This is a genomic window from Streptomyces sp. NPDC006997 (genome assembly GCF_040635175.1).
GTDB lineage: Bacteria > Actinomycetota > Actinomycetes > Streptomycetales > Streptomycetaceae > Streptomyces.
The window spans coordinates 57,672-104,406 of sequence record NZ_JBEYHH010000027.1 but is presented as its reverse complement, the minus strand read 5'-3'; the positions used below and the strand labels follow the sequence as shown (position 1 = coordinate 104,406).

At 73.5% G+C, this 46,735-nt stretch carries 49 protein-coding genes and 1 pseudogene (1 of these 50 running past the window's edge); 18 read left to right on the top strand and 32 right to left on the bottom strand.

The genetic code is table 11. The annotated features are described in order from the left end of the window. Positions 1-110: 110 nt before the first annotated feature. The 4 genes from ABZ659_RS25470 to ABZ659_RS25455 form a co-directional block, all read right to left on the bottom strand. Entirely contained in the window at positions 111-746 is a 636-nt protein-coding gene (locus tag ABZ659_RS25470; RefSeq protein ID WP_360224218.1) for a hypothetical protein, read from the bottom strand. Next, positions 743-1,459: a hypothetical protein gene (locus ABZ659_RS25465; RefSeq protein WP_360224216.1), complete on the bottom strand. Its 717-nt coding sequence runs from the start codon at positions 1,457-1,459 to the stop codon at positions 743-745. Before ABZ659_RS25465 ends, ABZ659_RS25470 begins: the two co-directional genes overlap by 4 nt. A 178-nt stretch (positions 1,460-1,637) precedes the next feature. Beyond that, a complete protein-coding gene (locus ABZ659_RS25460; protein ID WP_360224214.1) occupies positions 1,638-1,838 on the bottom strand; it encodes a hypothetical protein in 201 nt (66 codons plus the stop codon). Further along, entirely contained in the window at positions 1,835-2,071 is a 237-nt protein-coding gene (locus ABZ659_RS25455) for a helix-turn-helix transcriptional regulator (RefSeq protein WP_360224212.1), read from the bottom strand. The genes ABZ659_RS25460 and ABZ659_RS25455 overlap by 4 nt, the downstream gene beginning before the upstream one ends. A gap of 153 nt (positions 2,072-2,224) precedes the next feature. Between ABZ659_RS25455 and ABZ659_RS25450 the strand changes: the two genes are divergently transcribed. After that, positions 2,225-2,692: a hypothetical protein gene (locus ABZ659_RS25450; protein WP_360224210.1), complete on the top strand. Its 468-nt coding sequence runs from the start codon at positions 2,225-2,227 to the stop codon at positions 2,690-2,692. A gap of 464 nt (positions 2,693-3,156) precedes the next feature. Here the strand turns inward: ABZ659_RS25450 and ABZ659_RS25445 are convergent, their stop codons facing one another. Continuing rightward, the gene (locus ABZ659_RS25445) at positions 3,157-4,719 is read right to left on the bottom strand and encodes a recombinase family protein (protein WP_360224208.1); all 1,563 of its coding nucleotides are present in this window, start codon (positions 4,717-4,719) and stop codon (positions 3,157-3,159) included. Positions 4,720-4,747: 28 nt separating this feature from the next. On the opposite strand from ABZ659_RS25445, the pseudogene ABZ659_RS25440 reads away from it, so the two are divergent. The 4 genes and pseudogenes from ABZ659_RS25440 to ABZ659_RS25425 all read left to right on the top strand — a co-directional run. Beyond that, positions 4,748-4,873, top strand: a pseudogene (locus ABZ659_RS25440) (PIG-L family deacetylase); the annotation flags it as partial. 24 nt (positions 4,874-4,897) lie between these two features. Next, entirely contained in the window at positions 4,898-5,761 is an 864-nt protein-coding gene (locus ABZ659_RS25435) for a sigma-70 family RNA polymerase sigma factor (RefSeq protein ID WP_360224206.1), read from the top strand. A gap of 196 nt (positions 5,762-5,957) precedes the next feature. Further along, the gene (locus ABZ659_RS25430; protein ID WP_360224204.1) at positions 5,958-6,794 is read left to right on the top strand and encodes a pentapeptide repeat-containing protein; all 837 of its coding nucleotides are present in this window, start codon (positions 5,958-5,960) and stop codon (positions 6,792-6,794) included. 85 nt (positions 6,795-6,879) lie between these two features. Further along, positions 6,880-7,602 carry a DUF2470 domain-containing protein gene (locus ABZ659_RS25425; protein ID WP_360224202.1) on the top strand — a complete coding sequence of 241 codons (723 nt, stop codon included), beginning with the start codon at positions 6,880-6,882 and terminating at the stop codon, positions 7,600-7,602. 8 nt (positions 7,603-7,610) lie between these two features. On the opposite strand, the gene ABZ659_RS25420 is transcribed toward ABZ659_RS25425, so the two are convergent. The 3 genes from ABZ659_RS25420 to ABZ659_RS25410 all read right to left on the bottom strand — a co-directional run bounded on the left by ABZ659_RS25420 (position 7,611) and on the right by ABZ659_RS25410 (position 10,665). Further along, positions 7,611-8,669 carry a hypothetical protein gene (locus ABZ659_RS25420; RefSeq protein WP_360224200.1) on the bottom strand — a complete coding sequence of 353 codons (1,059 nt, stop codon included), beginning with the start codon at positions 8,667-8,669 and terminating at the stop codon, positions 7,611-7,613. 172 nt (positions 8,670-8,841) lie between these two features. Beyond that, on the bottom strand, positions 8,842-10,092 hold the full coding sequence (locus tag ABZ659_RS25415) for an aromatic acid exporter family protein (RefSeq protein ID WP_360224198.1): 1,251 nt from the start codon (positions 10,090-10,092) through the stop codon (positions 8,842-8,844). Positions 10,093-10,170: 78 nt separating this feature from the next. Further along, on the bottom strand, positions 10,171-10,665 hold the full coding sequence (locus ABZ659_RS25410) for an FBP domain-containing protein (protein WP_360224196.1): 495 nt from the start codon (positions 10,663-10,665) through the stop codon (positions 10,171-10,173). Positions 10,666-10,797: 132 nt separating this feature from the next. Between ABZ659_RS25410 and ABZ659_RS25405 the strand changes: the two genes are divergently transcribed. From ABZ659_RS25405 to ABZ659_RS25395, 3 genes are all read left to right on the top strand, one after another. Then, positions 10,798-11,103, top strand: coding sequence for a hypothetical protein (locus ABZ659_RS25405; RefSeq protein ID WP_360224194.1), 306 nt, complete (start codon positions 10,798-10,800; stop codon positions 11,101-11,103). 108 nt (positions 11,104-11,211) lie between these two features. Continuing rightward, on the top strand, positions 11,212-12,501 hold the full coding sequence (locus ABZ659_RS25400; RefSeq protein WP_360224192.1) for an ROK family transcriptional regulator: 1,290 nt from the start codon (positions 11,212-11,214) through the stop codon (positions 12,499-12,501). A gap of 79 nt (positions 12,502-12,580) precedes the next feature. After that, positions 12,581-12,847: a hypothetical protein gene (locus tag ABZ659_RS25395; protein WP_360224190.1), complete on the top strand. Its 267-nt coding sequence runs from the start codon at positions 12,581-12,583 to the stop codon at positions 12,845-12,847. A gap of 25 nt (positions 12,848-12,872) precedes the next feature. Here ABZ659_RS25395 and ABZ659_RS25390 read toward each other — a convergent pair whose 3' ends face one another. The 3 genes from ABZ659_RS25390 to ABZ659_RS25380 form a co-directional block, all read right to left on the bottom strand. Then, the gene (locus tag ABZ659_RS25390) at positions 12,873-13,907 is read right to left on the bottom strand and encodes an SDR family oxidoreductase (RefSeq protein WP_360224188.1); all 1,035 of its coding nucleotides are present in this window, start codon (positions 13,905-13,907) and stop codon (positions 12,873-12,875) included. Positions 13,908-14,234: 327 nt separating this feature from the next. Further along, positions 14,235-14,891, bottom strand: coding sequence for an HAD family hydrolase (locus ABZ659_RS25385; protein ID WP_360224186.1), 657 nt, complete (start codon positions 14,889-14,891; stop codon positions 14,235-14,237). Between the two features lie 55 nt (positions 14,892-14,946). After that, positions 14,947-15,978 (bottom strand): PHP domain-containing protein, encoded by a 1,032-nt coding sequence (locus ABZ659_RS25380; RefSeq protein WP_360224184.1) that lies wholly within the window; start codon positions 15,976-15,978, stop codon positions 14,947-14,949. 144 nt (positions 15,979-16,122) lie between these two features. On the opposite strand from ABZ659_RS25380, the gene ABZ659_RS25375 reads away from it, so the two are divergent. After that, positions 16,123-16,359 carry a hypothetical protein gene (locus ABZ659_RS25375; RefSeq protein WP_360224182.1) on the top strand — a complete coding sequence of 79 codons (237 nt, stop codon included), beginning with the start codon at positions 16,123-16,125 and terminating at the stop codon, positions 16,357-16,359. Between the two features lie 16 nt (positions 16,360-16,375). Here the strand turns inward: ABZ659_RS25375 and ABZ659_RS25370 are convergent, their stop codons facing one another. The 4 genes from ABZ659_RS25370 to ABZ659_RS25355 form a co-directional block, all read right to left on the bottom strand. Beyond that, positions 16,376-17,632: a ricin-type beta-trefoil lectin domain protein gene (locus tag ABZ659_RS25370; RefSeq protein WP_360224180.1), complete on the bottom strand. Its 1,257-nt coding sequence runs from the start codon at positions 17,630-17,632 to the stop codon at positions 16,376-16,378. 193 nt (positions 17,633-17,825) lie between these two features. Continuing rightward, positions 17,826-18,401, bottom strand: a complete 576-nt coding sequence (locus tag ABZ659_RS25365; protein ID WP_360224178.1) for a VanZ family protein — start codon at positions 18,399-18,401, stop codon at positions 17,826-17,828. Positions 18,402-18,463: 62 nt separating this feature from the next. Next, positions 18,464-19,147, bottom strand: coding sequence for a DUF4230 domain-containing protein (locus ABZ659_RS25360; protein WP_360224176.1), 684 nt, complete (start codon positions 19,145-19,147; stop codon positions 18,464-18,466). 105 nt (positions 19,148-19,252) lie between these two features. After that, a complete protein-coding gene (locus ABZ659_RS25355) occupies positions 19,253-19,633 on the bottom strand; it encodes an anti-sigma factor antagonist (RefSeq protein ID WP_360224232.1) in 381 nt (126 codons plus the stop codon). Positions 19,634-19,854: 221 nt separating this feature from the next. Between ABZ659_RS25355 and ABZ659_RS25350 the strand changes: the two genes are divergently transcribed. Continuing rightward, a complete protein-coding gene (locus ABZ659_RS25350; protein ID WP_360224174.1) occupies positions 19,855-20,247 on the top strand; it encodes a VOC family protein in 393 nt (130 codons plus the stop codon). 9 nt (positions 20,248-20,256) lie between these two features. Here ABZ659_RS25350 and ABZ659_RS25345 read toward each other — a convergent pair whose 3' ends face one another. After that, complete coding sequence (locus ABZ659_RS25345) at positions 20,257-20,553, bottom strand: DUF4235 domain-containing protein (RefSeq protein ID WP_360224172.1); 297 nt, start codon at positions 20,551-20,553, stop codon at positions 20,257-20,259. 85 nt (positions 20,554-20,638) lie between these two features. Further along, entirely contained in the window at positions 20,639-21,652 is a 1,014-nt protein-coding gene (locus ABZ659_RS25340; RefSeq protein ID WP_360224170.1) for a glutathione S-transferase C-terminal domain-containing protein, read from the bottom strand. A gap of 167 nt (positions 21,653-21,819) precedes the next feature. On the opposite strand from ABZ659_RS25340, the gene ABZ659_RS25335 reads away from it, so the two are divergent. Then, on the top strand, positions 21,820-22,779 hold the full coding sequence (locus ABZ659_RS25335; protein ID WP_360224168.1) for a cation diffusion facilitator family transporter: 960 nt from the start codon (positions 21,820-21,822) through the stop codon (positions 22,777-22,779). Between the two features lie 94 nt (positions 22,780-22,873). Here the strand turns inward: ABZ659_RS25335 and ABZ659_RS25330 are convergent, their stop codons facing one another. From ABZ659_RS25330 to ABZ659_RS25320, 3 genes are all read right to left on the bottom strand, one after another. Next, positions 22,874-23,323, bottom strand: a complete 450-nt coding sequence (locus ABZ659_RS25330) for a nitroreductase family deazaflavin-dependent oxidoreductase (RefSeq protein ID WP_360224166.1) — start codon at positions 23,321-23,323, stop codon at positions 22,874-22,876. 31 nt (positions 23,324-23,354) lie between these two features. Continuing rightward, the gene (locus ABZ659_RS25325; RefSeq protein WP_360224230.1) at positions 23,355-23,981 is read right to left on the bottom strand and encodes a LysE family transporter; all 627 of its coding nucleotides are present in this window, start codon (positions 23,979-23,981) and stop codon (positions 23,355-23,357) included. Positions 23,982-24,202: 221 nt separating this feature from the next. Next, positions 24,203-25,069, bottom strand: coding sequence for a hypothetical protein (locus ABZ659_RS25320; RefSeq protein WP_360224164.1), 867 nt, complete (start codon positions 25,067-25,069; stop codon positions 24,203-24,205). 199 nt (positions 25,070-25,268) lie between these two features. Here ABZ659_RS25320 and ABZ659_RS25315 point away from each other — a divergent pair, with 199 nt between their 5' ends. Next, on the top strand, positions 25,269-25,979 hold the full coding sequence (locus tag ABZ659_RS25315; protein ID WP_360224162.1) for a VOC family protein: 711 nt from the start codon (positions 25,269-25,271) through the stop codon (positions 25,977-25,979). On the opposite strand, the gene ABZ659_RS25310 is transcribed toward ABZ659_RS25315, so the two are convergent. Then, positions 25,973-26,800 carry a phytanoyl-CoA dioxygenase family protein gene (locus tag ABZ659_RS25310; protein WP_360224160.1) on the bottom strand — a complete coding sequence of 276 codons (828 nt, stop codon included), beginning with the start codon at positions 26,798-26,800 and terminating at the stop codon, positions 25,973-25,975. The two genes, ABZ659_RS25315 and ABZ659_RS25310, sit on opposite strands and share 7 nt — an antisense overlap. 166 nt (positions 26,801-26,966) lie before the next feature. Between ABZ659_RS25310 and ABZ659_RS25305 the strand changes: the two genes are divergently transcribed. Next, positions 26,967-27,878: a helix-turn-helix domain-containing protein gene (locus ABZ659_RS25305; RefSeq protein WP_360224158.1), complete on the top strand. Its 912-nt coding sequence runs from the start codon at positions 26,967-26,969 to the stop codon at positions 27,876-27,878. A gap of 12 nt (positions 27,879-27,890) precedes the next feature. On the opposite strand, the gene ABZ659_RS25300 is transcribed toward ABZ659_RS25305, so the two are convergent. Further along, a complete protein-coding gene (locus ABZ659_RS25300; RefSeq protein ID WP_360224156.1) occupies positions 27,891-28,571 on the bottom strand; it encodes a DUF4232 domain-containing protein in 681 nt (226 codons plus the stop codon). Between the two features lie 58 nt (positions 28,572-28,629). Next, positions 28,630-30,999, bottom strand: coding sequence for a SpoIIE family protein phosphatase (locus ABZ659_RS25295; protein WP_360224228.1), 2,370 nt, complete (start codon positions 30,997-30,999; stop codon positions 28,630-28,632). Positions 31,000-31,322: 323 nt separating this feature from the next. Between ABZ659_RS25295 and ABZ659_RS25290 the strand changes: the two genes are divergently transcribed. Beyond that, a complete protein-coding gene (locus ABZ659_RS25290) occupies positions 31,323-33,566 on the top strand; it encodes a glycoside hydrolase family 9 protein (RefSeq protein WP_360224154.1) in 2,244 nt (747 codons plus the stop codon). Between the two features lie 25 nt (positions 33,567-33,591). On the opposite strand, the gene ABZ659_RS25285 is transcribed toward ABZ659_RS25290, so the two are convergent. The 3 genes from ABZ659_RS25285 to ABZ659_RS25275 form a co-directional block, all read right to left on the bottom strand. Continuing rightward, complete coding sequence (locus tag ABZ659_RS25285; protein WP_360224152.1) at positions 33,592-34,332, bottom strand: 2OG-Fe dioxygenase family protein; 741 nt, start codon at positions 34,330-34,332, stop codon at positions 33,592-33,594. Between the two features lie 160 nt (positions 34,333-34,492). Next, a complete protein-coding gene (locus ABZ659_RS25280; RefSeq protein WP_360224150.1) occupies positions 34,493-36,103 on the bottom strand; it encodes a carboxylesterase/lipase family protein in 1,611 nt (536 codons plus the stop codon). Between the two features lie 100 nt (positions 36,104-36,203). Beyond that, entirely contained in the window at positions 36,204-38,144 is a 1,941-nt protein-coding gene (locus tag ABZ659_RS25275; protein WP_360224148.1) for a DUF1996 domain-containing protein, read from the bottom strand. A 324-nt stretch (positions 38,145-38,468) separates the two neighbouring features. On the opposite strand from ABZ659_RS25275, the gene ABZ659_RS25270 reads away from it, so the two are divergent. From ABZ659_RS25270 to ABZ659_RS25260, 3 genes are all read left to right on the top strand, one after another. After that, positions 38,469-38,714 (top strand): hypothetical protein, encoded by a 246-nt coding sequence (locus ABZ659_RS25270; protein WP_360224146.1) that lies wholly within the window; start codon positions 38,469-38,471, stop codon positions 38,712-38,714. A 3-nt stretch (positions 38,715-38,717) separates the two neighbouring features. Then, the gene (locus ABZ659_RS25265; RefSeq protein WP_360224144.1) at positions 38,718-39,098 is read left to right on the top strand and encodes a toxin Doc; all 381 of its coding nucleotides are present in this window, start codon (positions 38,718-38,720) and stop codon (positions 39,096-39,098) included. A gap of 511 nt (positions 39,099-39,609) precedes the next feature. Continuing rightward, positions 39,610-41,202, top strand: coding sequence for an RICIN domain-containing protein (locus ABZ659_RS25260; RefSeq protein WP_360224142.1), 1,593 nt, complete (start codon positions 39,610-39,612; stop codon positions 41,200-41,202). Between the two features lie 59 nt (positions 41,203-41,261). On the opposite strand, the gene ABZ659_RS25255 is transcribed toward ABZ659_RS25260, so the two are convergent. After that, the gene (locus ABZ659_RS25255; protein ID WP_360224140.1) at positions 41,262-42,431 is read right to left on the bottom strand and encodes an alpha-hydroxy-acid oxidizing protein; all 1,170 of its coding nucleotides are present in this window, start codon (positions 42,429-42,431) and stop codon (positions 41,262-41,264) included. Positions 42,432-42,777: 346 nt separating this feature from the next. Here ABZ659_RS25255 and ABZ659_RS25250 point away from each other — a divergent pair, with 346 nt between their 5' ends. Beyond that, positions 42,778-43,206, top strand: coding sequence for a subtilase-type protease inhibitor (locus tag ABZ659_RS25250; RefSeq protein WP_360224138.1), 429 nt, complete (start codon positions 42,778-42,780; stop codon positions 43,204-43,206). A gap of 141 nt (positions 43,207-43,347) precedes the next feature. Here ABZ659_RS25250 and ABZ659_RS25245 read toward each other — a convergent pair whose 3' ends face one another. The 5 genes from ABZ659_RS25245 to ABZ659_RS25225 form a co-directional block, all read right to left on the bottom strand. After that, positions 43,348-43,554, bottom strand: coding sequence for a CDGSH iron-sulfur domain-containing protein (locus ABZ659_RS25245; protein WP_360224136.1), 207 nt, complete (start codon positions 43,552-43,554; stop codon positions 43,348-43,350). After that, complete coding sequence (locus ABZ659_RS25240; RefSeq protein WP_360224226.1) at positions 43,535-44,224, bottom strand: HemK2/MTQ2 family protein methyltransferase; 690 nt, start codon at positions 44,222-44,224, stop codon at positions 43,535-43,537. The genes ABZ659_RS25245 and ABZ659_RS25240 overlap by 20 nt, the downstream gene beginning before the upstream one ends. A 33-nt stretch (positions 44,225-44,257) precedes the next feature. Next, positions 44,258-45,265 carry an iron-containing redox enzyme family protein gene (locus tag ABZ659_RS25235; RefSeq protein ID WP_360224134.1) on the bottom strand — a complete coding sequence of 336 codons (1,008 nt, stop codon included), beginning with the start codon at positions 45,263-45,265 and terminating at the stop codon, positions 44,258-44,260. 310 nt (positions 45,266-45,575) lie between these two features. Continuing rightward, a complete protein-coding gene (locus ABZ659_RS25230; protein ID WP_360224132.1) occupies positions 45,576-46,589 on the bottom strand; it encodes a Ppx/GppA family phosphatase in 1,014 nt (337 codons plus the stop codon). Positions 46,590-46,667: 78 nt separating this feature from the next. Beyond that, positions 46,668-46,735: the end of an NHLP bacteriocin export ABC transporter permease/ATPase subunit gene (locus ABZ659_RS25225; RefSeq protein WP_360224130.1), read on the bottom strand. The gene runs 2,752 nt beyond the window's last position; the window shows 68 of its 2,820 coding nt (coding positions 2,753-2,820); its start codon lies beyond the right edge, outside the window — the gene reads right to left on this strand; it ends in the stop codon at positions 46,668-46,670.

The following is a 46,735-nucleotide window of genomic DNA, read 5'->3' as shown; positions in this document are numbered from 1 at the left end:
GGGCAGGTGGGGCAGTACGGACGGGGCGTGGGTGGCATCGCCCACGAACGGCTGGGTGCCGCTGCGGGTGCTCTTCCCTCGCCCGGCCGTACCGGCCTCCTCGATGGCGGTCACCGGTCCCCACCGCCCGACGCGTGTTCGGCCAGGCGGGCGCCGACCCAACGAGCCGCCGCGCCGACCGACCGCAGCGGCGAGGCGTCGCCGGTCGCGTACGCCCACCGGACCGGCTTGAGGCCGTGCGGGCCGTCCGGGTCGGACACGGCGGCGGCGTGCCAGATCACCGCGCCGCGCCTGCCGCGGCCCTGGCTGATCTGCCCGACCACGTTGTCCGCGGTCACCCGCCGCTCGCCGGTGCGGGTGACGACGTAGTCGTACGGCTCGTCACGCCGGAGGTGCCCGAGGTTCAGCCAGGGCTCGCCGGGCCACAGCAGCAGACCGGCCGCGCGGCGCGGCGGCAGGCCGTAGCCGTGGGTGGTGTGCGCCGTGCTGCCCTCGCTGGTGTGGCACTCCTCGCCGGTGATGACCACCGCGGACTGGCAGGACCGGCACACGATCCGCACCGTCGTCTCGGCGTAGTAGTCGCCGTGGGCGCACGAGTCGTTCGGGCAGTCGTGGGGGGCGTCGCCGTGGCGGTCGCGCCACTCCCGGGGCTCGGTACGGACGTCGACCGCCCAGTCCGGGCGCTTGCAGTCGCCGAGGTGCTGAGGCTGGGACCAGCCCAGGTAGGTGTCGATGGCGCGGCTCACCAGGCACCACCCTGCTCGGCCTGGTGGTCGGCGTCCTCCAGGTGGGCGCCCGCGCGGGTCAGGGCGCGGGAGACGCAGGCCGGGGTGCAGTACCAGCGGGGGCCGTCGTCGACCCCGGCGACCTCCAGGCGGGCCCAGCCGAACATGTGCCGGTCGGCAGCGTCGATCTCGTCGTCCGTCATCCCGCACGCCTTCGAGTGCGGGCACGGGGCGTGGATGTCCCGGACGATCGTCGCGTCCAGCAGGGAGGCCAGGGCGTAGCGCTCGTCACCGGTGAGGACGAGGTGCGCCCGGCCGCCGTGCGCGGACACGCACTCGACGATGGCGCGCTGGTCGGCGGCGCCCTCCTCGGGGGCGTGGGCGGCGCTGGTCCAGGCCAGCGTCATGGGGACGTCGGCGTAGGGGGTGGTGCCGTGGGCGGCGGCGAGGATCTCCCTCACCAGCATGGTGTCGGTGTCCGGGCGGCCCTCGATGGCGCGCAGGATGCGGTCCAGGCGGTGCTTGTAGTCGGCCATGACGGCCAGCTGCTGGCCGCGCTCGCGCAGCTCGGCGGCGTACTCGGTGCGGGCCTGCTCACGGGCCGCGTCGACGGCGGCCTGCTCACGGGTCGCGTCGGCGAGGATCCCGGCGTCCTGCTCGGCCTGGGCGAAGTCGCGTGCGGTCGACTCGCCCCGCGCCATCGCCGCGGTGATGACGGTGGTCGCGGCGTCCACCGGGGTGGTCCTCGCGGCGGCGGCTTGTAGGGGGCGTGGGTTATGCCGCGGGGGCTGCGCCCCGGGCGTCTGGGATGATGCGGTCACGGGTGTCCACTCCTGGTCAGAGGTATGGGTGTGGATGTGCCGAGGGGTCGCGTGCCGGGGACCAGCCGGGCGCGGCCCCGTACTCGTGTGGTCAGGCGGCCGTCGCGTGGGTGGGGGCAGCCGCATCGGCGGCGTCCGCAGTGACGGACTCGGCGGCGGCCGCGAGGATCGGACGCAGCGCGTTGATCAGCTCCGGCGGGATGCCCACCGTGCTCAGCGCGCGTTCGGCCTGAGCCTGCGCATCAGCGACCTCGGACTGGCTGAGGATTCGCTGCCGCTCCTCCCGCGTCACGCCGGGCTCCCGGCGCTGCTGGATACGGCAGTCGCGGTGTCGTCGGCGCGCTCGAACTCATCGACGTCGAGGTCGAGGATCTGAGCCATGACTGCTCGCAGTCGTGGACGAGGCGTGTAAACGCCACGTTCGATCCGACTTACCTGTGACTCGTCCACCGGCACGCCAGCTTCCGCGCACCTTTCGGCCAGATCCTGCTGAGTCATGCCACGACGCAGCCGCTGCTGCTTCACTCGGCTTGTTATCTGGGGCATGGCCCACAGACTAACGCAGAACTTCGCAGATCTGTAGGGGGTGAACGCAGGGCAGCGCAGAGATGCGCGGGCGGCGAGCCTGCGTCAGGTTGCGCTAGCCTGTGTTTGCCTGGTCAAGAGGGGGAGCGATCGATGCCCGAACCGCACGAGCTTCTCGACGCGGCAATGAATCAGCGCCGTCTTGAGCTGCGAATGAGCTGGCGCGACGTCGCCCAAGCCGCCGAGATCTCCTACGAGACGCTCCGTGCTGTGCGCCGGGGCAGCTATCGCCCCACCGACCTCACGGCCCGAGGAATCGAAGTGGCTCTGCGATGGGTGCAGGGCAGCGTGTTTGCCGTGCTGGGCGGCGGTCGCCCGACCGTCCTACCTAAGGGTGGCCAGGCCGACGAAGGATCAACTCCCGAAGCTGGGGACCGGCCGACGCTCTCTCAGGAGTTGGAGTTGGCTCGGCGGCTACTTGCGTCGACCGTGCGGGAAATGCGCCTGACCCGTGAAGAGGCTGACGAGGTTTGGCAAAGGGTGAGGCTGGAAATCGAGGTTACCCACCGGTCGCCAGAGGGTGGAGGCTCGGACCAAAGCCGCACTAATCGGGCCGTTTGATAACGGTAAGGTTACGAACTGTTTTGATTTCTACCAGAGTGACACCCGAATTACGGACAGTGGTCCCCCTGTCGTTGCATATGCCAAAGACGTCATGTGGGGGGTCGCAGGTATGTCTGAAATCGGCCAGGTCGTTGCGGCGCTAGCAGGGGGCGCGCTTCTCGCTATCGCCACGATGACTGTCCTCCAGCCGCCAGGCGCCGAGCGCAGGTCAGGACGGCAAGGATCGCTCGACCGGCAGCGGAGAATCGATACGGCAGTTCAATCGATCATGGCCGATGTGGAAGCGTTCCGCCGTGACTGGCCGCCAGACACTCAGCTACTCCCGGATGACGCAGACAACACGGCCGGTTACATCTACACCAGGGCTCACCTCCGCCTGCTTTCCAACCGGCCAGGAACGCGACCGGATGCCAGACGCAGCGGGCCCCCAGCCCAGGACAGTCCAGGGCGTGCGCCCCGATTCAGATCCCGGTCCCGGCGTCGCTGACCGCAGGCCGTGACGCGACCTGATGAGCCCGGAACCCCGGCTCGCCGTAGAAGGACAGCGTGATGCGGCCGGGCTCGATCTTCCGGACTCCCTGGGTCCTCGCCTTGAACAGCCGGATCGTCACCACCAGCCGCAGCACCAGGCGTCGCTGCGGCAGCGTGAGCTTGTTCCATGCCTTGTCGACGTCGGGACGCGGCTTTCCCAGCAGGCGTTGCAGTACCGGCGGCACGTTCAATTGACGCGACTCTGCGCGAGCCTTCTCGATCTCCGGCGTCAGTCCCGCCTCAATGTCGGCCAGCGATTCGATCGACAACATCATCCCCTGGCCGTCCGGCCGCAGTTGCTTCGCCCGGGCCCGTGCGTCACGCAGCTGGTCCTCGAGGATCTTGAGGCGCAGCCTGGCCTTGCGTGCCTTGTCGTCAGACTGCGCCTTCTCGAATGCCTCGACAGCCTGGCTGGAGCTGAGCCACGTGATGACGGCCTCCTCGACGTACGCGTCCATGCGCGTCTCGGAGATCGATGTGTCGTACCGGGTCGAGCAGCCGTACGACGGGATGCCTGCGTTCTTGTGCCAGCGAAGCGGCGAGTTGTCAGGGTGCTCGCCGCACAGAGCGATGTGGCTCTGGAGGTGTGCTACCTCGGACCCCGGAGACAGGTTGCGGCCCGGGGTGCTGAGGATGTCCTGCACCTGGTGGAAGAGTTCCACGAACTCCTCCTCGGTTGTCTCGTCGTCAGACAGCGGCGGCCACATCGCCTTACCCACGTCCACACCGTTGTGCATCCGTCGTCCGATGTAGCCACGGTTCTTGAGGGCCTGGCGGATGTGGTACTCCCTGAACGGCTTGCCGCGGTGCGTGAGGACGCCCCTCGCTCGCAAGTCCAGCAGGATGGACCGCAGGGACTTCAGCCCGGCTACGTCGCGGAAGACGCCGATCCACAGCGAGGCCCGGTCCGGGTCGGGTACCTGTGCGACGAGGTCGCCGGTGTCAGGGTCATAGCGGCGTTTGTAGCCGTCGAGCACGGGCCCGTGGGCGCCGCCCTTCGCGGCGTTCTGCCGTGTCGTGCGCAGGTTGCGCTCACGGATGTTCTCCGCCTCGCTCTCCGCGTCGACGGCGTCCCGGGCTGTGGCCTTCCGGTCTGCGCTCTTGGAGAGGTCGTAGACCTGGCCGTTGTAGCAGAGCAGCACTCCGGCCTCCCTGCACACACGGCGCAGGCGTACGTAGACCTCAAGGTCGCGGTAGTAGCGGCTGGCCTCGAAGGCGACGAGTATCCGGCAATCCCCACTGACGATGCCGTCGACCATCTCCTCGAACTCGTCGCGCTTCGTGCGCGCGTACGCGGAAGCGGAGCGGTCGATGTCCTTGAACTCGCGGCGGATGGGCCAGCCGTTATCCAGGCAGAGTGCACGGCCCTCGCTGAGCTGGGAGCTGACACTGCGCCCTCGGCGCTTCGGGTCGCGGGAGGCGCGGCCGTAGAGGTAAGCCGGGAACTCCTCGCCGGGATAGACCAGGTGCAGAAACTCGGGTGCGACGGGCATGGGATCACAGTAGAACTAGTAAGGTCTGTTAGGAATGTTGTCGGACGAGGAACCGGAAGCCTACGTCCGTTCGTTCCTGACGGGGCACGCCCGGACGACGGGCGAGCGGTTCGGCGGGACGCCCGCCGTGGCCTTCGAACTGTTCAGCCGCTGAACACCAGCGCAGGGGGAGACGGACGTGCGTGACACCGAGGTGCTGTTGGACCGCTTCGAGGAGCACCGCGGGCAACTGCGCGCGGTGGCCTACCGGATGCTCGGCTCACTGACCGAGGCGGACGACGCCGTACAGGAGACCTGGCTGCGCTACAGCGGCGCCGACACCACCGAGGTGCGCAACCTCGGCGGCTGGCTGACGACGGTGGCCGGGCGGGTCTGCCTGAACATGCTGCGCTCCCGGGCCGCCCGCCGCGAGCAGCCCATGGAGGCCTACGTCCCCGACCCCCTCGTCAGCGAACTGGACCACGCCGACCCCGAGCAGGAGGCGCTGATCGGGGACTCCGTGGGGCTCGCCCTGCTGGTGGTCCTGGACACCCTGGAGCCCGCCGAGCGGCTGGCGTTCGTGCTGCACGACATGTTCGCGGTGCCGTTCGACGACATCGCGCCGATCGTGGAGCGCACCTCCGCCGCCACCCGCCAGCTCGCCAGCCGCGCCCGCCGCCGGGTGCAGGGCGCCGCCCCGGCCCCCGAGCGCGACCTCACCCGGCAGAAGGAGGTCCTCGAAGCCTTCCTCGCCGCCTCCCGCGGCGGCGACTTCGAGGCGCTGGTCGCCGTGCTCCACCCCGACGCGGTGCTGCGCTCGGACACGGGCACGGTGTCGCGACTCCTCCGCGGCGCCACCAAGATCGCCGGCCAGGCGCTGATCTTCCGTCAACTGGGCCTGGACGAGCGACTGGTCTCGGTCAACGGCGGCGTGGGCGCGCTCGCCCTGTCCGACGGCAAGCCCGTCTCCCTCCTCGGCGTCACCGTCGCCGACGGCCGCATCACCGAGATGTACATCCTGGCCGACACCGACCGCCTCACCCGCCTCGGTATCGCGAAGTGAGCTGACGCCGTACGTCAGGCGGTCACCGCCAGGGTGCCGTCGGCGCGGTGGGGGCGACGGCGCGCCCGTCGGGGAGCGCCTCGCCGGTGTCGTCGAAGACGACGGTGCCGGTTCCCGGCTGGAGGGGAGGACTCCCACGGGGGCCGGGGTCCCTCGGTGGGATTCCGGCTCCGGGCCGCCGTCTAGGGTGGTTCTCATGCGAGAACAACCGGGTGGCCCCGAAACGGGGGCCGCCGCGCTGCGCGGGGACTGTGTCAACTGCTTCGGTCTGTGCTGTGTCGCCCTGCCCTTCACCGCCTCCGCCGACTTCGCGCGGAACAAGAACGCCGGGACGCCCTGCCCGAACCTGGCCGACGACCACCGGTGCGGGATCCACGCCCGGTTGCGGGAGACGGGGTACACCGGCTGCACGGTCTACGACTGCTTCGGCGCCGGGCAGCGGGTCTCCCAGGTCACCTTCGCCGGGCGCGACTGGCGCGGTGCCTCCCGTGCGCACGCCCGCCTGATGTTCGACGTCTTCCCGGTGGTACGGCACCTGCACGAACTGCTGTGGTACCTGACGGAGGCGCTCACCCTGGCCGCCGCCCAGCCGCTCCACGCCGAGCTGCGCCGGGTGCTGGAGGAGACCGAGGACCTCACCCGGCGGACAGCGGAGGAACTCGCCGCGCTGGACGTGGGTCCGCGGCGCCAGCGGGTCGGCGAGCTGCTGCAGAGGGCGAGTGAGCTGGCGCGGGCGGGAGCGCGCGGCAGGCGGAAGGACCGCAGGGGCGCCGACCTGATGGGCGCCCGCCTCAAGGGCGCCGATCTGCGCGGGGTGAGCCTGCGCGGCGCGTACCTCATCGCCGCCGACCTGACCGGCGCCGATCTGCGCGACGCTGACCTCCTCGGCGCCGACCTGCGCGACGCCGACCTCACCGACGCCGATCTGACCGGCGTCCTCTTCCTCACCCAGCCCCAGGTCACCGCGGCCCGGGGGAGCGCGGGCACCCGGCTGCCGGGGACGTTGCGACGGCCCGCGCACTGGACGCCGTAGGAACCCGGCAGTGGCGGGTCCGGTTGGCGTACTCCTCGATCTTCGATAGGTTAGGCAAGGCTTACCTAATAAGGAGGATGGTTGCATGGGTGACAGCCAGGTCTGGACGGCCGCCCCCGCCACGGCGGAACACGCCCGCTCGGTGCTCGCCACCGCGTGGTCGTGCTCCGTGGCCGCGGAGGGCGTCCGCGAGGAACTCGTCGGCGCGCACACCGTGGACGACGACGGACGCGTCCTGCTGAACGTGCCCGAGGACAGCGCCCTGCTCGCGGTCGCCCTGTGCGCGCCCCGGGGCGAGCCGTCCGCCGTGCTGGAGTTCGCCGACGTCGCGCCCGTGCCCGTGCGCCAGCGGATCCGGGCCCGGCTGTGGATCGCGGGCTGGCTCTCCCTCGCCGAGGACCACCTCGTCTTCCGGCCCACCCGGGTCGTGCTGCGGCAGCGCTCCGGCGCCACGGTCATCGGCCTCGACGAGTTCGCCGCCGCCGCGCCCGACCCGCTCGCCACCGCCGAGGCCGGGCTGCTCACCCACCTCGCCGACCGCCACGGCGACGCCGTCGAACGGCTCACCCGGCTCGTGGAGCCCGGCAGCCTGCTCGGCGCGACCCGGGTCCAGCCGCTCGCCGTGGACCGGCACGGACTGACGCTGCGCATCGAACGACGCCGCACCCACGGCGACGTACGACTGCCGTTCCCCACGCCCGCCGACACCGTCGCCCAGCTCACCGAGCGGGTGCACGTGCTGCTCTCGCAGGCGAGCGGCACCCGCCCGCGCGTCCTGCACCGGCAGCACGCGGACGGCGATGCCTGAGCCGTCCGCTACCAGTCGCCGTCCTGCACGGGCTTGCCCGGCGCGTCGCCAAGGGGCTTCACCTGGTCGTCCGAGGGCTCCTGCCACGGCTCGTGGTCGTCGCCGAGCCAGTCACCGACCGGCTGCACCGAGGTGAGCGGGTCGGCGGGCGCGAGGTCGTCGGCGTCCGCGTCGTAGTAGTCGAACCAGGGCAGACCCGCCGCGGTGTACGCCGCCCGGTCCACCGGGGACGGGGGCGGGGCCTCGCCCGTGATACGGCGCCACTCCGGCGGGGTCACCAGGTGCACGAAGACCCGCCCGGCCGGGCTCGACGCCCAGTCGGACAGCGGCCGGTCGTCCTGGTAGACCTCCTGCCGCATCGAGCCACCCACCCCGAGACCCATCGCCGCAGCCCGGGGACGCGGCGCGCCGCCCGCCGGGGCTCCCGGCGCCGCCATCTGGGGGGCCGCCGGTATCGCGCCGCCGTACGCCGCGCCCGTCGCCCCCGGCGCCCGCGGGGCCCGCGCCAGCACCGCCGCCCGGCGCCGCTGCTCCGCCCGCCACCCGGCCAGCGCCGTGTCGTTCAGCGGGAACGCCTGGAGCTGGACGCCGCCCCAGGTCTCCTCGCCGGTGACCTGGCCCTCCACCGTCGCGCCCAGACCGAGCGGCACCGCCACGAACTGCCGGACCGTGCCCTTGCCGGAGTTGATGCCGTCCAGCCACGGCTGGCGCGGCAGCACCACGTAGTTCTGCGGGCGCCGGGTGAGCCGGTCGCTCCACGGCTTGCCCGAGACCGCGCACACCTTGCCCACGCCGACCTGGAGCGCGGCGGGCTCCACGGTGCCCGCGAAGCTCAGCCACATCGCCTCGCGCAGGTACACCGGCAGCATCACCCCGCCGCGCGCCCGCCACTCCTCCGGCACGGTGTCCGGGTAGTCCGCCACCCGGCGCACCGGGAACTCGCCCAGGCCCGGCGGCAGCGCGTGGGTGCCCTTCTCCGGCAGCCGCAGGGTGCGGACGAACCGCACCGCCACCCCGCCCGGCAGCCGCAGGGTGTTCCCGTCGATCCGTACCGTGCTCGCCGTCATCCGCCCGCTCTCCATAGCCCTGGGACCTCCCGTTTGGATCATGCCGCAGACGCCGGGTCTGGCACGCAATCCCTCCCAACCCCGCTCACCCGCGCTGGTCAGCCACCGCCCATGCCCTGCGACCTGATCCGAACGACAGGCCCTCGTGCCCCGCCGCCCGCAGGCGGCCTCCTCACAGAGAACGCCGACGGGTGGCGGCGCGGTTCCGGCGGCGGCGCAGCCGTCCCAGCGACTCCTGGAACCGGGTCAGCCGTGGCATCCGCTCGCGCTGCTCCTGGGAGCAGCGGTCCAGCTCCTCCAGCAGCCGGCGCGAGCGGTGCTCGGTGTCCATCTCGTCCAGGATGCGGTTGACCTCGGTGAGCACGGCACCGTGCAGCTGCCACTGCGGGGCGTCCCGCTTCACCTCGTCGTGCAGGAGCTGGGCCAGCTTGTCGCGGGTGGCCGCCGCGGTGTGCAGTTCGGCGGTGAGCCGGGCCTCCGCCGACTCGGCGTTGGCGCTGACGTGGGTGGTGACCAGCACGGCGAAGCTGACCACGGCGTCGGCGATCTCGGACAGCACCTGCTGGACCAGGAGGCCGGTCTCCCGCTCGAACAGGGGCTCGGGCTCGCGTTCCTTCGCCAGGTCGGTGAGGGTGCGGGCGAGGACCCGCAGCACCACCGTGCAGATCTCCAGCGTGTCCAGGCCGGTGCGCAGCACCACCCGGTGCAGCAGTCCCTCGCGCACGCGCGGGTTGAGCCGCAGGCTGTCCTCCGCCTGCCGCAGCGCCGCGTCCACCTGGACGATGTCGTGGTCGAGGCGGCGCGCCTCGTGCAGCCGCTCGGCGGCCAGCGCGAAGGGGGTGCGGTCGGCGGCCTGCTCGCCGATGCGCAGCATCATCTGCCGCAGCCGCCGGGCCAGCCCCGAGATGGACGCGCCCGCCTCGCCGGTCCACACCGGCGGCGGCAGCAGCACGTTGGTGCCCAGGCCCACGAAGGCGCCGATCAGCGTCTCCAGCACCCGCGCCCACGCGTACTCCCCGTGCGTGGTCACGCCGAGCACCAGCATGGCGCTGATCGCCACCTCGGGCACGTACTCGTCGACCCGCACCAGGTGGCCGACCGCCAGCGAGGCCAGGATCAGCAGCCCCAGGCTCCACCAGGTCAGGCCCACCAGCAGGCTGAACGCGATGGCCACCAGGACACCGGCCACCACGGCGTTCACCCGGCGGACGCCGTTGGTGAGGGTGGCGTACAGCGTGACCTGCACGACCAGCAGCGCGGTCAGCGGCGCCGTGAGCGGCGCGGCCTCGGGGCTCAGCTGGACGGCGATGACATAGGAGAGCGTCGCCGCGAACGTCGACCGCAGCGCCTGGACGACGACGGGGTCCCGGTGCCGGTTCGCCGCGCGCGCCAGGGACTGCGACCACTCACTTACCACTCGCATCCCTTGGGCTGTTCCCCGTCCCACCCGGTATCGAACGTATCGCCGCAACACGGGCGTACCGGCCCGCGGGGGTGTGGGTCAGGTGAAGAGCTTGTCCAGGAAGGCGGCGAGGTTGCCGGTCACGCGGGCGATCTGCTCGTCCAGGGTGAGGCTCTCCTCCAGGCGGGTGCCGTTCTCCGGGACCTTGCGGCCACGGACGTAGAGCGAGCAGGCGAGGTCGGCGCACATGTACAGGCCGACGGAGTTGCCCTCGCGGCCCGCCGCGCCCGCCTTGCGCGCGGTCATCAGGCAGACGCCGCCGCGCGGGTGCCCGGTCAGGCACAGCGAGCACAGGCTCCGGTGCAGGAAACCGCGCTGCGGCGGCGGGAAGCGCAGGGTCACGCCGGTGGTCCGGCCGTCCCGCTCGGTGACCAGGTAGCTGCGGTCGGGCGCCCCGGGGTCCCGCCAGCCGAGGAAGTCGAGGTCGTCCCAGGGGCGTTCGCCCAGGTCGCGGGGGACGGCGAGCCGCCTGGCCTCGCCCTTCGAGCAGTTGACGAACGAGGCGCGGATGTCCTGCTCGGTGAGCGGTTTCATGGGTTCTCCGGGGTGTGCGCTGGACCGTGTCTTACCTAGGGCTCCTAGGTAGCTGCCTAAGGTATGCGGAGAACAGTCGCGAAGGCGAACGAATTTCCGGCCCACGGCCCGCGGTTTCCGTAGGCTGGGGCCATGACGGGGGAGGGGCGGGGCATGGCGGTGGACTCCTGGGGGCGCGCCCGGGACATCCTGAGCGCGGCGGGCCTGCCCGCCGACACGCTCGCCGGGCTGGCGACGCTCGGCGGCGGCACGTACAACGCCGTGGAGGAACTGCGCCTCACCGTGATCATGCTCACGGAGACCGTGCCGCGCGCGGTCGGCGAGGAGCACGAGGCGTGGGTACGGCAGATGGTCGACCCCGAACTCCTCGCGGCGCTGGCCGAGATCGAGGAGCCGGCACCCCGCAAACGTCCCTCGGCGGCGACCGGCCCCACTTAGCTCACCACATGAATTAAGGGGTGGAGTAATATCGCGTACGACCGGCCAGAGCGGTAGGTCGCAGGTCGGGCAGGGTTCGCCGGTCGGGCCGGGGTCGAAAGGAGCCACATGGCGGAGCGCAACGGGCGCACGGTACGCGATCTGCGGCGCGCCAACCGCACAGCCGTACTGCAGCGGCTCTACTTCGACGGCCCCCTCAGCCGCTTCGAGCTGGGCCCGGCCACCGGCCTCAGCTCCGGCTCCGTCAGCAACGTCGTCGCCGACCTGATCTCCGACGGACTCCTGGAGGAGGCGGGCAGCGTCGACTCCGACGGCGGTCGCCCCCGCACCCTGCTCCGGGTGGCGCCCGGCAGCGGCCACATGATCGGCGTGGACGTCGGCGAGACCCGGGTGCGTATCGAACTGTTCGACCTCACCCTCACCGAACTCGCCCGCGCCGAACGCCCCCTGTCCGACCAGGGCTACGACGTCGAGGTGATCGTCGGCCACATCCGGGACGGCGTCGCCGAGGTGCTCGCCGCCACCGGCATCGCCCCCGACCAACTGCTCGGCGTCGGCATCGGCGTCCCCGGCATCGTCGAACGCACCCCCGACCGGGGCGCCGTCGTACACGGCCAGACCATCGGCTGGGACGCCGTGCCGCTGGAGTCCCTGCTGCGCTCCGCCGCCGGGCTCCCCGACACCGTCGCCTGCTTCATCGACAACGGCGCCAAGACGCTCGGCCAGGCCGAGATGTGGTTCGGCGGCGGCCGGGGCGCCCGCAACGCCGCCGTCGTCCTCTTCGGCTCCGGCGTCGGCGCCTGCCTGGTCACCGCCGACGTCTCCCAGGGCCGGGCCGTGGAGTGGGGACACCTGACCGTACGGGTCAGGGGGCGCCGCTGCCGCTGCGGCGCCCTCGGCTGCCTGGAGGCGTACGCCGGTGCCGAGTCGCTGCTCCAGCGCTGGCGTGAGGGCGGCGGACACCCGCCGGAGGGCGTCGACGAGGAGACCGCGCTCACCGCGATGCTGGCCGCGGCCCACCCCGACCGGGGCCCCGACGTCGACCCCGTCGCCCATACCGTGCTGGAGGAGACCGCCGAGTACCTGGGCGCGGGGCTGTCCGACCTGATCAACCTCTTCCAGCCGGAGCGCATCCTCATCGGCGGCTGGGCCGGGCTCCAGCTCGGCACCGGGTTCCTGCCCGCCGTACGCCGGCACGCCACCGCGTACGCGCTGCGCCACCCGGCCGAGAAGGTCACGATCGAGCTGGGCACGCTCGGCCCCGACGCGGTCACCGTGGGCGCCGCGATCCTGCCGCTCGCCGACTTCTTCGCGCGCGGCGGCCGCCGCGCCGAACCCGTCCCCGAGGGGCAGCCGCCCGCCTGGCGCGCGGCGCTGCGGGAACGGGCGCCGAGCTGAGGTTTCGGCGCTGATCGCGGAGGTACCCGCCCGGTTCGTCACCCGCCCGAGGCGGGTGGCCGCACGGAGGGAGACCAGCGTGGCCATGCACCGCAACCAGGCACCCGGCGAGTCCGGCGGCGACCCCGTGCCGCGCGACCCGCAGGACCAGCTCAGCGGCGCGGGCGACGACCACTGGGACGTCGACCCGCGCCAAGCCGACCCCGGCACCGACGACAGCGGCGAGGAGACGGAGTCCACGGACGAGGTCCCCGACACCGACGAGGCGGGCACCGGCCGACAGGGCGCCGCCCACGGCGCCACCGTCCACCCCGAGCACCCGACGCCGGACGAGTCGTCGGCCTAGCCTTCCGGCGGCCGCAAGGTCCGGCTCAGCCCACCTTGCGGCCCCGCATCGGCTCCGTCGGCGCGCCCGCGCCCTGCTGGATCCCCTGGAGGAACTCCTCCAGCACCTCGGTCGCCGTGCGCTCGGGCCGCCAGTCCAGCTCCGTACGGGCCCGGGTGCAGTCCATCAGCGGCAGCCGCAGCACCGCGTCGAACAGGTGCGGTGAAGCGGGCAGCAGCCGCAGCCCCCACGCGGCGGCGATCGCCGAGCGGGCGGCGCCGCGCGGCAGCCGCACCCGGCGCCCGGTGCCGAGCAGCTCACCCAGCACCTCCGCGTCCACCGGTGGGTCCGCGGCGAGGTTGAAGGCGCCGCGCACGTCGGCGCGCACCGCCGCCAGATACGCCCGCGCCGCGTCGTCGGTGTGCAGGGCCTGCACCCGCAGTCCGGGGACGTCCGGCAGGAACGGCAGCAGCTCGGGCCGGGCCAGCGGACCCGGCAGGAACCGGCCGCCGAAGATCCGGCGCTGTTCGCTGGCCGACTCCCGCTTGAAGAGGAACGCGGGCCGCATCCGCACCACCCGCACCCGCGGATGGGCGACCTCGAAGGTGTCCAGGGCCCGTTCCAGATAGGCCTTCTCCCGGCAGTACGCGGCGTCCGGCCAGCCGTGCGTCGGCCAGGACTCGTCCACCGCGTGGTCCTTCGGCCCCGGCGAGTACGCGCCGACCGAGGAGGCGTGCACCAGCGTCGGCACGCCCGCCGCGGCCACCGCGTCGAACACCCGCAGGCCGCCGAGCACGTTGGTCCGCCAGGTGGTGGCCGGGTCGTGGGTGGGCTGGAACGCCCAGGCGAGATGGATCACGGCGTCCGCGCCCTCGAAGTGGGCGGCGAGATCGCTCTGCTCGGAGGCCTGGTCGACGCCGGCCCACTCCGTCTTCGGCGGCTCCCAGTCGGGGATCCGGCGGGCGAGACCCAGCACCGACCCGACCCCGGGGTCCTCCGACAACAGGCGCACCACGCTGGTGCCGACGTTGCCGGTGGCGCCCGTGACGACGATCCTGCTGCCCACTGCGCTGCTGCTCACCTTCGGCTCCTCTCGGCCGTCCGTACGCTCCGGGCGGAACGGCCGAGTACCCCGGGCGCGGCGGCGCGTACCCGGGGCGGGCAGGAAAAAGCCCCGACCGGACGGGGGAATCACGGTCGGGGCGGCCTTGGTGTGGGTGCGGATGGCGGTCGCCTCTCGGCGAAAGGCTCCACAGGGCTTCAACCGAACGATCGTCCCTGTGGGCGAAAGGTGAGGCCCGGGGACACTGCCCCATCCACACCCACGGTCTGTTCAACGGCGGACCCCCCTGTGGTGTTCCGGGCACAGGCGCAATCTCAGGTGACCTGCGTCACTCGCCTGCGATTCTCAGGCGAAAGGGCTCTCCGGTAGTGCGGCCAGCAGGTGCGCGGGGTCGTCGTAGATCATCTCGGCGCCCGCCGCCACCAGGTCGGCGCGGGGGATGCCGCCGCACAGCACGCCCACCCGGCGCACCCCGGCGCGGGCACCCGCGCGCATGTCCCACACCGTGTCGCCGACGAACACCGAGTGGTCGGCGGGCGCCCCGGCCAGCTCCAGGGCGTGCTCCACCGGGTCCGGCGCGGGCTTGCCCTCGCTGACGTCGTCGGCGCTGGCGGTGGCCGTGATCGCGTCGTCCGCGTCGATCGCCCGGCGCAGCGCCGCCAGCTCGGAGCCGCCCGCCGAGGTGGCCAGCACCACGGCCCAGCCGTCCTCGTGCAGCCGGCGCAGCAGGCGGCCCGCGTCCGGCAGGGGCGGCAGCCGGTCGAAGAACTGCCCGTACAGGGTCTTGTGGGCGGCGCTGATCTCCCCGTCCCGGCCGCGGTCCCGGTCCTCGCCGAGCAGGTGGGCGAGCAGGTCGCCGGAGCCCAGCCCGACGGCGCGGTGCACGGCGTGCATCGGGACCCGGTGCCCGGCCTGCCGCAGCGCCTCCCACCAGGCCGTCACATGGAGGTGGTTGGTGTCCACGAGCGTCCCGTCCACATCGAACACGGCGGCGCGTTCCATCAGGGCTCCCTTCGGCGACGGCGGCTGGCAGCGCTCCGAGTACCCGGTCCCGCCGCTACCGAGCGCGCTCGGGCACCTCGCCCTTCCCGGTCCACGCCAGCAGCTCGTCCGCGGGCCAGGCGGTCACCACCCGCTCCGCGGGCACCCCGCACTCCTCGGCCCGCGCGCAGCCGAGGATCTGCCAGTCCAGCTGGCCCGGCGCGTGCGCGTCGGTGTCCACGGCGAACAGCGTCCCCGCGGCGACGGCCCGGCGCAGCAGCGCACGCGGTGGGTCGAGCCGCTCCGGGCGGCTGTTGACCTCCACCGCGGTGCCGGACTCGGCGCACGCCGCGAACACCTCGTCCGCGTCGAACCGGGACTGCGGCCGTCCGCGCCCGGTCACCAGCCGCCCGGTGCAGTGCCCGAGGACGTCGGCGTGCGGATCGCGTACCGCCCGCACCATACGGCGGGTCATCGCCCGCGCGTCCATGCGCAGCTTGGAGTGCACGGACACCACGACCACGTCGAGGCGGTCCAGCAGCTCCGGCTCCTGGTCGAGCGAGCCGTCGTCGAGGATGTCGCACTCGATGCCGGTGAGCAGCCGGAACGGTGCCCAGCCCGCGTTGAGCGCCGCGACCACGTCGAGCTGCTCGCGCAGCCGGTCGGGGCTGAGCCCGCGCGCCACCGCCAGCCGCGGCGAGTGGTCGGTCAGCGCGGCCCACTCGTGGCCCAGCGCGGCGGCGGTCCGGCCCATCTCCTCGATCGGGCTGCCGCCGTCGGACCAGTCCGAGTGGGTGTGGCAGTCCCCGCGCAGCAGCGCCCGCAGCCCCGCACCGGCGCCCTCGTGAGGCCGTTCCGCGTCGGTCTCCAGCTTGGCCAGGTACCCGGGCACCTCACCGGCGAGCGCCTCCCGGGCCACCTGGGCCGTCTTCGGACCCACTCCCCGCAGGGACTCCAGGGACCCGGCCTCGGCCCGCTGCCGCACCTCGCCCCCGGGCAGCGCCGCCAGGGTGCGGGCCGCGGTGCGGAAGGCGCGGACCCGGTACGTCGGTGCCAGGGACCGCTCCAGCAGGAAGGCGATCCGCTCCAGCGCCTCGACGGGATCCATGGCCACCTCCACATCCGGTCCCTCCGGAGTTCCCCGGCCCGGCCGGGACCACACGGCGCCCGGCGACGGCCGTGGGAGGTGGCCACGCGCGGTGAGAGGGCGTGAGGGGTCCGCTTTGCCCGATTGCGTCCTACGCTCTAAGACATGACCGAAATAGCGAGCCCCTACCTGTCCCAACCGCGGATCCTGGTGCTCGGTGTCCAGCCGGGCAGGCCGCCCTTCCGCATCGTCGAGATAGACGGCGAGGTCGTGGGCGCGGCGAAAGCCGTCACCGACGTACTGGAGACGGCCGCCGCGTTCGGCATCACGGTCCACGACCTCGACGATCCCGACGTGGTGCGCTGGGTCGGCGGCGACAAGTTCACCTGGACGCCGCGCTGACCCGGCAGGCGGTCGCTCAGCCGACCGTCCACTTCTGGTTGGCGCCGCCCGTGCAGGTCCAGATCTGCAGCCGGGTCCCGTTGGCCGAGTTGTTCCCGGTCACGTCGAGGCACTTGTCGGCCTGCGGGTTGACGATGTCCCGCGCGGCGGTGACCACCCACTTCTGGTTGGCGCCCCCGGTGCAGTCCCACAGTTGGACGGTGGACCCGTCCGCCGTGCCGTTCCCGGTGACGTCCAGGCACTTGCCGAGCGCCCGCAGCGTGCCGTCCGCGCCGACCGTCCAGCGCTGCGCGGCGGTGCCGTTGCAGTCGTAGAGCTGTACGGGGGTGCCGTTGGCGGAGCTGGCCCCGGCCACGTCCACGCACTTCCCGGCCAGGCCCCGGATCGCCGCGCCGGTCGCGGTGTCGCTGGTGGTCACCGACACGTGGTCCACGACCAGTCGCTGCGGGAAGACCGTGGAGCCGTCCGGGTCGCCGGGCCAGTAGCCGCCCACCGCGAGGTTCAGGATCAGGAAGAACGGCTTGTTGAAGACCCAGGTCCGGCCGCCGAGGTCGGCGGGGGTGCGGCGCTGGTAGACCTGGCCGTCCACGGTCCAGGTGATCGAGTCGGGCGCCCAGTCGACGGCGAAGGTGTGGAAGGCGTCCGCGAAGACCTGCCCGCCCGGCAGGGTGTAGCCCGCGCCGATGCCGCCGGAGCCGGAGTAGCCGGGGCCGTGCAGGGTGCCGTGCACCGTCGACGGCTCGAAGCCGACGTTCTCCATGATGTCGATCTCGCCGGAGTCGGGCCAGCCGACCTGCCCGAGGTCGTTGCCGAGCATCCAGAACGCGGGCCACATGCCCTGCCCGCGCGGGATCTTCATCCGGGCCTCGACGTGCCCGTACTGCGCGGTGAACTTCCCGGCCGTGTTGAGCCGGGCGGAGGTGTACTGGCAGGTGCCGTACCAGCACTGGTAGTTGGCCGGGTTCTCGCGGCGGGCGGTGATCACCAGATGCCCCTGGCCGTCGAGGGCGGCGTTGCGGGCGCCGGGCGTGTAGTACTGCCGCTCGTGGTTGTTGACGTTGTCGCCGGTCTCGATCTGCCACTTCGAGGAGTCGGCCGCCGCCCCGGCGGGTCCGTCGAAGGTGTCCGAGAAGGTCACGGCCTGCGCCGCCGCCGGAGCGGCCGGTGCGGCGGCCGGTCCGGCCTGGGCGGGCACGGCCAGCGCCGAGGCGACGAGCGCGGCGGCGGACAGCGCGGACAGCAGGTATCCGCGCAGGGTGCGGGGTGAGGCCACGGCGTTCCCTTCCGTACGGCGCCCCGGCCCAGGGGGGCGCCGACTGTGGTGGGGGGCGAAGGTCTGTGGTGCGGAGGGACCCGTGGTGGGGGGAGGGTCCCGCAAGGTGTTCCCCTTGATTTAAGGGGTGAACTAAGGGGAGCGTCAATACTCTGGTACGGACCACAGTCCGCCGTGGGTCAACCGCCGGGGTTCACCTGGCGCTCGCGCGCGCGTGCACCGCCCGCCCCAGCCGCCGCCCGAGGAGGAGGTAACCCACCAGCGCCCCCGTGGTGTTGAGGATGACGTCGTCGATGTCGAAGGCGCGCCCGGTGATCATCGAGCCCTGCGCCAGCTCCACCAGGAGCATGACGGTCGCGGTGAGCGCCAGCACCCGCAGCACCCCGCGCGCCCGCGGCGCGAGGACCGGCACCAGCACGCCGAAGGGGATGCCGAGCAGCAGGTTGCCCCCGATCTGCCGGCCGGCGTCGCGCAGTTCGGGCTGGTCGAGGTAGGCGCGCAGCGAACGCCCCGGGCGCAGGTTGCTGTGGGTCAGCGACTCCGAGGCCGGGGAGGGCTCCAGGGTCAGCCGGGCCAGCACGACCGCGAAGGCCACCATGAACACGAAGGCCACTGCCATCGCCAGCACCCGGCCCAGCAGCGGCAGCAGGGGGCGCCTGGTCTTCGGGGCCGGTTTCGGGGCGGGCCGCCGGTCGGGCTCGGGGCCGCCCGGCGGTCTCCCGGAACGCAGCCGGGACGGTACGAGCGAACGCGGGGCCGTACGGGCCATTCGGTCCTCCTGTCGGGAACTTCCCTGGATGTGCCGCGGACTGCGGTGGCGGTCGGCGGATGTCAGGACGGCGGTTGCGCGGTGGCCGTCCCGTAGGTGACGTGCACCTCCGTGAAGCCGAGGGAGCCGAGCAGGCCCTCCAGCATGTCGGTGGTGTTCTTCTCGGCGCGCGCGGTCAGCTCGCTCTCCCGCGCCGCCTCCCCGATGTGGCGGACGGCGAGCCGCTGCACGGCCTGTTCGCTGTTGGGGTTGTCCGAGAAGACGTCCCCGAGCCGGTCGAGCAGCCCGCGCTGCTTGGAGACGGCGTAGGAGCGCTCGGGGTCGAGGGCGGGCTTGCCGAGCCGGGCGTGCGGGAGCCGCAGCCTGGCCGTCGTGCGGTCGTCGTCGACCGTGACGTCCCCCTCGCCCACCGAGCCGAGGTCGACGTAGGCGTCGACGGTGCCCGCGCCGACGTACAGGGTGCGGCTGCCGCGGATGACGTCGGGCACGAACCTGGTGTCCTTCTCCAGGTCCACCACGATCTGGAAGTTGCCGGAGGCGGCGTCGTAACGGCTGATGTCCTTGATGGACCGCAGCAGGGCCGGACCCGAGCGGTCCTCGGTGTCGGTGCCGAAGAAGTCCTTCAGACCGGGCACCACGCTCAGCCGGAAACCGGCGAAGAGCAGCGCGAGCACCAGCGCGAGCGCGCTCAGCACCTTGGCCCAGCCGGGCATCCGTGCCGGGAGGCGTTTGATGGGAGTCGTCATGGCGACGGCCCTCCTTCCTACTGACCGGATGCCCTCCAATTCCCTTGCCAGACCCAGTTGTCGACGGATGTAGGACCCATGGGCAGGGAGGCGGGGGCGGAACGGTCAGGAGGAGCCGGAGGGCGCGCCGGGGCCGCCGAGGGCTGCCTCCAGGGTGGGCAGCGGGGGCAGCAGCCGGTTCAGGCCGGTGACGCGCAGGATCCGCAGGGTCAGCGGATGGGTGCAGACCAGTGAGAGCTGTCCGCCGTGCTCGCGCACACGCCCCCGGGCGCGGTGCAGCAGCCGCAGCCCGGAGCAGTCGAAGAACTCCACCCCGCGCAGATCGACCACGACCCGGCAGCCCGGCTGCCCGGTCGCCGCGTCCAGCTGCGGACCGATCTCCGCCGCCGCGAGGATGTCGATCTCACCGCGGAACTCCAGCACGGTGTGACCACCGTTCTGGAGCACGCGCAGATGCCGGGTGAGCGGCGCGGCCTCCTGACCCACGACGACATCGCCTCCAGGCTGCTTCACAACGTTCCTCGCCCTGCAAGTTACCCTCGATGGAGTGAATTCCAGCATGTTCAGTTGACATATGTCGTTGAATTCCAGCCGAGCGCAAGGGAGTTCGCGTCCTCCTGCCGACTGAATCCGCCCAGCCGGGACAACCGTGGGAGAGGAGGGCGCGGGGCACGGCCGTCCCACGCCCGGGAACCGACGGAGGAGACATGGCACTGGTGAAAACGGGCGTCGTGGTGCTCGACTGCGCCGAGCCCGAGAAGCTCGCCGAGTTCTACAAGGAGCTGCTGGACGCAGACGAGGTCCACGTCACCGCCAACCGGGTGGAGATCAGGAGCCCGGACGGCACCCAGCTGGCGCTGCGCCGTGACGTCAACGCGACCCCGCCCAGCTGGCCGCGGCCCGAGAACTCCCTCCAGGCCCACCTGGAGTTCGAGGTGACGGACCTGGACGCCGCCGAGCGCCTCGTCGTCTCCCTCGGGGGGCGCCCCACGGAGACCACGGACGCGACGGGGGCCTTCGAGGAGCGGTCCTTCGCCGATCCGGCGGGTCACTCCTTCAGCCTCCGCCGCGCCGTGCCCCAGGGGCCCAAGATGGGCTGAGGCCCCAGGTCAGTCCCGGCCGCCCTTGTCGGCGGCGGGCCAGACGCCGGTCGAGCGCTCGATGGCCTTGGCACCGCCCCGGTCCACCGCGCTGCGCACCGCGGCGAAGATGGCACCCTGGATCGCGGCGGCCAGCAGGATCTCGCCCCACTTGCGGTCCGGGTCGAGCGCGTCGGGCGCGTCGTCCTCGTGCCGGATCGCCTTCCACGTCTTGCGGAAGGCGATACCCGCCAACGCCCCGCCCGCCCAGCCGAGCACCCAGCCGACCGGCTGGTAACCGAGCGGGATCTTCTTCTTGTACGCCACCTGGTGTCTCCTCACTCCTGTGTCGGAACTCCTGTGCCGGAACTCGTGTGCCGGAACTCCGGTGTCGAAGCCGTGCGGCTCATTCCTACCTGGGCGCGGGCACTTCCTCACCGGCGGGTACCGGACCGGGCGCGGTTCCGTCCCCGAACGGGCGCCCGCCGAGTTCCTCCCGGTGGTGCGGCGTCAGCCAGCCCGCCAGCTCCGGGCCGAGCGGCACGACGCGGGTCGGGTTGATGCCGGTGTGCACCTGGTAGTAGTGCCGCTTGACGTGGTCGAAGTCGACCGTGTCCCCGAATCCCGGCGTCTGGAACAGGTCCCGCGCGTACGCCCACAGCACCCGGTTCTCCGTCAGCTTCCAGCGGTTGCACTTGAAGTGGCCGTGGTAGACGGCGTCGAAGCGGACCAGCGTGGTGAACAACCGGATGTCCGCCTCGGTGATCGTGTCCCCGACCAGGTACCGCTGCCCCGCCAGCCGTTCGGCCAGCAGCTCCAGCCGCCGGAACACCGCCGTACAGGCCGCCTCGTACTCGTCCTGACCGGTGGCGAACCCCGCCCGGTACACGCCGTTGTTGACGTCCTCGTAGACGTCCGCCATCACCGCGTCGATCTCGTCGCGCCGCGCCCGCGGATACAGGTCCGGCGCCCCCTCGCGGTGCAGGGCCGTCCACTCGGTGGCGAGATCGAGGGTGATGCGCTGGTAGTCGTTGGTGACCAGCCGTCCGCTGGGCACGTCCACGATCGCGGGCACGCTGACGCCGCCCGGGTAGCCGGTCTCGCGCCGGTCGTACGCCTCGCTGAGGAAGCGGATGCCGAGCACCGGGTCGCGGTCACCGGGGTCCAGGGTGAAACGCCAGCTGCGGTCGTCCTGGACGGGGTCCGCCACCGCCATCGACAGGGCGTCCTCCAGACCCAGCAGCCGACGGGAGACCACGGCCCGGCTGGCCCACGGGCAGGCGCGGCTGACGACCAGCCGGTAGCGGCCCGCCTGCACCGGCCAGCCGTCCCGGCCGTCCGCCGTGACCCGGTCCGCGAAGTGGCTCCTGGACCGCTTGAAGGCGGTCCTGCCGTACGCGCTGTTGCCGTTGCCGTCGGCGCCCATGGCCCGCTCTCCTCCGTACCGGTGACCCGTTCCGGGCAACGGGTTCCCCGTCTTCCCCCGTTTCCGCCCCCACTGTGTGATCTTCCCCGTCGGGGGCATTCGGCGGAGGTGAGCGACACGGCTCCGGCATCCCGGTCACGCGGGTGGCTCGACCCCACGGAAGGCGTATGACGAAGGACCGTAACGCGGACAGCAGGACCCGGATCACCGTCCTGGTGGCGCTCGCCGCCAACCTGGTGATCGCGGTGGCCAAGGCGGTCGGCGGCATGGCCGCGGGATCGCCCGCGCTGCTGTCGGAGGCGGCGCACTCGGTGGCCGACAGCCTCAACGAGGTGTTCCTGCTCGCCGCGCTGCGCCGCAGCCGCCGCCCCGCCGACCGGCGGCACCCCTTCGGCTACGGCAAGGAACGCTACTTCTGGTCGCTGCTCGCCGCCGTCGGCATCTTCGTCATGGGCGGCTGCTTCTCCTTCTTCCAGGGGTTCGAGGCGCTCAGGAACGGCACCGAGGAGTCCTTCGGCGGCTATGTGGCGGGCATGGTCGTCCTCGGCGTGGCGCTGCTCGCCGAGGGTGCCTCGCTGCTGCGGGCGCTGTACCAGATGCGCCGCCAGGGCGGGGTGGCCCGGCTGCGGGACCCCGCCCTGCGCACGGTCATCGCCGAGGACGGCACCGCGGTGCTCGGCGTCTGCCTCGCGCTGGCCGGGATGGCCCTGCACATGGCGACGGGCCAGGTGGTGTGGGAGGCGTCCGCGTCGCTGGCGATCGGCGCGCTGCTGGTCTACGTGGCCTACCGGCTGGGCCGCGACGCCCGGGACCAGCTCATCGGGGAGGCCGCCGACCCGCAGGCCAGCGGCCGGATCGAGGCGGTGCTGCGGGCACAGCCCGAGATCGACAGCGTGGAGGCGCTGTTCACCATGAAGACGGGCGTCGACACCACCCTGGTGGCGGCGCGCGTGGACCTCGTGCCGGGCCTGGACAGCGAGCGGGTGGAGGAGGTCGCCGTACGCATCAAGCAGACCATCGCCCGCACCGTCCCCGAGGCCGACCAGGTGTTCCTCGACGTGACCGACCGCCTCGCGCAGGAGGCAGGGGAAAGCCCCGCCGCGACGGGGGAACGCGGCGGGGCATGAGGTTCGGGTGCCCGGGGCCGGGCGGTTCAATCCACCCCGGCGGACAATTTCCCCGAGGATTCCTCGACGGGACCGTTCCGCACCGGTTCGCCCCTTACGAGTGCTCGCCGCGCTCCAGTACGAAGACCGGAATTCGACGGTCCGTCTTCTCCGCGTACTCGGCGTACGGGGGATAGGCGGCGACGGCCCGCCGCCACCACTCCTCCCGCTCCTCGCCGGTGACCTCACGGGCCGTCATGTCCTGTCGGACCGGCCCGTCCTGGAGCTCCACGCGGGGGTCGGCCTTGAGGTTGTGGTACCAGACCGGGTGCTGCGGCGCGCCGCCCTGGGAGGCGACCACCGCGTACCGCCCGCCGTGCTCGACCCGCATGAGCGGCGTCTTGCGGATCTTGCCGCTGCGGGCGCCACGGCTGGTCAGGACGATCACGGGGAGCCCCGTGTCCCTGAGGGTCGTCCCCTCGGTGCCACCCGAACTCTCGTACAGCTCGACCTGGTCACGGACCCACTTCGCGGGGCTCGGCTCGTACTCGCCGTCCAGAGGCATGGCTTTCGTACCCTTCGTCACGTACGCGTGCTCAGACCACCACCATATGTACCGCCAGCCCCGCCATCACGCCGCTCGACACCAGCGCCGTCACCAGTCGCCCGCGGTGCCCGGTCAGCGCCCGGCCGAGCAGGGCGCCACCCCCGGCGAGCAGCAGCTGCCAGCTGGCGGACGCGGCGAAGGCGGCGAGCACGAACACCGCCTGCTCCACGGGGTGCGGGGCGTCCGCGGCGCGGGCGCCGACGACCAGGGCGGCGAAGTAGACCACGGTGGTCGGGTTGAGCAGGGTGATCCCGAGCAGCGCGAGGAAGGCGCGGCCGGGGCCGGGCGGCGGTGTCCGCGCCCGGGTGGCGAGCAGCCGCTCGCGGTACTGCCGTACGGCCGTCACCGCGCCGCGCACCGCGAGGGTCACCAGGACCAGCGCGGCGACCCAGCTCAGTGGCCCCAGCGCCGGTCGCAGCGCGGTGGCGAGCGCGGAGCCGCCGAGGGCGGCGAGCAGGGCGTAGAGACCGTCGGCGGTGGCGATGCCGAGGGCGGCGCACACGCCGGTGCGCAGCGAGGTGCGCGCGGTCAGGGACACCAGGTAGGTGCCCACCGCGCCGACCGGCACGGCGATGCCGTACCCCGCCACCAGACCGGCGACGAGCGCGCCGGTCACGACCGCGGCGCTGTCGGTCCTCCCCGGTGGGACGGCTGCTGTCGCGTCCACGGCGCACGGGGGGCGGCAGGGGGCGGCGGCAGCGGGCGCGAGGTGGCGGACATGGCGGGATCGTGCGGGGCGCGACGCCGCACCGGCAACTGGTTTTCGCGGCGCCCCGCCACCCCGGCACAGCCGGACCGGCAACCGCTGGTCGACGCCGATCCAGTCCTGTCGCCGCCTCAGGCGCAGCCCACCGTCGGCCCCGCCAGCATCCCGCCGGTGTAGAGGGCCTGGCCGCGCGGCATCCAGTAGCCCAGCTTGGACACGACGGTGGAGCACCGCGCGTCCAGCGCCACCCGGACGGTCACGGTGGCCGGGTGGCCGGGCTGCAGGTCGGTGAGGGCACAGTCCACGGCGTACGGCAGCCGGGTGTCGGAGGGGTGACGGCCGACCAGCGGATTGACGCAGCGGGCGTCGTCGGTGGCCAGCCGCACCCCGCTGCCCTCCTCACCGATGAGCCCGAACCGCGCGCTGCCGTCGCCCTGGTCGCTGTCGCGGTACAGGGTGTACGTCAGGGTGGTGGTCGAGCCCGGCCGCAGCGGGCCGCCGGTGACCTCCACCCGGTGCGTGGGCGCCGCCTTCGGCGCGGTCAGCGTGAGGGTGGCGTGGACCGTGCCGCGCAGGTCGACCCCGTCGGGGGCGGAGCGCACCCGTACCTCGGCCTCGACGTCGTACGTCCCCGGCCCGGGGTAGGGCTCCGACCCGGACAGCGTGCCGGAGGCGACGGTCTCGCCGTTCCGCCGCGCCGTCCAGCTGCCCGACGTCAGACAGCCCAGCCGGGGGGTGGCGCCGGGCCGGTGGCAGGACGCCGGCGCGGAGACGGCGAGCGACCGGTTGCCGCTGCCCGTGCACAGGCTGACGGCGGCGCGCTGCCCGCCCGCGCCGCGCAGGGTGCCCGCGGGCGCGCACAGCGTCGCCGGGGGTTCGGCGGCCGGTGCCCGCGCCGGGAGCGGACGCCCCTGGGCGGGCCCGCCGAGGGCCAGCGTCAGGACGGCCGCCGCCGTCAGGATCCGGACCACTGAGCGCAGTCGGGTACGTGTCGGCACCGCGTTCCTCCCGTACGGCCGGACCGGCCGGGCGCCGGTCACCTGAGCCGAGGATGCGCGCCACCGCGTACCCCGCCCCGCTCCCACGCCGGGCGGGTCACCTGCGGGCAGCAACGCGGCGTTCGAGAAGCCCGCCCCGGCCGCCACCGGCGGGTAATTCGGTACCCCCGCGCCGGACCCCGCCCCTATCGTGGCGCGAATGACCAGCCGACTCATCGCCATCTCGTTCGACGCGCACCAGCCGGAGCGCCTCGCGCACTTCTGGTCCGGGGTCCTGGGCGGCCTGGAGGAGGCCGGCGACTCCCGCACCGGCGTCGCCCTGCGCTCCGGGAACGCCGCCGGTTACCACCTCGGCTTCCGTCCCACCCGGACCCCGAAGACCGGCCAGAACCGGCTGCACTTCGACCTGACCAGCACGTCCCCCGAGGACCAGCGCGACACCGTCGCCCGGGCGCTGGACCTCGGCGCGCTCCACGTCGACATCGGCCAGGGACCGGACGCGACCCACGTGGTGCTCGCCGACCCCGAGGGCAACGAGTTCTGCGTCCTCGAACCGGGCAACCGCTTCCTCGCCGGATGCGGCAGCCTCGGCGCGCTCGCCTGCGACGGTTCGCAGGCCGTGGGCTACTTCTGGAGCGAGGCCCTGGGGTGGCCGCTGGTCTGGGACCAGGACGAGGAGACCGCCATCCAGTCACCGGACGGCGGTACGAAGATCACCTGGGGCGGCCCGCCGCTGATGCCGGACCCGGGCAAGGACCTGCACCTCGACCTCGCGCCGCACGGCGACCAGGAGACGGAGGCCGGGCGTCTGGTCTCCCTCGGCGCGAAGCGCCTCGACCGCGCGGCGGACGGCGCCGTCCTGCTGGCCGACCCCGACGGCAACACGTTCCGGCTGCTCACCGGTCAGTGAGGCCCGCCCGCGGCGAACTCCGTGCCGCACGGGCCCGCCCCCTCGCTCTCCGCCAGCACCACCCGCTCCCCGCTCATCGCCACCGTCCGGTAGTACGTCCCGATGCGCCGCGCCGAGCGGCCGACGTAGTGGCCGATGAAGGAGCGGCGGAAGCGGTCGGCGGTCCGGTTGGGGCCGGAGCCGTGCACCAGGCTGCCGTTGAAGAACAGGACGTCCCCCGGGGACATGTCCACCGGTACGGCGCTGAGACCGGGCGGCGGGGGGACGTACTCACGGGCGAAGGACAGCTCCGGGTCCGCGTCCTCCGGGCAGAACAGGTCCATCCGGTGGGTGTCGGGGACGACCTCCAGGCCGCCGTTGGCGCGGTCGATGACGTCACAGGCCAGCCAGGCGGCCACACAGGTCCCCGGCTCCACGCGCAGATAGAAGTTGTCCTGGTGCAGGGCCTGGCCCCGGGCGCCCGGCGGCTTGAAGTAGAACATGCTCTGCGCGGCCAGCACCTCCTCTCCCAGGAGGACCTCCAGCACCGTGCGCAGACGCGGGTCCAGGAGGACGTCCCGCGCGCCGTCCAGGACCTCGTGCGGGTGCATCACCCGGGGGTGGCTGGCCAGCGGGTCCGCGGGGACGTCCGGGCGGGGCTCGAAGTGGCCCGGGACCGGGCGGCCGGTGGCCCGCAGCGCTTCGACGTCGGCGCACAGGGCGTCGACCTCCGCGCGCCGGAACAGGCCGGGGAGGACCGTGTAGCCGTCCTGCCGGAAACGGGCGACGGCTGACTCCGGCAGGATGGGGGTACCGGCGGCGTCGATGCCCGAGGCTGTCATTCCCGTCCTCCTGGGTCGTGGGAGCGTCGCCTTGCACGCTAGGGACCTTCTGACGGATCTCCGCGGCGTCGCGACGCCCGGCACGCCGAGAACACGCACCGAACGCCGCGCCTTCCTCCGCGGATACCCCTCAGAAGGACCCTAGGCCCCGACGCGGTCTCGGAGGATGCCCGTGAACGCTGATCACCTGCCCGTGGCTGCTGTGCCCGGTGCCCCCTCACCGCCGCCGGGCCTGCTGGTGACCGGCCGGTTCGACCAGCCCGCGGGATACCGGGTGGACCGGCCGCACGGCTCCGCCAGCTGGCTCCTCGTCTGGACCACCGGCGGACGGGGACGGCTCCGGCAGGGGGCCGCCGAGACGCATGCGGAGGCCGGCGACCTGCTGGTGCTCGCGCCCGGGATCGCCCAGGAGTACGGCGTGGCCCCGGGCGCCCGCACCTGGCGGTTCTGGTGGGCGCACTGCCAGGTCCGGCCCGGCTGGCTGAGCTGGCTGCGGCCCTACGCCGTGGGGGACGGCATGTACGCCGTCACCCCGGTGCCCGCCGCCCTGCACGCCCGCATCGAGGCCGCGCTGCGCCGGACCCACGCCGACGCCCGCTGGACCGGCACCGGCGCCCCGCCCACCGCCGTGGACGCCGGGGAACCGGTCGCCGTGGCGCACGGCACCGCCGCCCGGGAACTCGCCCTCGGCGCGCTGGAGGAGGCCGTCGTGCTCGCCACCGCCACCGCCCGCACCCCGCCGCCCCCGCCCGGCACCGACGCCCGGGTGCACCAGGCCCTCGCGGTCATCGCCGCCGATCCGGGCGCCCCGCACACCGTGGGTTCACTCGCCGAGGGGGCCGCGCTGTCGCCGTCCCGGTTCGCGCACCTGTTCACCCGGCAGGTGGGGCAGTCGCCCATGCGGGCGCTGCGGGAGGCCCGGCTGCGGCACGCCGCCCGGCTGCTGGAGAGCACCGGACTGTCCGTGGAACGCGTCGCCGCGGCCTCCGGGTTCGTCAGCCCCTTCCACTTCAGCCGGGTGTTCCGCGAGCGGTACGGCGTCCCGCCCGGCGCCTACCGGGCCGCCGGGCCCCGCTGAGGCGCGCGGGCGTCAGCTCCCGGTGCCGGGGCGGACCACCGTCAGGTGCACCGTGGAGGCGTTCCCGGCGACGGGCACCGGACCGGCCGTCCACACCACCCGCAGCTGGTCGAACTCGTCCGGCGGGGTGATCAGGAGCGCGGCCGGGGTGGCCGCCTCCGCGCCGCTGATCCGCGGGTCGGAGAAGCTCAGCCCCGCCCACGCGTGCTGGCCCGGCGCCAACCGCACGGTGGTCGCCCGCTCCGGCTCGCGCCGCGGGTCGGGGCCCAGCTGGCCGCCCGCGGCGTCGACGAACGCGGCGCCCGGGTAGCCGTGCAGGGTGCAGGTGCGGCCGGAGGCGTTGGTGAGGACCAGCGGGTAGTTCCGCTGACCGGCGCCGGGGGAGCCGCGGCCCAGGGAGGCGCGCAGTTCGGAGGTGTGGCAGCGCGAGGTGCCGTCCTCCTTGTCCGGCGTGGCCTTGTCCGGCGCGCTCCGGCTGGGTGCCGTGGCCTCCTCCGTGACGTCGGGCAGCTCCGAGGCGTTCGGGACACTCACGGACGCGGAGGCCGCCGGGCTCACCTGGCGCGACGCCGAGGAGTCCCCCGCCCCCGCGACACCGCCGACCGCCCCACCGCAGCCGGTCAGCGCGGCCAGCGCGGCCACGGCACCCACGAGGACGGTCCGGCCCCGGGCCGGTAACGCGGCAGCCGTCATGTTCCTGCTCTCCTCACGCGACGCTCCGTGACCCTTCGGGTGCCCCGTCCGGAACCGCTCATCCCTCGTCCGGTTCGAGGAGCGTCAGTTCCGCCCAGATCGTCTTGCCCTCGGTGGTGTGGCGGCTGCCCCAGCGCTGGGTGAGCTGGGCGACCAGGAGCAGCCCGCGGCCACCCTCGTCCCAGGTCTTCGCCCGGCGCAGGTGCGGGGCGGTGTGGCTGGTGTCGGAGACCTCGCAGATCAGCGTCGACGCGTCGTGGATCAGCCGCAGCCGGATCGGCGGGGCGCCGTAGCGGATGGCGTTGGTGACCAGTTCGCTCACCACCAGCTCGGTGGTGAAGGAGGCGTCGCTGAGGTCCCAGTCGCCGAGCTGGTCGAGGACCTGTTTGCGGATCGGGGCGACCAGCGACGGGTCGGCCGGGATGTCCCAGGTCGCGACCTGCGACGGCGGCAGCCCGCAGGTGCGCGCCAGCAGCAGGGCCACGTCGTCGGCGGCACTGCCGTCCCTCGGCATCAGGGCGTGCAGGACGCGGTCGCAGGTCTGCTCCAGCGAGCCGGCGTCGTCGGTCAGCGCCTCCCGCAGCAGGGCCCGGGCGGCGTTCTCGTCCCGCAGCGGGGACTCGATCAGCCCGTTGGTGAAGAAGGCGAGCAGACTGCCCTCGGCCAGCGACAGTTCGGCCGACTCGAAGGGCAGCCCCCCCACGCCCAGCGGCGGCCCGGCGGGCAGGTCGACCTCCCGGGGCGCGCCGCCCGGCGGCACCAGCACGGGCGGCGGATGCCCGGCGCGGGCGAGCGAGCAGCGCCGGGACACCGGGTCGTAGACGGCGTACAGACAGGTCGCGCCGACCTCGCCGGTGCTGCCGTCGCCGCCGGTCTCCTCGGAGAGCCGTACGACCAGGTCGTCCAGATGCGTGAGGAGTTCCTCGGGGGCGAGGTCGATGTCGGCGAGCGTGCGCACCGCCGTGCGCAGCCGCCCCATGGTGGCGGACGCCTGCACACCGTGGCCGACGACGTCGCCGACGACCAGGGCGACCCGCATCCCGGACAGCGGGATGACGTCGAACCAGTCGCCGCCGACCCCGGACCGGGCGGCGGGCAGATAGCGGGAGGAGGCCGTCACGGCGGCGGTGTGCGCCAGGTTGCGCGGCAGCAGGCTGCGCTGGAGGGCGAGGGCGGTGTCGCGTTCGCGGGAGTAGCGGCGGGCGTTGTCGACGCAGACGGCGGCGCGGGCGGTGATCTCCTCCGCCAGCAGGGCGTCGTCCGGGGTGAAGGGGTCGGTGCGCCGGTAGCGGGAGAAGACGGCGATGCCGAGGGTGGTGCCGCGGGCCCGGATGGGCACGGACATGCCGGAGCGCACGTTGTACTGCGTGATCCGCTTCTGGCGCCGGTGGTCCTTGGCGAGCCACCGCTGCACCTCCTCGTCAGGGAGCGTGACGGTGATCGTGCGGCCGGTGAGCAGCGAGGTGGCCTGTGGCGACTCCGCGGGGTAGGTCTCGGTGTCGCCCGGTCTGACCAGGGCTTCCGGGGTGTCGGGGTGGACCGACCGGTGGGCGATGCGGCGCAGGGTCACGGGTGGGGTGAGCTGGGTCGGCGGGTCGCCGTCGGCGGTGGGGTCGAGCAGGTCGACGCTGACGAAGTCGGCGAGGGCGGGCACGCACACGTCCGCCAGTTCCTGCGCCGTGCGGGTGACGTCGAGGGTGGTGCCGATGTTGACGCTGGCCTCGTTGACCAGTTGGAGCCGCTCACGGGCGAGGTACTGCTCGGTGAAGTCGTGCGCGGCGACGCTCACGCCCCGTACCCGGCCCTCGGCGTCGGTGACCGGGGCCATCAGGGCGAGCCAGGCGGTGATGGCGCCGTGGCTGCCGAACGGCACGTAGAAGCGCACGTGGGTCCCCCGGCCGGTGGCGAGGACCTGGCGCATGTGCTGTTCCATCTCGACGGTGTGGGGCTGGTCGCTCACCTCGGTCGGCTTCAGGCCGCGCAGCCGTTCCTCGGGCAGCCCCAGCGCCCTGGTCATGGAGTCGTTGGCGCGGCGCAGGCGCATCCGGTCGTCGTGCACGGCCATGGCGCACGGCGACTGCATGAGGTCGATGTGGGCCAGCGGATCGTCGGGCGCCAGGGGCGCGCTGTCCAGGGGCGCGAGCACCAGCCAGCCCTCGGGGCGCGGGTGCACGAGCAGCCAGACAGGGAGCGTACGGCCGTCCCGGTGACGCAGGGTGAGGGTGCCGCCGCGGCGGTCCCCGCCGAGTTCCCTGACCGGTTCCAGGCTGCCGTCGGCGACCAGGTCGGTGGCGGGGCGGCCGACCACCTCGGCGGCGGTCCAGCCCAGCAGACGGCGGGCACCCTCGTTCCACTCGGTCAGGACGCCCTCGTCGTCGAGGGCGACCCGGGCCGTCGCGGCCTCGTCGAACGGGTGCTCCGGGGTCACCATCGCCACTCCATCGCGTCCACGCACAGTGAACAACTGTGTTGCCTGAGTTCCAGACTAGTGCTTCTGGTCCGTACCGGTCGGCAAGCCCCGAGTGCCCAGGGGCGCGGCGGCGTCATGCGTCCGACGGCCGGGGGCTGCCGGAACAACTTCCCCCAACGCGCGGACCCGGCCCGTCGAACGCCGTCGTCGAACCGGTCCTGTCCGGACCGTTGACGTGTGTCATGACTCCCACAACGATGGCCTCCGACCGCACCTGGGAGCGCTCCCACGGCACGGTGACCCGGGAGCGCCACCCGCACCTCCCTTCCAGGAGCCCAGACGTGAAACGACCCAGAACCGCCCTGCTGTCCCTGACAGCCCTGCTGGCGGCGGGACTGACCGCCCTGCCCGCCGCCCCCGCCGGGGCCGACGAGGTCGAGCAGGTCAGGAACGGCACCTTCGACACCACCCTTGACCCGTGGTGGACCAGCGGCAACCTCACGCCGACCCTGTCCGACGGCCGCCTGTGCGCGGACGTGCCGGGGGGCACCCAGAACCGCTGGGACGCCATCGTCGGCCAGAACGACATCACCCTCACGCAGGGCGAGTCGTACCGCTTCTCCTTCTACGCCGACGGTGTGCCCGACGGGCGGGTGGTCCGGGCGCTCGTGGGCCTGTCCGACGCGCCCTACGACACCTGGTTCGAGGTGAGCCCGCAGCTCAGCGTCTCCGGCAACTCCTACGCCTACACGTTCACCTCGCCCGTCGACACCGACCGCGCCCAGGTCGCCTTCCAGGTCGGCGGCAGCGCCGACCCGTGGCGGTTCTGCACGGACGACGTCTCCCTGCTGGGCGGCGTACCGCCGGAGCGGTACGAGCCGGACACCGGGCCGCGGGTGCGGGTCAACCAGGTCGCCTACCTGCCCGCCGGGCCGAAGAACGCCACCCTGGTCACCGACTCCGCCACCCGGCTGCCCTGGCGGCTGAAGAGGGCCGACGGAACCGTGGCCGCCCGCGGCTGGACCGTGCCCCGCGGCACCGACACGTCCTCCGCGCAGACCGTCCACTCCATCGACTTCAGCCGCTACAAGGCCCGCGGCAAGGGCCTCACGCTGGTCGCGGACGGCGAGACGAGCCGCCCCTTCGACATCGACGCGCGGGCCTACGAGCGACTGCGCCTCGACGCCGTGAAGTTCTACTACACCCAGCGCAGCGGCACCGCGATACGCGACGACCTGCGCCCCGGCTACGGCCGTGCCGCCGGTCACCTGAACGTGGCCCCCAACCAGGGCGACGCCGACGTGCCCTGCCAGCCCGGCGTGTGCGACTACTCCCTGGACGTCACCGGCGGCTGGTACGACGCGGGCGACCACGGCAAGTACGTCGTCAACGGCGGCATCTCCGTCTGGGAGCTGCTCAGCACCTACGAGCGCGCCCTGCACGCCCGCACCGGGCAGCCCGCGCGGTTCGGCGACGGCTCCCTCGCCATCCCGGAGAGCGGCAACAAGGTGCCCGACCTGCTCGACGAGGTGCGCTGGCAACTGGAGTTCATGCTGAAGATGCAGGTCCCGGACGGGCAGCCGCTCGCGGGGATGGCCCACCACAAGGTCCATGACGAGGCGTGGACCGGGCTGCCGCTGCTGCCCGGCGCCGACCCGCAGAAGCGCGAGCTGCACCCGCCGACCACCACGGCCACCCTCAACCTCGCCGCCTCCGCGGCACAGGCGGCGCGCCTCTACAAGCCCTACGACCGGCGGTTCGCGGCCGAGCTGCTCAGCGCCGCCCGCACCGCCTGGGCCGCCGCCCTCGCCCATCCCGACCTGCTGCCCGACCCGGACGACGGCATCGGCGGCGGCGCCTACCCGGACACCGACGCCGGCGACGAGTTCTACTGGGCCGCGTCCCAGCTGTACCTCACCACCGGTGAGAAGCAGTTCGAGCGGCACATCCTCGACTCGCCGGTGCACACCGCCGACATCTTCGGCGCGACCGGCTTCGACTGGTCCCGCACCGCCGCGGCGGGCCGCCTCGACCTCGCCACCGTCCCGAACCGGCTCCCCGGCCGGGCCAAGGTCCGCAGGTCCGTCGTCAAGGGCGCCGACCGCTACCTCGCCACCCTCAAGGCACAGCCGTACGGGATGCCGTACGCCCCCGACGGCAACGTCTTCGACTGGGGCTCCAACCACCAGGTCCTCAACAACGCCGTCGTCATCGCCAGCGCCTACGACATCACCGGTGCGTCGAAGTACCGCGACGGGGCCGTGCAGAGCATGGACTACGTCCTCGGCCGCAACGCGCTGAACCTGTCCTACGTCACCGGCTACGGCGACGTCAGCGCCGAGAACCAGCACAGCCGCTGGTACGCCCACCAGCTGGACCCGAGCCTGCCGCACCCGCCGGCCGGCTCGCTCGCGGGCGGTCCCAACTCCAGCATCCAGGACCCGCTCGCACAGGCGAAGCTCCAGGGCTGCGTCGGCCAGTTCTGCTACATCGACGACATCCAGTCCTGGTCGACCAACGAGCTGACCATCAACTGGAACGCCGCGCTGGCCTGGATGGCGGCCTTCGTCGCCGACCAGGGCTAGGCGGCCGCCCGGCCGGGAGGGCAGCTCAGTCCCTCCCGGCCGGGATCAGGGTGGCCACCAGCACGTCCCGCCAGGCCGGTGCGCCCTCGTCGAGGGGGCGGACGGGGGAGACCCCGTGCACCGTGCGGCGGTCGTCGCCGAGCAGCAGGGTGCCCGGCTCGCTCAGCGTCGTCTCCAGCAGCGGCTCGCCGTCGGTGCCGACGACGCAGGTCCGGCCGCCGGTGGCGTTGTGGCGGTCGACCAGGAGCGCCGAGACCAGGGTGACACCGTCGTGGTGCAGGCCCTCGGGCGTGGGCTCCCCGCCGCCCCCGGCCTCGGCGAGTACCCGGAAGGGGTGCACCTGCGCCTCCCACGCCCCGGTGTCCGCCAGGCCCGCCGCCGCCCCGCCCAGCAGGCGCAGCAGCCCCCGCAGCACGGGGTCGACGGCGAAGGCGCCGGTCAGCGGCGCGAAGTGGCGGTCCACGGTGACGTACAGCGGATTGCTGGCCTGCGGCTGCGCGAACGGCCGGTGCGGCAGTGGGGTGAGGTCCCCGGTGCCGTCCGCCAGCCGGAAGCGGCCGTAGCGGCGCGCCCTTCGGGTACCGCGCTCGGCCGCGTACGGATCGGGCGCCAGTTCCTCCCAGTGCCGGGCGAAGTCCGCCCATCCGGCGGCGTCCGTCCCGACGTACGCCGAGACCTCGGCCGCGGTCAGCAGGCACACGGCCGACGAGGCCAGCGCCCGTCGGGCCCGCTCGGGCAGTTCGGTGGACTGTTCGGCGTTCACCATGCCTTCCATGGTCCACGGTCGCCCCGCCACCGCACCCGGAAGGTTCCTCAGGCCGGGGTCTCCGCGGTGGCGGTCAGGACCGCGCGGCCCGCGCCGACGGCCGCGCACGTGTTGGTGGCGAGGCGCTGAGCCCGGGCGGACCCAGCGCCTCGCGGGCCCGCTACGCGCCCGTGAGCGGCCAGGACGTGGCCTGGCCCCACAGGTCGCACTTGTGGTCCTGCGGGAACGTCGTCCCCGAGGTGATCGCCTCCGGCGCGAGGTTCTGCACCTTCGGGTACGTGGCCCAGTACGGGGCGTCCGCGGCGTACGGGACGCTGGTCTTGGCGAAGTTGGTCCAGTAGCCGAGCATCCGGTCCGCCAGGGCGTTCTGCTGGGGCGTGCCGGAGACACCGCCGAAGAGGTACCGGATCTCCGAGCCGTGCGGGGCGCCGATGGGGAAGCTGAGCGGCAGGTCCAGGTAGTCCATGGCGTGCCGGTCGGCGAACTCGTACTGGTAGGAACGGACGTGACGTGACATCAGGTGGGCTGTCCTGGACTGCGTACAGGCGAACTGCGAGTCGGTGAAGACCGCGCCGAGCGCCTCCGCCGGGGTGCCGTACTCCGGCAGCGGGTAGCGGGCCAGGATGGCGTCGGCCCGTTCCCCGTAGGCCGCGCGGACCGCCAGCGGGTAGCCCGCCGCGGTGAGCTGCCGTCCCGCCAGGTCGTAGGCCGTGGCCACCGTGAGCCTGCCCTCGTCGGCGGTGGTGCCCTGGAGCACCGGGACCCGGTGGAACCGCCCGGCCGCCAGCGCGTCCGTCACCTGCTCGGGCAGCAGCAACCCGTCGACGTTGGGCGTCCAGCGGGCCGTCGGCGACTGTGAGGCCCGCAGCAGCTCGTCGGCGGGCTTGGCGCGCAGGCACGCCACGTCCGCGCAGCCCAGCGAGTCGGCCCAGGCCGTGCCGTTGTCCTGCTGCGACTCCTGGGTGGGCAGGGGGAACCCGCAGCCCGACTGGGCGATGGCCCGGTCGAACTGGCCGACCGTGCGCGGCGAGACCAGGTGGTGGCAGACGCTGCCGCCGCCCGCCGACTCACCGAAGAGCGTCACGTTGCCGGGGTCGCCGCCGAACGCCGCGACGTTCTGCCGCACCCAGCGCAGCGCCGCCTGCTGGTCGAGCAGCCCGTAGTTGCCGGACAGCCCGAGCGGCGACTCCTCGGCCAGGTCCGGGTGGGCCAGGTAACCGAACGCGCCGAGACGGTAGTTGAAGTTCACGACGACCACGTCGCCCCGGGCGGCCAGCTCGGCGCCGTCGTAGAACGTCCCGGAGCCCACGGTGAAGCCACCGCCGTGGATCCACAGCATCACCGGGCGCTTGACGAGGGAGCGCTTCGCGGGGGTGTAGACGTTCAGGTACAGGCAGTCCTCGCTGGGCGTGCCCGGTCCCGCCAGGTTGCCCCAGGGGGTCGGCGTGAGGGTCTGCACACAGGGGTTGCCGGGGGTGGTCGCGTCCCGCACGCCGGTCCAGGGCCGCGGCGGGGCGGGCGGCTTCCACCGGTTGGCGCCGACCGGCTGCGCGGCGTACGGGATGCCGAGGTAGGAGGCGGCGGTCGCGTCCGCCTTCCCCCGCACCTGGCCGTAGTGGGTCGTGACGGTCGGACCGTCCGCCGCCTGGGCGGGCACGGCGGCCATGCCGACGGCCGACAGCAGCAGCGCGGCGGTCAGCGCTCCGAGCCGTAGGGTCCAGCGCACTGATCGGTGGTTCCTGGCCGGGGGGCCGGTGAGCGGGCCGGGCATCTGCACCTCCGTGCGGAAGGGGCGGGAAGGTCACCGAAGTCTCGCCACCCGCCCGATGCCCGGCACCGCGTAAATCACCAGTGGCGCCGGAGGGACCGGCTCACGCCGTGCGCCTTCCGCGTGACGTCCGCGTCAGGAGCAGGCCGCCGCCGATCAGCAGGACGGTGCCGATGGCCGCGGGCCACAGCTTCGCGCCCGTCTCGGCCAGCCCGCCGCCGACCGTCTGGGGCGCGGTCAGCGACCCACTCCGCTCGGGGCTGGGCGCGACGGTGACCTGCGCCGCGGCGGCGGTGCCGTCGTCTGAGGCGTCGGAGGGGCGGACCGTGGCCGGGGGAGAGGTGCGGATCTTGGGGGAGGCGGGGGCGGGGGAGGCCGTCTTGGGGTCCTGAGCCTTCTCTGACTCCCCGGGCTGCTGGGACGGCTCGGGCTCCTGCGACTCCTGCGGGTCCTCGGCTGGCGGGGCGGTCTCGCCCGGGTCTTCGCTCGGCTCCTCGCTCGGGTTCTCGCTCGGGTCTTCGCTTGGGTTCTCGCTCGGGTTCTCGTCGGGAGGTGTCCCCCCGTCGTCCGGCAGGTCGGTCGAGTCGCACGTCCGGCCGCTGTTGATGCAGCCGACCATCACGTCCATCAGGTCCTCGTCGAAGACGTTGACGAAGTCGCCGTGGTCCGTGACCGGCTTGTGCAACTGCTCCGGGAAGGAGTCCACCGCGAACAGCGGCGTCGTCCGGCCGCCGTCGCCCAGGCTCGGCGCGGCCACGTCGTACACGATCCGCTGCACCAGCTGCGGGATCGCCCGGAACCCCTCCGGGCAGCGGCCCCCGGCGTCGGCGAAGGCCACGTGGGTGCGGTGGTTGGCGCTGTCGATGCCGCTGCCGTCCCAGCAGCTCTGGAACCGGAAGGTGCGCACCACGTCGCTGCCCTCCGGGCACAGCGGGTACTTGTCCTTGAGCTGGCGGTCCTCGAACCCGGTGCAGCTCCAGGAGGCGTTGGCGTTGGCGGTGCCGTTGACGAAGGCCTTGGCGTCGCCGGTGATGATGCGCAGCAGCTTCGGCATCGCCGTGACCTCGCCGACCGGGCTGCCCTCGAAGGTCAGTGTGACCTCGGCGGGCGTGACGATCTCACCGGCGTTGCCCTCGATCCCGCCGCCGGGGGACTCGGCGTCCCGCTCGACGGTGCCGTTGCGGAGGCGCAGCACCGGCCAGTAGTAGGTCGACCTGTCGCCGGGGTTGGCGCAGCTCGTCTCGGCGTTGGCCAGGTCCTCGTCGCTGGCGAAGGCGGTGTTGGACTGGTTGCCGATGTAGTCGTGGAAGTGGTGGGCGCCGTTGGAGACACCCGGCGCGACGATGATGTTGTCGGAGTTGAACAGGCCGTTCTCGTTGACGCCGCAGCTGGTGGTGAAGGTGCCGCGGGAGGCGTCGGCCTGCCGGGGCGGGCGCTGCGCGGTGGGCTGCGCGGAGGTGATGTCGGCGTAGTCGGCGGCGACCGGACCGTTCCCGGCCTGCTCTCCCTGGCCCTGGCCTTGGTCCTCCTGCCCCTGTCCCGGTCCCTGTTCCTGATCCTGCCCCTGCTCCTGGCTCTGCTCCGGTTCCGGCTGCGCTTCCGTGACGCTCACGGCGCAGGACGCCAGGTCCGCCAGCCCTTCCGGGGCCTCGCCGGAGCGGTCGACGGCCGCCGTGATCCGCCCGATGGACGTGCCGCGCTGCTCCTGGAGCGGGTCCGTGATCGCCGCCGGGTCGATGGTGTCGCCCTGCGCCGCCGTCTCCTGGAGCCGTTGGTAGGCGTCCGCCACCTGCTGGTCCAGGGCGGCGAGCTCCCGGTCCACCTCGGTGCGGGCGTCGTCCGGGACCTCGGTGAGCCGTGCGCCGACGTCGGGGCAGTCGACGGTGGCGGCGCGGCCCCCGTCCAGGAGGACGCGTTCTCCGCTGTCGGTGGCGGAGGCGTAGACGTTCACCCCCACCAGCCCTCCGCCGCCGAGCATGAGGGCGACCGCTGCGAATGTCGCGCGTCGCGCGCCTGTGGGGCGTCTGCGCGTGTTGCGTCTCACGGATGGACTCCTACACGTGTGGGGGCGACCTGGTCTTGGCGGCCGTCCGTACTCGTACGGAGTCCAACGCGGGTGTGTTCAGGCGTCGTTGGGAATATCTGCTTGGTCGGGCTCGTCCGCACTGTCGCGCACATGGGTGAGTTTGTCAGAGTTTGGTCACCAGGTAGGCGCGCGAGTGGGCGGCCAGGAAGACCTCGGTCGCCTCACGGAATGGGGGTGGACTCGATCGTTTCCGTTCGGGGTCCGTCCCTTTCGGTACCGTGCCGTACCCATCCTGAGCTGGTGGTATTTACGGGTAAGTACCCCGAGCGGTACCGTGATGTCATGCCAGCTCTGAATGTGGAGTTCAGCGAGCGCGAGCTGGAGGACCTCCGACAGATCGCCAAGGAGCGCGGTACGTCGATGAAGGCCCTCGTGCGTGAGGCCGCCGCTGCCGACATCGCCCGGCACCGGGCGCTCCAGGAAGGCGCGGAGGCGTTCCGCCGGTTCTTCGCCGCGCACGCCGACGAGTTCGCGGCGGCCTTCCCCGACGACGAGCCGCCCGCCAAGGGTGAGGGACGGGCCGCCTGAGCCATGACACCTCCCGTCGTCCATATCGACGTGCCCTGGCTGCTCCAGCGCCATGAGGAGGTCATGCCGGACCAGCCCACCGTCAGCGACTTCTCCGCGCTGGTCGCCGCCGTCGCCCGGCACCGGGTCGACCCGCCGCGGCTCGGCGTGGACTCCGACCCGGCCTGGCGGGCCGCCGCCCTGCTGCACACCCTCGCCCTGCTCAAGCCCCTGCCGTCGGCCAACGCCCGCTTCGCGTGTGCGACGGCCGTGGCGTACATGTTCGTCAGCGGCGTCGGCATCGACCCGCCGTACGGCGCCCTGGTGGACCTCGCCCGCGATCTGATCGACGGCAAGGCGGACGTCTACGCGGCGGCGGACCGGCTCAGGTCCTGGCAGATCTGAGCCGGTGCGCGCACCGTCCGGGGCGGCTTCCCGGGGCCGCCTGGCCGAGGGCGGGAGGAGCGGGGCCAGGCGGCCCGGCGCGCGCGGGAGAGCCGCCGTCCCGCGCGGGGCCTCCGAGAGGGCCGGTGCCCATCGCACTACGCGGGGCGGCGCGGGCGGGAGGGTGCGTGGAGCGCCGGTGTGTGCGCGTGCTTCACACGGGGCGCGGAGAACCTCGAATGCCGGTGCGAATTCGCAGGTGAGGTGCCCGCTCATTGACGCGCTTTCAGTGAAACCGATGTTGCCCGGGTGCCTTGTTGGCCATGAGCGACCTGTGCGAGGGTGAACCCGCCATGCGGGGGGCATTTGCCAGGACTCGCGGACTTGTTGAACCGGGTCCGGAGTGCCAGAGGCGAATTCACGCGCCCCGCTCACCGTCAAAAAGGTACGCACCAATACGCACCCGTAGAGGCTCCTTTTCGGCGACAGAACTCATGTGTGTCCACGCGCGCGTGGGAAGGAATCCGCTCAAGTGCCCACCCCCCACCCCCCTCGACCTCCGTATCCGCCGCCCGGCGCGGTGTCCGGTGAGTCCGACGAGGCCCTCGCGGCCCGGCTCACCGGTGCCGCGGACGACGAGGTCGCCCACTCCACCGGCCTGCTGATGGCGCGCCACTGGCAGCCGGTCCACGAGTACGCCGTCATCTGTCTCGCCTCCTCGGCACAGGCCGCCTCGATGGTCACCGGCACCGCCTTCCACCAGGTCTTCGACCGGCTGACGCTGGGCGAGCCCGGGGTCGCGCTGCGGCCCCTGCTGCTGGTGACCGTGCGCGACACGGTGCGCCGCTGGTCGGCCGACGACCAGATATCCGGTGTGCTGCCGGAACTGCTGAAACCCGCCGGAGGCCGCGGTATGCGCGCGGCGGGCTCCCTGACCCCGGAAAACCGCAAGCTGGCCGAGCGGTCATTCCTCGGCCTCACCCCGGTGGCCCGCTGTCTGCTGTGGCACACCGAGGTCGAGGCGGAACCGATATCCGTACCGGCCGGTCTGCTGGGCGTCGACACCCACAGTGCGACGGCCGCGCTGGAACAGGCCCGGGACCAATTCCACGAGGGCTGTGTGCGGGCCCACCGGGAACTGGCGCCGAGCAAGGAGTGCCGTTACTACAACCGGCTCCTGGACGTGCCGATCCGCCGGGGCGGCACCCTGCTGCCGGACGTACGGCAGCACCTCGACGACTGCCGCTACTGCCGCTCCGCGGCCGAGCAGCTGAGCCATGTCGAGAGCGGGCTGGGGGCGCTGCTCGCGGAGGCGGTACTGGGCTGGGGCGCCCGTCGCTACCTCGACTCCCGGCCCGCCCGCGGCCCCCAGGGCCCGGGGGGCCGCCGCTCCGGACGGCACGGCGGCCGGGCCCGGCGCCACCGGCTGCTGGCCCGCCTCCCCACCCCGGTGGTCCTGCCCACCCCGCGCGCCCTGCTCACCGGCGTCGGCGTCGCCTCCGCCGGACTGCTCGCCACCGTCCTGGTGTCCAACCTGTGGTCCTACGACGGCGACCCGGCGGCCTCCGGCAGCGTGGCCACCGGACGCCAGGGCGGGCCGGGGGTGTCGGCGCCGCCCGACAGCGCCGCGCTCCCCGGCGCCGTACGCCGTATCGGCTTGCGCAACGCCGAGGCCGACCTGTGCCTGGGGGTGCGGGGCGTGGTGCGGGCCGGCGCGGGCACCGAGTTGGCGCCGTGCTCCGACGCGCGCGGCCAGCAGTGGTCGTACGAGGACGACGGACTGCTGCGCAGCGTGGCCGAGCCCGGCCTCTGCCTGGACTCGCACGCGGACGCCGGGGTCGTCATCCTCGGCGAGTGCGCCGCCGCCGACGTGGAGCGCGGGGCCGACGTGCGCTACGACCTCACCGTGCGCGGTGAGCTGCTGCCCCGCTGGGACGAGCAGCTCGCCCTCGCGGCCACCACCGACGCGCCCGGCGCCGACATCGTCGTCAAGGTCCGCGACGGCTCCGACGGCCAGCGCTGGCTGACCGGCTCACCGTCGGCCAGCTCCGACCCCCTGTCGGTCACCGGCACGGAGGGCCCGTCGGCCCGCCGCGTGGAGCTGCCGGGCGGCCGCAGGGCCTGACGCCGGGAACGTCGGCACCGGTGCGCACACCTCCGCCGGGGGTGTGCGCACCCCCGGGCTCAGGCGCCCTCCTCCACCACGTCCCCGGCGCCCACCGTGCCCGGGCGGGCGTGGCCCGACAGGGCGAGGGTGAGGTCGAGTTCGGCCAGCAGGCAGCGGATGACGTGCTCGACGCCGGGCTGGCCGTCCAGGGCCAGGCCGTAGACGTACGGGCGTCCCAGCAGGACCGCGCGGGCGCCGAGGGCGAGGGCCTTGAAGACGTCGTCGCCGGTGCGCACCCCGCTGTCGAAGAGGACCGTCAGACGGTCGCCCACCGCCCGGGACACGGCGGGCAGCGCGTCGGCCGCCGCCACCGCGCCCGCCACCTGACGGCCGCCGTGGTTGGAGACCACCACCCCGTCCATCCCGGCGTCGGCGGCGAGCCGGGCGTCGTCCGGGTGCAGGACGCCCTTCAGGACGATCGGGCCGTCCCAGTGCTCCCGCAGGAAGGCCAGGTCGGGCCAGGTCTTGCCGGGGTCGGCGAACATGCCGACGAAGTGCATCACCGCGGCGTTCGGGTCCTCGTGCGGCGGTTTGGCGAGGCCCGCCCGGAACGCCGGGTCGGAGAAGTAGTTGGCGGTGCCCACGCCGTGCAGGAACGGCAGGTACGCCTGGTCCAGGTCGCGGGGCCGCCAGGCGAGCAGCGGGGTGTCCAGGGTGACCACCAGCACGGAGAACCCCGCCGCCTTCGCCCGGTCGAGGAAGCTGCGGGTCACCTCGCGGTCCTTGGCCCAGTAGAGCTGGAACCAGCGCTCGGCGTCGCCCATCGCCGCCGCGACCTCCTCCAGGGGTGTGCTGGACGCCGAGGACAGCGTGAACGGCACCCCCTGCGCCGCGGCGGCCCGCGCGGCGGCCAGCTCGGCCTCCGGGTGCATGATCGACAGCACCCCGACCGGCGCCAGCGCCAGCGGGGCGGGCAGCGGACGGCCCAGCACCTCGACCGCGAGGTCCCGCTCCGCCACGTCCCGCAGCATCCGCGGCACGATCCGGCGCCGGGCCAGTGCCGCCCGGTTGGCGCGGGCCGTGCTGCCGTCGCCCGCGCTGCCCGCCACGTAGCCGACCGGACCCGGGCCCAGCCGCCGCTCGGTGAGCTCCTCCAGCCTGGTCAGGTCGGTGGGCAGCCGGGGGACCGCGCCCGTCATGCCGTTCAGGTAGATCTCGTACTGGAAGTCCGCCCAGTGCTTGGCCATCGCCAACTCCCGCCTCTCCTCGTCGAGCCGCGTCGCGCGCCCCGACGATACTGACGAGTAGCGCGGGTCGTCCGGTCCGCCCCCCGTACGGGCTGTTTCCGGCCGATTCGCCAAGCGACCGAAACCGGCCATTCAGTCATCACGATCGATCAAGAACGGGCAGCCACGGGACTCGGCGCGAGCGGACTCCGTGACTTCCCGCCACTGATTCAACACGCAAGGTTACTGAAACCGGTGGGGTCGATGTGAGTTTCGGCGGCGGACTCGGCAGACTCGCGCTCGCCGGTCCGGCACCCACCAGGACGCCTTCCCGGCACTTCTGAAACCGAGCGGAAGGATGCACACGATGCGGAACCCCGCGCGCTGGGTGGCGACCCTCGGCCTCACGGCCACCGCCGTCTGCGGACCCCTGACCGGGGCGTCGCAGGCCACCGAAGCCACCCCGTCCGCGCTCTACGCCCCCTCGGCCCTGGTGCTCACCGTGGGCCACGGTGAGACGGCGGCCCTGGCGGCCCCCGAGCGCGCCGTCACGCTGGACTGCGCGACGCGGCCCGTCGGCACGCACCCGGCGCCGCTCGCGGCCTGCGCGGAACTGCTCGGGGCGGGCGGTGACCCGGACGCCCTCCAGGCGGTCGGCGACGTGCTGTGTACGCGCGAGTACCGCCCCGTGGTCGTCACCGTCGACGGGGTCTGGCAGGGCCGGCGCGTCTCCTACGAGCGCGCCTTCGGCAACGAGTGCGTGAGGAACTCCCACGGAGCGTTCTTCGCGTTCTAGACCGGGGCCGTACGGTCCCCGTGAGTGCAGCGGACCCGTAACTGGGGAGTGCGGGTCCTTCACGGGGCACCTCGCGGTCCCGCACCGGGGACCGGTGGGCGGAGTGGGGCCGCCCCCGGTCCCCGGCACCGCGCGTGAGGGCTACCGGCGGTCGCGGTGGCTGGTGTCGCACCACGGGTAGCGGCGGCTGCGGCGGCAGGTGCACAGGGCCACCCGGAAGCGGTCGGAGGAGACGGTGGTGCCGTCCTCCAGCTCCACTTCGACCGGGCCCTCCACCAGCAGCGGGCCGCGCCGCTCCAGCCTGACGCGGCGGGTGTCGCGGGACGGCTCAGCAGGGCGCTTCGGCACGGACGATCACCAACTCCTCCCGGTCCTCGGTCGCGGCCAGCAGCCCCCGCTCCCGCAGCCAGTCCGCCCGCGCGCGCAGCACCGGCCCGAAGGCGATGCGGCGCCGGTGCGTGACCGCGGCCCCGAGCCCGGCCGCGCGCAGCTGCCCGACGGTCCGGCCGGGGTCGCTGAGGGCGGAGTGCACCAGCAGCAGGGTGCCGCCGGGGGAGAGCAGGGCGGGCGCCTCCCGGCAGATCCGGTCCAGTACCGCCCGCCCGTCCCGGCCCCCGTGCCACGACGTCGCCGCGCCCCTCGGCCCACGACTGCCCTCGGGGCCCGGCACGTACGGCGGGTTGGTCACGATCAGGTCGAACGACTCCCCGTGCACGGGCGCGAACAGGTCACCCTGCCGGACCCGCACCGGCAGCCCGGCCCGCCGGGCGTTGCGCCGCGCGGCCCGTACCGCCCGCCAGGACACGTCCACCGCCGTCACCCGCGCTCCGCGCCGCGCGGCCCGCAGCGCCAGCGCGCCCGTCCCCGTACCGACGTCCAGGACGTCCGCGCCCGGCGGCAGCGGCTGCGCGGCCAGGGCGTCCGCCAGCAGGGCGGTGTCCTCCTGCGGGGCGTAGACGCCCGGCGGGGCCGCCGAGGCCAGCGGGGGTGTCGTGTCGTCCGGCGGTGCCGGTGTCACTGAGGAAGTCACGCACCCCAGGTACCCCACTGTTCACGACATATGGGGCGCAAGGTGCTTTTCGGGAGTGTGCAGGGAGGACCGGCCCGCGTGCCAGTCGGTCAGCAGCCGGGCCGCGAGACGGTCCTCGACGTGCCCGGTCGCGTCGATGCCGAAGGCCACGTCGGACGCCAGACGCGGCTCCTCCTCCAGCAGGCCCCCGATGACGTCGTACCGCACCACCTGCTCGTGGACGGCGTCGGCCTCCACGTGCTCGTCGTAGAAGTGCTCGGCGGCCGGTCCCGCCCCGGTGCGGCGCATCGCCTCCGCCAGCCGCCGCGAACCCGGCGACGAGGTGACCTCCACCGCCGCGAAGTGCCCCACGAGGGCGCCGCGCAGCGACCGGTGCAGCCCGAACAGGGACATCAGGTTCACCGAGGCCAGCACCTCCGCGGACGCCGCCGGGAGATAGCGGCCGTACGACGTGTCCAGGCCGAGGTCCGTCATCAGGTCGGCGAAGAGCCGCGCGTGCACCCGGTCGGGACGGCCGCCGCCGTACTCGTCGAACTCCACCGCCGCCATCGCCGCCTTCGCGCGCCCCCACAGCCTGGGCAGCACCCACGCGTGCGGGTCCGCCTCCTTGAGGTGGTACAGGGAGCGCTGCATGGCGTACTCGCGCAGCTGCCACAGCTCGCCCTCGTCCCGCAGGAAGTGCGTGACGCCCGTCCCGTCGACGGGCTCGACCAGCAGGTCCGCGAGGGCGTCGGTGACCCCGTCGTGGACGCGGGTGTCGGCGCGCAGCGCGGACAGGAAGCGGTGCTCCAGCGCGGCCCGGGAGCGCAGCAGCTCCGGGTCCCACTCGCACTCCGGGCGCACCCCCGCGAAGCCGCGGTAGTGCAGCTCGTAGCAGAGGTACAGGGCGAGCTGGAGGTCGTCGCCGTACGCCGTCGCGTCCGCGACCCGCGCGGGGTGCGGGGGCGGTCCCGTCTCCGTCAGCCGGTCCAGGACGGCTGCCGAGAGCGGGCCCCGGGCGGGCGGCAGGAGTGGTTCGACGTGTGTCATGCGGGCCGGGTACCCCCGCCGCACCGGACCGTGCGTCCGCGGGGGCGCCGCCCGTCAGCCGGGCGGCGCCCCCACCGGGTGCCTCACTCGCCCCGGGACTCCTTCCGCGCCTCCACATGGGGGGTGGTGGCGTCCCCGGCCTCACCCCGGCGCCTGCGCTGCTCCTAGGTGTCCCGGGTGCGGCGCTCGATCTTCTCCATCTCGCGCAGCACCTCCTCGCGGGCCGTCTCCGCGTGGTCCGCGCGCTCCGTGCCCGTGGCGCCCTTGTCCTCCGCCTCCGACATCTCACGTCTCCCGCCGTCTCGGGGTCTCAGGTGCTCGTCGTCGCGATCCGCAGCGGGACCGGCTCCGCGGGCTCCCCGCCGGTCTCCTCGGGGGAGCGGGACACCTCCGCCCACCAGGACGGGCCGTCCTCTATGTGCCGCAGCAGGATCCCCTCGCGGATCGCCCAGGGGCAGACGGTGACCGTGCGCAGCCCGGTCAGCTTCATCGCCGTGTGCGCCACCACCGCGCCGGCCAGGCTCTGCGCGGCGCGCGGGGCGGAGATGCCGGGCAGCCGGGCCCGCTCGGCGGCGGGCAGCTCGGCCAGCCGGGTGATCGCCCGGCGCAGGTCACAGCGGTTGAGCTGCCGCTCCACGAACGGCCCGTGACGCCCCGGCGCCGCCCCGCACAACCTGCCCAGCTGCTGGAACGTACGGGAGGTCACCACCGCCGTGCGCGGCCCCTCCCAGCGGATCCGCGCCGCCACGTCCCGCAGTTGGTGCCGCACCCTGCGGCGCAGCCCGCGGACCATCTCCGGCGACGGCGGGTCCTGCCCCGCGAAGAACTCGTGGGTCAGCCGCGCCGCGCCCAGCGGCAGCGACGCCGCGAAGTCGGGCATCCGGCCCCGCCCGAAGGCCACTTCGAGGGAGCCGCCGCCGATGTCCATCAGGGCCAGCGGCCCGGACCGCCAGCCCATCCAGCGCCGCGCCCCGAGGAACGTCAGCTCCGCCTCCACCTCGCCCGGCAGCGTGCACAGCTCCACGCCGGTGCGTTCGCGGACCGTGCGCAGCACCTCGTCGCGGTTCGGGGCGGCCCGCACCACGGCGGTCGCGAAGGCGAGCGGACCGGCCGCGTGCCAGCGGGCCGCGGTCCGCGCCGCGTCGGCGACCGCGCCGACCAGCCGCTCCACGGCCTCCTCGGGCACCCGGCCGCCGGGTCTGACCTGTTCGGAGAGTCTCAGCCGCCATTTCGCGGTGTGCACCGGCAACGGCACCCCGCCCTCGGCGTCCGCCACTACCAGCCGTACCGTGTTCGATCCCACATCCACCACACTGATTCGCATGGGCCCGCGCGTACCCGCTCACACCGGGTGTCAAAGGTGTCCGGCACGGTAACGGCGGGAACCGGGCGGTCGGCCGCCTCACGCGAGCTGACGGCGGACCAGTTCGCGCAGCCGTCCACCGGTGTCGGCCAGCAACTGGGCGGGCG

Bases quoted from the DNA above. Each gene is read 5' to 3' on its own strand.
- ABZ659_RS25450 (WP_360224210.1), top strand. From the start codon at position 2,225: ATGCCCGAACCGCACGAGCTTCTCGACGCGGCAATGAATCAGCGCCGT.
- ABZ659_RS25445 (WP_360224208.1), bottom strand. From the start codon at position 4,719: ATGCCCGTCGCACCCGAGTTTCTGCACCTGGTCTATCCCGGCGAGGAG.
- ABZ659_RS25430 (WP_360224204.1), top strand. From the start codon at position 5,958: ATGCGAGAACAACCGGGTGGCCCCGAAACGGGGGCCGCCGCGCTGCGC.
- ABZ659_RS25425 (WP_360224202.1), top strand. From the start codon at position 6,880: ATGGGTGACAGCCAGGTCTGGACGGCCGCCCCCGCCACGGCGGAACAC.
- ABZ659_RS25420 (WP_360224200.1), bottom strand. From the start codon at position 8,669: ATGACGGCGAGCACGGTACGGATCGACGGGAACACCCTGCGGCTGCCG.
- ABZ659_RS25415 (WP_360224198.1), bottom strand. From the start codon at position 10,092: ATGCGAGTGGTAAGTGAGTGGTCGCAGTCCCTGGCGCGCGCGGCGAAC.
- ABZ659_RS25410 (WP_360224196.1), bottom strand. From the start codon at position 10,665: ATGAAACCGCTCACCGAGCAGGACATCCGCGCCTCGTTCGTCAACTGC.
- ABZ659_RS25405 (WP_360224194.1), top strand. From the start codon at position 10,798: ATGACGGGGGAGGGGCGGGGCATGGCGGTGGACTCCTGGGGGCGCGCC.
- ABZ659_RS25400 (WP_360224192.1), top strand. From the start codon at position 11,212: ATGGCGGAGCGCAACGGGCGCACGGTACGCGATCTGCGGCGCGCCAAC.
- ABZ659_RS25385 (WP_360224186.1), bottom strand. From the start codon at position 14,891: ATGGAACGCGCCGCCGTGTTCGATGTGGACGGGACGCTCGTGGACACC.
- ABZ659_RS25380 (WP_360224184.1), bottom strand. From the start codon at position 15,978: ATGGATCCCGTCGAGGCGCTGGAGCGGATCGCCTTCCTGCTGGAGCGG.
- ABZ659_RS25375 (WP_360224182.1), top strand. From the start codon at position 16,123: ATGACCGAAATAGCGAGCCCCTACCTGTCCCAACCGCGGATCCTGGTG.
- ABZ659_RS25365 (WP_360224178.1), bottom strand. From the start codon at position 18,401: ATGGCCCGTACGGCCCCGCGTTCGCTCGTACCGTCCCGGCTGCGTTCC.
- ABZ659_RS25360 (WP_360224176.1), bottom strand. From the start codon at position 19,147: ATGACGACTCCCATCAAACGCCTCCCGGCACGGATGCCCGGCTGGGCC.
- ABZ659_RS25350 (WP_360224174.1), top strand. From the start codon at position 19,855: ATGGCACTGGTGAAAACGGGCGTCGTGGTGCTCGACTGCGCCGAGCCC.
- ABZ659_RS25340 (WP_360224170.1), bottom strand. From the start codon at position 21,652: ATGGGCGCCGACGGCAACGGCAACAGCGCGTACGGCAGGACCGCCTTC.
- ABZ659_RS25335 (WP_360224168.1), top strand. From the start codon at position 21,820: ATGACGAAGGACCGTAACGCGGACAGCAGGACCCGGATCACCGTCCTG.
- ABZ659_RS25330 (WP_360224166.1), bottom strand. From the start codon at position 23,323: ATGCCTCTGGACGGCGAGTACGAGCCGAGCCCCGCGAAGTGGGTCCGT.
- ABZ659_RS25315 (WP_360224162.1), top strand. From the start codon at position 25,269: ATGACCAGCCGACTCATCGCCATCTCGTTCGACGCGCACCAGCCGGAG.
- ABZ659_RS25310 (WP_360224160.1), bottom strand. From the start codon at position 26,800: ATGACAGCCTCGGGCATCGACGCCGCCGGTACCCCCATCCTGCCGGAG.
- ABZ659_RS25305 (WP_360224158.1), top strand. From the start codon at position 26,967: ATGCCCGTGAACGCTGATCACCTGCCCGTGGCTGCTGTGCCCGGTGCC.
- ABZ659_RS25300 (WP_360224156.1), bottom strand. From the start codon at position 28,571: ATGACGGCTGCCGCGTTACCGGCCCGGGGCCGGACCGTCCTCGTGGGT.
- ABZ659_RS25285 (WP_360224152.1), bottom strand. From the start codon at position 34,332: ATGGTGAACGCCGAACAGTCCACCGAACTGCCCGAGCGGGCCCGACGG.
- ABZ659_RS25280 (WP_360224150.1), bottom strand. From the start codon at position 36,103: ATGCCCGGCCCGCTCACCGGCCCCCCGGCCAGGAACCACCGATCAGTG.
- ABZ659_RS25270 (WP_360224146.1), top strand. From the start codon at position 38,469: ATGCCAGCTCTGAATGTGGAGTTCAGCGAGCGCGAGCTGGAGGACCTC.
- ABZ659_RS25265 (WP_360224144.1), top strand. From the start codon at position 38,718: ATGACACCTCCCGTCGTCCATATCGACGTGCCCTGGCTGCTCCAGCGC.
- ABZ659_RS25255 (WP_360224140.1), bottom strand. From the start codon at position 42,431: ATGGCCAAGCACTGGGCGGACTTCCAGTACGAGATCTACCTGAACGGC.
- ABZ659_RS25250 (WP_360224138.1), top strand. From the start codon at position 42,778: ATGCGGAACCCCGCGCGCTGGGTGGCGACCCTCGGCCTCACGGCCACC.
- ABZ659_RS25235 (WP_360224134.1), bottom strand. From the start codon at position 45,265: ATGACACACGTCGAACCACTCCTGCCGCCCGCCCGGGGCCCGCTCTCG.
- ABZ659_RS25230 (WP_360224132.1), bottom strand. From the start codon at position 46,589: ATGCGAATCAGTGTGGTGGATGTGGGATCGAACACGGTACGGCTGGTA.